Origin of the sequence: Streptomyces sp. NPDC102278, from assembly GCF_044766345.1 — a bacterium.
GTDB lineage: Bacteria > Actinomycetota > Actinomycetes > Streptomycetales > Streptomycetaceae > Streptomyces.
In genome coordinates this window covers 31,980-80,606 of the sequence record NZ_JBIWLV010000023.1, presented here as the reverse complement: position 1 = coordinate 80,606, position 48,627 = coordinate 31,980, and the positions used below count along the sequence as shown (strand labels likewise).

At 70.0% G+C, this 48,627-nt stretch carries 47 protein-coding genes and 1 pseudogene; 31 read left to right on the top strand and 17 right to left on the bottom strand.

The window, feature by feature from the left end:
- Nucleotides 1–217: 217 nt before the first annotated feature.
- The 7 genes from ACIRO3_RS33575 to ACIRO3_RS33545 all read right to left on the bottom strand — a co-directional run bounded on the left by ACIRO3_RS33575 (nucleotide 218) and on the right by ACIRO3_RS33545 (nucleotide 5,927).
- Nucleotides 218–1,336, bottom strand: coding sequence for a glycosyltransferase (locus ACIRO3_RS33575; protein ID WP_404143150.1), 1,119 nt, complete (start codon nucleotides 1,334–1,336; stop codon nucleotides 218–220).
- A complete protein-coding gene (locus ACIRO3_RS33570) occupies nucleotides 1,333–1,950 on the bottom strand; it encodes a hypothetical protein (RefSeq protein ID WP_404143148.1) in 618 nt (205 codons plus the stop codon). Before ACIRO3_RS33570 ends, ACIRO3_RS33575 begins: the two co-directional genes overlap by 4 nt.
- Nucleotides 1,947–2,825, bottom strand: coding sequence for a PIG-L deacetylase family protein (locus ACIRO3_RS33565; protein ID WP_404143146.1), 879 nt, complete (start codon nucleotides 2,823–2,825; stop codon nucleotides 1,947–1,949). The genes ACIRO3_RS33570 and ACIRO3_RS33565 overlap by 4 nt, the downstream gene beginning before the upstream one ends.
- Before the next feature lie 14 nt (nucleotides 2,826–2,839).
- A complete protein-coding gene (locus tag ACIRO3_RS33560) occupies nucleotides 2,840–3,571 on the bottom strand; it encodes a glycosyltransferase (protein ID WP_404143144.1) in 732 nt (243 codons plus the stop codon).
- A complete protein-coding gene (locus tag ACIRO3_RS33555; RefSeq protein WP_404143143.1) occupies nucleotides 3,568–4,476 on the bottom strand; it encodes a phosphotransferase in 909 nt (302 codons plus the stop codon). Before ACIRO3_RS33555 ends, ACIRO3_RS33560 begins: the two co-directional genes overlap by 4 nt.
- Nucleotides 4,473–5,333, bottom strand: coding sequence for a glycosyltransferase family 8 protein (locus tag ACIRO3_RS33550; RefSeq protein WP_404143141.1), 861 nt, complete (start codon nucleotides 5,331–5,333; stop codon nucleotides 4,473–4,475). The genes ACIRO3_RS33555 and ACIRO3_RS33550 overlap by 4 nt, the downstream gene beginning before the upstream one ends.
- A 201-nt stretch (nucleotides 5,334–5,534) precedes the next feature.
- Complete coding sequence (locus ACIRO3_RS33545; RefSeq protein WP_404143139.1) at nucleotides 5,535–5,927, bottom strand: DUF6415 family natural product biosynthesis protein; 393 nt, start codon at nucleotides 5,925–5,927, stop codon at nucleotides 5,535–5,537.
- A gap of 445 nt (nucleotides 5,928–6,372) precedes the next feature.
- Between ACIRO3_RS33545 and ACIRO3_RS33540 the strand changes: the two genes are divergently transcribed.
- Together ACIRO3_RS33540 and ACIRO3_RS33535 are read left to right on the top strand one after the other, a co-directional pair.
- Nucleotides 6,373–7,353, top strand: a complete 981-nt coding sequence (locus ACIRO3_RS33540; protein WP_404143138.1) for a hypothetical protein — start codon at nucleotides 6,373–6,375, stop codon at nucleotides 7,351–7,353.
- A gap of 20 nt (nucleotides 7,354–7,373) precedes the next feature.
- The gene (locus ACIRO3_RS33535) at nucleotides 7,374–7,922 is read left to right on the top strand and encodes a GNAT family N-acetyltransferase (RefSeq protein WP_404143136.1); all 549 of its coding nucleotides are present in this window, start codon (nucleotides 7,374–7,376) and stop codon (nucleotides 7,920–7,922) included.
- 67 nt (nucleotides 7,923–7,989) lie between these two features.
- On the opposite strand, the gene ACIRO3_RS33530 is transcribed toward ACIRO3_RS33535, so the two are convergent.
- Entirely contained in the window at nucleotides 7,990–8,409 is a 420-nt protein-coding gene (locus ACIRO3_RS33530; RefSeq protein ID WP_404143134.1) for a hypothetical protein, read from the bottom strand.
- A gap of 156 nt (nucleotides 8,410–8,565) precedes the next feature.
- On the bottom strand, nucleotides 8,566–8,889 hold the full coding sequence (locus ACIRO3_RS33525) for a hypothetical protein (RefSeq protein ID WP_404143132.1): 324 nt from the start codon (nucleotides 8,887–8,889) through the stop codon (nucleotides 8,566–8,568).
- A 295-nt stretch (nucleotides 8,890–9,184) separates the two neighbouring features.
- On the opposite strand from ACIRO3_RS33525, the gene ACIRO3_RS33520 reads away from it, so the two are divergent.
- The 3 genes from ACIRO3_RS33520 to ACIRO3_RS33510 all read left to right on the top strand — a co-directional run bounded on the left by ACIRO3_RS33520 (nucleotide 9,185) and on the right by ACIRO3_RS33510 (nucleotide 11,177).
- Complete coding sequence (locus ACIRO3_RS33520) at nucleotides 9,185–9,439, top strand: hypothetical protein (protein ID WP_404143130.1); 255 nt, start codon at nucleotides 9,185–9,187, stop codon at nucleotides 9,437–9,439.
- 82 nt (nucleotides 9,440–9,521) lie between these two features.
- A complete protein-coding gene (locus ACIRO3_RS33515; protein WP_404143129.1) occupies nucleotides 9,522–9,971 on the top strand; it encodes a DUF5710 domain-containing protein in 450 nt (149 codons plus the stop codon).
- A 975-nt stretch (nucleotides 9,972–10,946) separates the two neighbouring features.
- The gene (locus ACIRO3_RS33510; protein WP_404143127.1) at nucleotides 10,947–11,177 is read left to right on the top strand and encodes a DUF397 domain-containing protein; all 231 of its coding nucleotides are present in this window, start codon (nucleotides 10,947–10,949) and stop codon (nucleotides 11,175–11,177) included.
- A 748-nt stretch (nucleotides 11,178–11,925) separates the two neighbouring features.
- On the opposite strand, the gene ACIRO3_RS33505 is transcribed toward ACIRO3_RS33510, so the two are convergent.
- Nucleotides 11,926–12,951, bottom strand: a complete 1,026-nt coding sequence (locus ACIRO3_RS33505) for an ATP-dependent DNA ligase (RefSeq protein ID WP_404143125.1) — start codon at nucleotides 12,949–12,951, stop codon at nucleotides 11,926–11,928.
- Nucleotides 12,952–13,480: 529 nt separating this feature from the next.
- Between ACIRO3_RS33505 and ACIRO3_RS33500 the strand changes: the two genes are divergently transcribed.
- The 8 genes from ACIRO3_RS33500 (at nucleotide 13,481) to ACIRO3_RS33465 (ending at nucleotide 26,162) form a co-directional block, all read left to right on the top strand.
- On the top strand, nucleotides 13,481–14,488 hold the full coding sequence (locus tag ACIRO3_RS33500) for a conjugal transfer protein (protein ID WP_404143124.1): 1,008 nt from the start codon (nucleotides 13,481–13,483) through the stop codon (nucleotides 14,486–14,488).
- A complete protein-coding gene (locus ACIRO3_RS33495; RefSeq protein WP_404143122.1) occupies nucleotides 14,485–14,799 on the top strand; it encodes a hypothetical protein in 315 nt (104 codons plus the stop codon). The genes ACIRO3_RS33500 and ACIRO3_RS33495 overlap by 4 nt, the downstream gene beginning before the upstream one ends.
- 20 nt (nucleotides 14,800–14,819) lie before the next feature.
- Nucleotides 14,820–15,341 carry a hypothetical protein gene (locus ACIRO3_RS33490; RefSeq protein WP_404143120.1) on the top strand — a complete coding sequence of 174 codons (522 nt, stop codon included), beginning with the start codon at nucleotides 14,820–14,822 and terminating at the stop codon, nucleotides 15,339–15,341.
- Nucleotides 15,338–17,917: an ATP-binding protein gene (locus ACIRO3_RS33485; protein WP_404143118.1), complete on the top strand. Its 2,580-nt coding sequence runs from the start codon at nucleotides 15,338–15,340 to the stop codon at nucleotides 17,915–17,917. The genes ACIRO3_RS33490 and ACIRO3_RS33485 overlap by 4 nt, the downstream gene beginning before the upstream one ends.
- The gene (locus tag ACIRO3_RS33480; protein WP_404143116.1) at nucleotides 17,914–20,877 is read left to right on the top strand and encodes a hypothetical protein; all 2,964 of its coding nucleotides are present in this window, start codon (nucleotides 17,914–17,916) and stop codon (nucleotides 20,875–20,877) included. The genes ACIRO3_RS33485 and ACIRO3_RS33480 overlap by 4 nt, the downstream gene beginning before the upstream one ends.
- A 221-nt stretch (nucleotides 20,878–21,098) precedes the next feature.
- Complete coding sequence (locus ACIRO3_RS33475) at nucleotides 21,099–21,998, top strand: NlpC/P60 family protein (RefSeq protein ID WP_404143115.1); 900 nt, start codon at nucleotides 21,099–21,101, stop codon at nucleotides 21,996–21,998.
- A gap of 670 nt (nucleotides 21,999–22,668) precedes the next feature.
- Complete coding sequence (locus tag ACIRO3_RS33470) at nucleotides 22,669–25,257, top strand: ATP/GTP-binding protein (protein ID WP_404143113.1); 2,589 nt, start codon at nucleotides 22,669–22,671, stop codon at nucleotides 25,255–25,257.
- A complete protein-coding gene (locus tag ACIRO3_RS33465) occupies nucleotides 25,254–26,162 on the top strand; it encodes a replication-relaxation family protein (protein ID WP_404143112.1) in 909 nt (302 codons plus the stop codon). The genes ACIRO3_RS33470 and ACIRO3_RS33465 overlap by 4 nt, the downstream gene beginning before the upstream one ends.
- 75 nt (nucleotides 26,163–26,237) lie before the next feature.
- Here the strand turns inward: ACIRO3_RS33465 and ACIRO3_RS33460 are convergent, their stop codons facing one another.
- The gene (locus ACIRO3_RS33460; protein WP_404143110.1) at nucleotides 26,238–27,008 is read right to left on the bottom strand and encodes a hypothetical protein; all 771 of its coding nucleotides are present in this window, start codon (nucleotides 27,006–27,008) and stop codon (nucleotides 26,238–26,240) included.
- A 559-nt stretch (nucleotides 27,009–27,567) separates the two neighbouring features.
- Between ACIRO3_RS33460 and ACIRO3_RS33455 the strand changes: the two genes are divergently transcribed.
- From ACIRO3_RS33455 to ACIRO3_RS33445, 3 genes are all read left to right on the top strand, one after another.
- Complete coding sequence (locus tag ACIRO3_RS33455; RefSeq protein WP_404143108.1) at nucleotides 27,568–28,029, top strand: lamin tail domain-containing protein; 462 nt, start codon at nucleotides 27,568–27,570, stop codon at nucleotides 28,027–28,029.
- A 390-nt stretch (nucleotides 28,030–28,419) separates the two neighbouring features.
- Nucleotides 28,420–29,028 (top strand): hypothetical protein, encoded by a 609-nt coding sequence (locus ACIRO3_RS33450; protein WP_404143107.1) that lies wholly within the window; start codon nucleotides 28,420–28,422, stop codon nucleotides 29,026–29,028.
- 181 nt (nucleotides 29,029–29,209) lie between these two features.
- Nucleotides 29,210–30,241 (top strand): HEAT repeat domain-containing protein, encoded by a 1,032-nt coding sequence (locus ACIRO3_RS33445; protein WP_404143106.1) that lies wholly within the window; start codon nucleotides 29,210–29,212, stop codon nucleotides 30,239–30,241.
- A gap of 313 nt (nucleotides 30,242–30,554) precedes the next feature.
- Here ACIRO3_RS33445 and ACIRO3_RS33440 read toward each other — a convergent pair whose 3' ends face one another.
- Nucleotides 30,555–31,226 carry an HNH endonuclease family protein gene (locus ACIRO3_RS33440; RefSeq protein WP_404143105.1) on the bottom strand — a complete coding sequence of 224 codons (672 nt, stop codon included), beginning with the start codon at nucleotides 31,224–31,226 and terminating at the stop codon, nucleotides 30,555–30,557.
- Between the two features lie 604 nt (nucleotides 31,227–31,830).
- Between ACIRO3_RS33440 and ACIRO3_RS33435 the strand changes: the two genes are divergently transcribed.
- The 11 genes from ACIRO3_RS33435 to ACIRO3_RS33385 all read left to right on the top strand — a co-directional run bounded on the left by ACIRO3_RS33435 (nucleotide 31,831) and on the right by ACIRO3_RS33385 (nucleotide 39,542).
- A complete protein-coding gene (locus tag ACIRO3_RS33435) occupies nucleotides 31,831–32,448 on the top strand; it encodes a hypothetical protein (protein ID WP_404143103.1) in 618 nt (205 codons plus the stop codon).
- Complete coding sequence (locus tag ACIRO3_RS33430) at nucleotides 32,442–33,326, top strand: ATP/GTP-binding protein (RefSeq protein ID WP_366000503.1); 885 nt, start codon at nucleotides 32,442–32,444, stop codon at nucleotides 33,324–33,326. The genes ACIRO3_RS33435 and ACIRO3_RS33430 overlap by 7 nt, the downstream gene beginning before the upstream one ends.
- Nucleotides 33,327–33,378: 52 nt before the next feature.
- A complete protein-coding gene (locus tag ACIRO3_RS33425; protein WP_404143101.1) occupies nucleotides 33,379–34,104 on the top strand; it encodes an SAF domain-containing protein in 726 nt (241 codons plus the stop codon).
- 56 nt (nucleotides 34,105–34,160) lie between these two features.
- Entirely contained in the window at nucleotides 34,161–34,559 is a 399-nt protein-coding gene (locus ACIRO3_RS33420) for a hypothetical protein (protein WP_404143100.1), read from the top strand.
- Nucleotides 34,559–34,924, top strand: coding sequence for a hypothetical protein (locus tag ACIRO3_RS33415; protein ID WP_404143099.1), 366 nt, complete (start codon nucleotides 34,559–34,561; stop codon nucleotides 34,922–34,924). The genes ACIRO3_RS33420 and ACIRO3_RS33415 overlap by 1 nt, the downstream gene beginning before the upstream one ends.
- A 196-nt stretch (nucleotides 34,925–35,120) precedes the next feature.
- Nucleotides 35,121–36,494, top strand: a complete 1,374-nt coding sequence (locus ACIRO3_RS33410; protein ID WP_404143156.1) for a CpaF family protein — start codon at nucleotides 35,121–35,123, stop codon at nucleotides 36,492–36,494.
- Nucleotides 36,491–37,426, top strand: a complete 936-nt coding sequence (locus ACIRO3_RS33405; protein WP_404143097.1) for a type II secretion system F family protein — start codon at nucleotides 36,491–36,493, stop codon at nucleotides 37,424–37,426. Before ACIRO3_RS33410 ends, ACIRO3_RS33405 begins: the two co-directional genes overlap by 4 nt.
- Nucleotides 37,423–38,313: a type II secretion system F family protein gene (locus ACIRO3_RS33400; RefSeq protein ID WP_404143095.1), complete on the top strand. Its 891-nt coding sequence runs from the start codon at nucleotides 37,423–37,425 to the stop codon at nucleotides 38,311–38,313. Before ACIRO3_RS33405 ends, ACIRO3_RS33400 begins: the two co-directional genes overlap by 4 nt.
- 29 nt (nucleotides 38,314–38,342) lie before the next feature.
- Complete coding sequence (locus ACIRO3_RS33395) at nucleotides 38,343–38,543, top strand: hypothetical protein (protein ID WP_366000496.1); 201 nt, start codon at nucleotides 38,343–38,345, stop codon at nucleotides 38,541–38,543.
- Nucleotides 38,544–38,583: 40 nt separating this feature from the next.
- A complete protein-coding gene (locus ACIRO3_RS33390) occupies nucleotides 38,584–39,024 on the top strand; it encodes a TadE/TadG family type IV pilus assembly protein (protein WP_404143093.1) in 441 nt (146 codons plus the stop codon).
- Nucleotides 39,021–39,542 carry a TadE/TadG family type IV pilus assembly protein gene (locus ACIRO3_RS33385; protein WP_404143091.1) on the top strand — a complete coding sequence of 174 codons (522 nt, stop codon included), beginning with the start codon at nucleotides 39,021–39,023 and terminating at the stop codon, nucleotides 39,540–39,542. The genes ACIRO3_RS33390 and ACIRO3_RS33385 overlap by 4 nt, the downstream gene beginning before the upstream one ends.
- Before the next feature lie 20 nt (nucleotides 39,543–39,562).
- Here the strand turns inward: ACIRO3_RS33385 and ACIRO3_RS33380 are convergent, their stop codons facing one another.
- Nucleotides 39,563–39,898, bottom strand: coding sequence for a hypothetical protein (locus tag ACIRO3_RS33380; protein WP_404143089.1), 336 nt, complete (start codon nucleotides 39,896–39,898; stop codon nucleotides 39,563–39,565).
- A 36-nt stretch (nucleotides 39,899–39,934) separates the two neighbouring features.
- Complete coding sequence (locus ACIRO3_RS33375; protein WP_404143087.1) at nucleotides 39,935–40,471, bottom strand: DUF4262 domain-containing protein; 537 nt, start codon at nucleotides 40,469–40,471, stop codon at nucleotides 39,935–39,937.
- 188 nt (nucleotides 40,472–40,659) lie between these two features.
- Here ACIRO3_RS33375 and ACIRO3_RS33370 point away from each other — a divergent pair, with 188 nt between their 5' ends.
- The 3 genes from ACIRO3_RS33370 to ACIRO3_RS33360 all read left to right on the top strand — a co-directional run bounded on the left by ACIRO3_RS33370 (nucleotide 40,660) and on the right by ACIRO3_RS33360 (nucleotide 45,295).
- Complete coding sequence (locus tag ACIRO3_RS33370; protein WP_404143085.1) at nucleotides 40,660–41,073, top strand: pilus assembly protein TadG-related protein; 414 nt, start codon at nucleotides 40,660–40,662, stop codon at nucleotides 41,071–41,073.
- A gap of 34 nt (nucleotides 41,074–41,107) precedes the next feature.
- The gene (locus tag ACIRO3_RS33365; RefSeq protein ID WP_404143083.1) at nucleotides 41,108–44,467 is read left to right on the top strand and encodes a LysM peptidoglycan-binding domain-containing protein; all 3,360 of its coding nucleotides are present in this window, start codon (nucleotides 41,108–41,110) and stop codon (nucleotides 44,465–44,467) included.
- 192 nt (nucleotides 44,468–44,659) lie between these two features.
- The gene (locus tag ACIRO3_RS33360; protein ID WP_404143081.1) at nucleotides 44,660–45,295 is read left to right on the top strand and encodes a hypothetical protein; all 636 of its coding nucleotides are present in this window, start codon (nucleotides 44,660–44,662) and stop codon (nucleotides 45,293–45,295) included.
- 54 nt (nucleotides 45,296–45,349) lie between these two features.
- Here the strand turns inward: ACIRO3_RS33360 and ACIRO3_RS33355 are convergent.
- Nucleotides 45,350–45,808: pseudogene (locus tag ACIRO3_RS33355) on the bottom strand (efflux RND transporter permease subunit); the annotation flags it as partial.
- A 67-nt stretch (nucleotides 45,809–45,875) separates the two neighbouring features.
- Nucleotides 45,876–46,307, bottom strand: a complete 432-nt coding sequence (locus ACIRO3_RS33350) for a hypothetical protein (RefSeq protein ID WP_404143079.1) — start codon at nucleotides 46,305–46,307, stop codon at nucleotides 45,876–45,878.
- Nucleotides 46,308–46,556: 249 nt separating this feature from the next.
- On the opposite strand from ACIRO3_RS33350, the gene ACIRO3_RS33345 reads away from it, so the two are divergent.
- The gene (locus tag ACIRO3_RS33345) at nucleotides 46,557–46,838 is read left to right on the top strand and encodes a hypothetical protein (RefSeq protein ID WP_404143077.1); all 282 of its coding nucleotides are present in this window, start codon (nucleotides 46,557–46,559) and stop codon (nucleotides 46,836–46,838) included.
- A gap of 164 nt (nucleotides 46,839–47,002) precedes the next feature.
- On the opposite strand, the gene ACIRO3_RS33340 is transcribed toward ACIRO3_RS33345, so the two are convergent.
- The gene (locus tag ACIRO3_RS33340) at nucleotides 47,003–47,467 is read right to left on the bottom strand and encodes a hypothetical protein (RefSeq protein ID WP_404143075.1); all 465 of its coding nucleotides are present in this window, start codon (nucleotides 47,465–47,467) and stop codon (nucleotides 47,003–47,005) included.
- Nucleotides 47,468–48,627 lie beyond the last annotated feature (1,160 nt).

Sequence of the window (48,627 nt, the reverse complement as noted above, 5' to 3'; positions counted from 1 at the left end):
CGCAGAATCCAGCTCCGACCCCACCTCATCGACAGCTGTCTCACCGCCACCGGCCTGACAATCAACCCACCGACCCCGCCCTGAAATCCTCAGTAATTGAAAGCAGCAGCACCGGAGGGCCGGAGCGTTGTTGGCTGTTCGCAGCGCTAGCACGGGCCTACGGGGGAGGTTCCGTGGGTGGAGGGACGGCTGGCTCATGTCGGCTTGGCGGTACCTCTTAACCAGGTTCCCTGGGGGCTACCTCGGAAGCAACGGTGCCTAACGCCGTCGTCGGGATCAGCCCCGCGGCAGCCAGCTCAGGTAGGCAGGGCCGGTCCAGCGGCACCGCCCGCGTGCGGGCCTGGGCGCCGAGTCCGGCCCAGTCGGCGGCTTCGATTGTCTGCACCCAGGCGTCCACGTCGTCGGGGTGCAGGATCACTCCACCATCCCCGGTGGCCTCAGAGATCCCGCCCCGGGCGGAGCCGGCCGTGGCGACGCCATGGAGTCCGGCCTCCACGATCACCCGGGGAAACGCGTCCTCGACCTGCGAGGGGACCAAGAGCAGATCGTTCGTGGCGTAGAGCGGCCCCATGGCATAGGTGCGGGGCACCCAGCGGACGTTCGGGTAGAAGGTGAACTCCCGGGCGGTGTCCCACCAGCCTTCCACCAGAGTGAATCGGCGGCCCGGAAGCCGGGCGATCAGCTGGTGGAGGAGGGCCGATCCCTTCGCGGGGATCGGGTTGACCATCAGCACTCCGCCCGAAGTGAGGTGAGCGGGCTCACCGTGGCCAGCGAGGATGTGCGCGTCAGCCTCCGCTGGCACGAACGGCGGGTAGAAGACCACCGTCCTCGTACCGGCTGGGGCCCGGGTCCGCCCGGCAACGAACTTCGACGTGGCGAGGGCGACGTGCGGCCCGCCGTGCAGGACGCCGTGGCTGTTGGCGGAGACTGAGTGCAGCCACCCGGCCACCTGGCTCGTGCGGCGGGCGATGGCCGCGATGTCTGCCGCGCCTTCCTGCGAGGTGATCACCAGCTCCGGTCGAACCTGGGCGAGGACTTCCCGCAGGACCTTCTCCACCCGGTCCTGGGGCACGGCTCGGCACAGGACGCCGTTCCAGCGGTAGCGGACCTCCCTGCCCGTCTCGTCCCACTCGGTGCCGTGGGCCTGAAGGTGGGAACGCAGGTGCCCGAACTGCGCCGACCCGTTCCACGGGGCCTCGTGGCTGCCGAGGTAGAGCACTTGCCACCCGGAGCGGGCGAACTCCTCTGCCAGCAACTGCTGCGAGACCTCCGCCCCGCCGATCAAAAGCGGCGGCGGGGTCCGCCGCCACGCGAATACCACCGTCGGCGCGGTCACCGGCCCGCCCAGTACGTGAAAAGGGCCTGCACCACGGCTGCGGTCGCTTGCCTGTCTCCGTCACCTGAGGCGAGCGCGACCTCACCGGCGACCGGGCGGCGGCCCGGCTGGACGAAGTAGTCCCGGAAGTGGGCCAGGAAGACTGGGTCATGGAGGAAGTACTCCGGCTCCACCTCCTGATGCCCAGCCGCCTTGCGCCGCAGGTGCAGCAACTCGGGTGATACGTCCAGGTAGAGCGTGAAGTCCGGCCGCAGGTGCGGCAGCTTCTCAACCCGAGCTCGGAGCTCGGGCAGGACTCCGAACCCGTACATCTTGTCCATGGCGTGGGTGTGCGCGAGGAGTGTGTCCACGGTCCGGTCGAGGACGATCATCCCGTTGTGCTCTGCTGCGGCGTGGACCCGGGCGGCCTCGATGTCCATGAACTTCATGAACGCCTCGACCTGCTCGTCCGCCGACTGCGTGGACGGGGTGGGGATGTCCTCCTTGCATGGGATGGACTTCACGTAGCAGGGGAAGAACAGAGCGTCCTGCATGGCGGGCACCCGCTTCAGCCGCCCCAGTGCGGACGTCTTGCCGCCGTACGAGGGCCCTTCCATGCCAAGGATGACCGTCATCGTGTCCCCCCGAGCCGGTAGAAGCGCTCGGCGTACTTCCCGCGCGGACGGCCGTCCGCCTCCAGGAGCATGCCGGCCGCCACGGTGTACGCGTGCCGGATCGGCCGGTACATCTTCCTCGCCGGGTGCATCTGCGAGCCGTGCATGTGCAGCAGGGTCACCTTGTCCAGGACGGTGGCGGTGATGTCCTCAACCTCCGGCATGAGCAGATCCCCGGCCCGTTGCTGGAACAACTGCCTGTCGCAGCCGGAGAGGGCGTAGGTGGACCAGAAAGCCGCGTCTTCCCAGAACCAGCGGCAGCCCAGGCGGCGGGCCGCCTCGTGGACGGCGAGGTGGTCGGGGTGGCGGGTGACGGCGGCCGGGGCGATCAGCTCGGCGTCCTCCATCCCGTCCAGCACCTCTGCGAGTTCGGAGGTGATCTGGGCTACCTGCGCCAGCTCGGGCGTCCGGTAGGGCTTTTCGGCGTCCTTGTGACCGAGTCCGACCCGCGTGACCCCGAGGGGTAACAGGGATTGCGCTGCCTCGCGTTCGCGAAGTGCAGAGACGGTCTCCACACTGTTGTAGGTGTTCTCGAGGGAAGGGTGGACGCTGCGGGAGCGGGTGAAGACGGTGACGACGGTCAGCGGCCGGGGGCGGGCGAGGAAGGTCCCGGAGGCGGACAGGACGAAGTCGTCGTGGTGGGGCTCGATGACGACGACCGGCCGCCCGGACGGCTTGCGCGGCTCGATCCAGTACGGCGCAAGGGTCAGCGGTGCGGTGAGCGTCATGATCTCCTTCGTCCCGGTCAGGGCGTCCATCCACTCCCTGTGGGAGGTCAGGAGGTCGGTGGGGAAGGTGTAGATGCCGTCGGCGTCCGGCAGGGGAAGGCGAGTCACCTGGGGTTCTCCGATCATCGGACGGTGGTGGCGTACCAGTTGCGCCAGAAACGGGGCGAGGTCAGGCCGAGGCGGACGACCACGGGGTTCTGCCACCAGAGCATCCGGGCCGTGGACCAGGCGTCGTAGCGGCGCGTGGAGGGCCGCACCCGTAGGTCTTCGAGGACCGCGACCGGCCCGCCCGTGCTGCGGCCGTGGGTGGTCAGCCGGGCGAAGAAGTCCATGTCCTCGCTCATGAAGTAGTCCGGCCGGTACCCGTGCACTGCCTTGAAGGCGTCCCGAGTGCAGAACTGAGTGACGCCCTGGGCGCCGCCGTGGCGGGAGCGGTGGTGGTCCCAGTAGGCGCACAGCAAGCGCGCGCCGAGCCGGGTGGGGGTGTAGAGCGGCGGGATCGCCCCGCCGACGGCCCCGGCGTCCATCGCGGCGACGGCGGCGGTGATCCCCTCCAGCGGCAGGGCCACGTCGGCGTCGGCGAAGAAGAGCATCCGGCCCTCGGCCTCGCGGGCGCCTGTGTTGCGGACCAGTCCGATGCTGTGGACCAGCTCGGTCACAACCCGGGCCCCGAGTTCCTTCGCGACGGAGGCAGTGTCGTCGGTGGAGGCGTTGTCCACGACGATCACCTCTCCCGCCTGGCCAGAGGTGGCCTCCCAGGCGTGCAGCGAGGCGAAGACGGTGGGCAAGTAGCGGGGCAGGTAGCTGGCCTCGTTGTAGGCGGGGATGATCACCGACAGATCGGGATCGGTCACAGCACGGTCCTTCCTGGTTGCGGAGTCAGGGCAAGGTGCAGGCGGGCCGCCCAGGCGTCGCGGTCACGGCCTTCCCGGTGGGCGGCGTAGGTCCAGCCGCGTACGGCCTGGAAGGCCAGGTAGGCGTCCATGAGGCGGGTATCGACGGGCCTCCCGTAGGCGGCGGCCATGAACACCCGGTCGGCCGGCTCCAGGGCGTCGCAGGTCACGAGGGTCTGGGCGAGGTCGTACTCGGGGACCTCAACGGTCGCGGCCTCGAAGTCCACGACGTACTCGGGCAGGTGAGGGTCGCCGATGCCCCCGGGGATGAGGTGCCGGTCACCTCCGAGGATCACGTTCTCCAGGTGGAGGTCGCCGTGGCACCAAACCATTCGTTCCCGGCGGGCCCCGCCTGCGATGACCTCCAGCGCGGGCGCCAGCCGGTTGAAGACCTGCCGGGGGCAGTGGGAGGCCAGGGCACTGACCTGCTGGCCGATCCCCGGAGCCAGGCGGCCCCAGGCCGGGGTCTCCATGGTGTGGAAGGCGGCCATCAGCAGCGCGAGCCGCAGCAGGGCCGCCGGCCGCGGCATCTGCCCGGCCCGCACGGCGTCGCTGAGGGTCTTGGTCCCGGCGTCAGCGGTGATCAGGGCGGAGACGGTCAGCCCGGGGACCGGGCCGTGCCCGATCACGGCGGGAACCCATACCCGCCGAGCCTCGGTCACAGCGGCCAGGAGGCGGGCCTCGTCGGCCGCGCGGTGGGAGGTGTCGGCCGCGAACAGCTTCACCACCACGGGGCGGCCGTCGGCGAGCCGGACCCTGTAGACGGCCGTCTTCGGCCCGGTACGGACCCGGACCGTCTCGGCCGAAGCCGCCCCGGCCAGCTCCACGCAGGCCCGCTCCACCGCCAGAACCGTGCCGCCGGTCACCGGGCACCCGCCCGACCCAGGTGAGCGAGCGTACGGCGCATCTGTCGCCGGTAGGCTCGGACGTCTTCCGTGCCGGGGCACGAGCGCATCCACGGCTTCTGAGAGCCGACAAAGTGCACCACGTGCCCGTCGCGGCGGGTGACCGGACGGCGAAGGACCCGGCGGACCCAGTCCCCGCGATCGAGGAACCGGTCCACCTCGAACCGGTTGAACACCGGCTCCACCGGGTGGGCGGCGCCAGAAGACAGCAGCCACAGGTTCAGGGCGCACTGGTCGTTGTGCTTGATGTACTCCCGGCCGCCGATCAGGGCTCGCTGGACCCCCGCCCGCATGGGGGCGAGCATCGCCGTCGGGACCCACAGCATTCCTGCGTTGAAGTACGCCCGCCCGACCAGGTGGGGCCAGCGCTCGGCGAGGCCGGGCAGGGCCGGGCACTGCCCCACGGCCGAGTTGAACTCATCCTGCACCGCACCGACCCGGTCCTCGGGAAGCGCGGCCAGCGGCGCGGAGACGTCGCCGCGTACGTGCACGTCGGCGTCCACGTAGATCAGGAACGGCCGGTCAAGGAAGCCTGGGGTGAACCCGAACCGCAGGTAGGTGGCGACGGAGATGTAGGCCGTGTCCGCCATGACGCTTTCGGCGGGTGGGGCCTGCCAAGCCAGGTCGAATGACCCGAACCCGCATCGGCGGGCGAAGGACTCCATCACGGCGGCCTGCCCTGGGGACAGGCCGTTGGTCAGCACCCGCACCGCGCTCTCACGGCGGTCGGCCGCCGGCAGGTGGTCGGCGACCGACCCGAGGGTGACCAGAGCGGGCAACAGGTAGCGGGCATCGACGCACAGGCCAATCGCGTACACGAGGGGTGCCTCCAGGGCGGGGAGTCGACGAGCCCGGCCCGGAGCCGTCACAGGCTGGGCAGGGGTGGTCACCTCTCCGCTTCGTCGTGGGAGGTGACCGGCCTCGCCGAGCCGGCGAGGCGTATTTGCTCGCCTGCTGCGGTCGGGCAGGGGCAGACTTCCGGTTCCGGTGTTCCCAAGCAGGCCGGGTCCGGTAGCGGTTCAGGCGGACCGAAGCAGGTCCGTGTTCCGGGCGAGGTGGGCCACCGACTTGGCCAGCAGCCGCAGCGCTATGGCTGGATCACTGATGCCGTCGCGGGCGAGGTTGCGGGCGAATCGGATGGTGCTGGCCGCGATGTCCTTCTCCCTGGACTCCGGCAGCCGGTCTGCGTACCGCTCGGCGGGCACAGCCAGGCTCTGGATGTGCCCACGCAGACGCTGCCGCATCTGGACAGCCGCCTGCCCGGTCGGGTGGTGGTCGGCCAGGGCGAGGGCGGTTTCGACGTCCCCGGCGACGGCGGTGGCCGCAGAGGTGACCGGCGTCTCCACGCCAGCCGAGGTGACGCGTAACTCCTTGTACGGGACTGCTGCCACTTCGTGCTCGAGTACGGCCACGGGTCGCTCCCATCCGCCTGTTGCCCTTCGGTGTGCGGACAAGTAACCCGCGTGCAGACTGCCTTGGACATGACGAAGTGGCCCTCTCCTACTCGCGTGACCACTGACGAAAAGTCCCGACGGCCGCTACCTCGCAGGTCGGCCCCGCCCCTACCGTGACGGCATGGTGCGGAGGCGGAATGCGGAGTTAGAGAACTGGATGAAGGAACACGGGCTCAGCCCGGGGCCACTGGCTGAGCTGGTCAATGACGCTATGGCGGACCTGTCCGGCCGGCGCGGCGCCGTCACGGAACGGACCGTGTACCGGTGGCTGTCGGGGGAGACACGCTCTCCCCAGGAGCGCCAGTGGCAGGCCCTGGAGGCCGTCTCTGGGCTCCCGGCGACCGACCTAGGGTTCGTGCCCCGTGCCCGTCCCGCAACGCCCTCAGCGCGTCAGGAGGACCCTGTGCTTGGCCGTCGAACCTTCATCTCCGTAGCCACCGGCGCGGCCGTCGCCATCACCACCGGCACCGCCGCCGCCCGTCCCACCGTCGGGCACTCCGACGTCGACCGTCTGCGTGGCCTCCTGGCAGAACTCTGGCTCGAGGACGACCGAAACGGCGGGGGCCCCGTCCTTGAGAAACGCGCCTCCGACCTCGCCGCCCGCACCCTGAGCCTCCAGCAGCACGGCTCCGCCAGCCAGCGCGTCCGCTCCCGCCTGTATGCCGTGGCCGCCGCCTTCACCGGCTTTGCCATGTTCGCCGCCATCGACTCCCGCCGCCTGGGCGAGGCCCAGCGATACCTGGAGCAGGCCGTCACCCTGGCCGGGCTCTCCGGAGACGGTCAGGTCCAGCACCAGACGTGGCGGTACGCAGCCATGCTCGCCGGGCAGCGCGGCCGGTACGCCGATTGCCTCGCCGCCGCCGAGGCATGCACTGGCACCCGGGCCCACCGCACCGATCCGCTGTACGCCTCCCTGACGCACTCCCGCATTGCCCTGTCCGCCTCCAGCGTCGGAGATAAGAACCGGGCCCTGCGGGCTCTGGAGCGGGCCCACACCGCGTACGACCGCGCCGACCCGGCCGAGGCCCGCCCCTCCTCCGTCGCCTTCTACACCCGTGGTGAGCTCCACGGGCTGACCGGGATCACCCACTACCGTCTCCGCGATCCGGAGACGGCCGAGTTCCACGCCCACCAGTGCCTGGCTGACCTGCGGCCCGAGCAGCGCCGAAACCGCGCCTACTACCTGTCCCAGGCCGCCTTGGCTCAGGTGGCCCAAGGTGACATTGAGCAGGCCGTGGCCACGGCTACCCACGTCATCGCCCCTACCGGGGCCGACAGCGGACGCGTTCCCCACCTGCTGGGCAGCTTCACCTCCGCTCTCAACCAGGCCGCCCCGCAGGCGGCCGTCACCCGCCAGTGGAACGACCGCACCCGCACCGCCTGACCCTGACGACAAGGAGCCCCATGACCGGCCCGGACATCACCCTGCACCGCTACGGCACCGACCAACTGCCGGCGATCCGCCCCACCCTGGTCGGCGTGTACGCGGAGGTGTACGAGAAGGAGATCGGCGAGGACCCGTTCTTCTCCGTCGACCGGTTCGAGGGCCGCCTGAGTGGCCACGCCTCCCGCCCCTCCTGGGAGGCCGTGGCCGCCTTCGACGGTGGGGAGGCCGCGGGGTATGCCTACACCGCCGCTCTGCCGGAGAACACCGCGTGGTGGGCTCACATGCTTGAGCCGTTGCCAGCCACCCAGGTTGCCGAGGACGGCACCCGGACCTTGGCACTCTTTGAAATCATGGTTCGAGAGCCCTGGCGTGGGACCGGCCTGGCCCGCCGGATCCACGAGGAACTACTGGCCGGCCGCACGGAGGAACGCGTCACCCTTCTCGTCGAGCCCGGCCACCCGAAAGTGAGGGCCCTGTACGAGTCCTGGGGCTACGAGCACATCGGTGACCAGCAGCCCTTCCCTGATGCTCCCGTGTACGCCACCATGCTCCGGCGCTTGGGATGAACTGACCGACGCCTGCGCGGCCGGCGAGGAAGGACCTCAAAATCCCCGGCCGGCTGTTCAGTTCAGGTCAAGATCCGATCGGATTCCACTCCAGTCCCTGCGGACGGATGGGGCGAAGGCCACCGACGGCAGCACGCTGCGGCTCGAGCGATCGAAGGGTAGAGAGACGCCAGTCGGTCGCCACGCTCCACTTCTTGCCGGTCACGTGGGCCGACCAGTACAAGAAGTCCTGCCAGGTGCGGATCCGCTCAACTTCGATCTTGTAAGGGTTGTCGGTCATGCCGCAGTCGGCGTGCGTCGTACGCCAGGCCACGATGTCACTGCGGGTGGTCTCACCGAGGAAGTCCAGCGGACTGTTCGAGTCATCGACGGAATAGAACGCATCGTTTGCGTCGCCTTGGTCCACCCACACGCTGCCCTCCCTGTCTCCGATTGCCTGCTGGCACACATCGCAGATCGCGGTCAGTTCGGGGCTCTGGTCCGTCATGCGGTCTCCATCAGGCTTCGTGCGTTCAGGCCACGGCTACCGTCGCACACCGCGAGGCCACCGGACCGGCGATCGCTGGGCATGAGCCAGCGATGGACGTCGAAGGGGTGGGGGTGCCAGAAGAGTCGGCACCCCCACTGCCGCGGCCATGCTCGGTTACATGTCCTCGAGGTCCTTCACGGTCCACTTCCACTTGTCGGAGGGATCCAGCTCTGCCGTGATCACCTTGTCGAGCTTGAAGTCGTCGCGCCGTGTGTCTTCGACTTGCTGGAGAAACGCTATGTGGAAGCCCTGCGGCAGGGGCGGCCGCTTCGTCGCACTGGACCCGGACTCGACCAGGGTGGTCGAGGCTTCAGCATCCAGCGTGGATGCCGTCACCTTGTCCGGGCCGCAGCGGAGATAGGTGATGGCATCCGCGCGGACCAGAACCTGCTGGTTCCACCCACCCGGCACGTTGGTCAGGACCCAGATGTTGGGCATAACCCCTCCTTGTAATCGACGTGCTGCCCATGATCGTCGTTGGGTGTCATTACGGAACCGGGTTCTACTCAACTGCCCTATCGCAACAGGCGACGTCCGTGACAGCGGGCGAAGGTCGAGAAGTCCTATGCGTGGTCACGAGCGCGATGTCAGGCTGTCTCCGAAACCTGCACGCAGGCTCCGGGAGGGCGACTGTGGCCATCAATATCGAGCTGACCTGGCATGAGTCCGTGACTGTCGGCGAGTCGAACAGTTCATCACGCACGCCAAGAGCGCTGGCGTCGACTCCGCGACAGTGATCGAAGAGATCACTCATGACCAGGATCCGTCGCTGTCGCTGGGCTGGAGGGTGACGGCCATAGGGGCGCCAGCCGCCGAGGCTGGACCGGTACGCGAGGTGTCCATGCCTCACCGGCTCATGTGGAAACTGCACAGCCTGCTGGAGCAGATCGCCAGCGGCGACGGAGATGTGCGGGCTCTCCAGTCTGAGGTGATGTCCCTCGACTCGGATCTCTGGGACGCGTTGATGCAGCACGTCGGGGAGGAGTAGGCGCCGACCAGTTGCACCGGGTGGCGCCGCCGGAAGTTGGGTAGCCCTTGTATCGCCTCGGAGGACGTGGGAGGGAAGAGCGGTGGTCGAGCGGATCTGGCTGGACGTCCCGTACGCGGAGAAAGACCAGGCCGAGGCCGCCGGGGCCCGGTGGGATCCGGCCGCCAAGCGCTGGTACGCGCCCCGCAAGGGCATGACCGCGCTTGAGCCGTGGACCGCGGCTCCGGACGTGCCCGATCTGCTGCCCGGCGAGGACCGCACTCTGGGCGACGCCCTGATCGTCGACCTGGTGCCCTCAAGTCCCGGTCGGCGAGGCGGACCTGGCCAGCGAGTTCCGCGACGCGCGGGCCGACCACGTTCACCAGGTGCAGGGCCGCGGCCAGCATCGGCTGGAGCACTGCGTCGGAGACCGGTGGGGTCTTGTTCTGTCCGACACCAGTTTTGTCCTCGGCAAGCGCCGAGGGTGCGACCCCGCTCCAGGGCCGTAGGTCCGCCGGGACGCGATCGGCGGAGAAGAGTTCCCGGTAGTTGAGCAGGTCAGTCACAATCAGCGCGGCGAGCCGCCGGGTGCTTGAGCCCCGCTCACCGACGACGACATCGTCCTGCCGGGAATGCACGACGAAGGCGACGCAGATCCTCAAGTTTGTCGGAGTCGTCCGGTGGCGCGGCAGGGGGAGATCAGCGCAGCGTCTCTGCGTACCCGCATGTCGGGCGAACTGCCTCTGGAAGGCTGGACCGAGATGTCCTGCACTGCCAACTCGACGAGGTCGGCGCGTCCGACGAACACCCGGACCTGGTCAGGCTCAAGGTGTCGCTGCCGCCATCGGAGCCGGCCCGTCGGAGTCCGGAGGTCAAGGTCATCTAGGGGTTCACCGACTGGCCGCGATGGCTGCTTCTGGACCTCGGTATTCACCTCCCGCCCGAGCCGCCTGCGGTCCCTGTGCACGTTCAGGAGCTGCTTGAGCGCGCGGGACCGCTGCTCGTGCCGCCGCTGATGGCGCTTCCTGAAATCGACCACCCGGTGCTCGGGGTGACTCCAGATCTGCTCGCCGGATCGCCCCAGCGACGCACGGGATCACCTGCGATCGCGCGGGACAGCGTCGGAGCGCCCAGACAGACTGGCAACCTGCCCATGCGGCACGACTCAGACCAAGGATTGCTCTGTGAGGCCGATCGTGGGTACCGACGGCTGCGTCTTCACGGTGTCACGGTGGAAATGGGCATGAGCGGGTTGTGGGTGCCGAGCTCGTGCTGACGGTCGTACACGGTGCCGGTGGTGAGGGAGCCAGGCGCCCACCGGCCGGCGATGTTGCGCTCGGCGAGCCGGACACCGGCATCATGTCCGTGTTGGCAGGGGCCCACCATCCGTGGTTGGGCAGCCAGCCGGCCGGGGAAGCCCGTGCTCTACTCCGCTCTCGTCCCCGAAGCGAGACCGAATCGAGGACCTGGCGTTCGGCGAGGACGCGTCCCGGGATGTCATCACCACCTACCTGAAAGGAACCCGCACGTGAGCACCAGCCATCAGCGCGAAGGCACCGAGGCCGCCATGGCTTCACTCGGCTGGTACAAGTCCAGTCACAGCAGCGGCGACAGCGGCCAGTGTCTGGAGGTGGCACCCGCCGCGGGAGCCCTGTACGTTCGCGACTCCAAAGCCTGCGGGACCGGGCCGGTACTGTGCTTCCCGGTCACCGCCTGGACCTCGTTCATCACTGACGTCAGGAACGACGGGGCCATCTGATCTTAGAGCTCTCCGCAAGACCCGCCCGCTGACCATCGCGGATCCCCTGCGCACCCGGTCCTCCTGCATGTCTGATGCAGGGGGGCCGCGCGGTTCCCCCACGGCGCCCCAACGGGGGGTGGCGTAGCGGATGCGGCCGACGGCACGTTTCTCGCTCGTCGCACCGCAGCCGTCCGCCACCTCACCGCCGCTCTCACCCTCGTGCCGGTTCTGGAACTCGCGCATCTCGTTGCGTTCGCATGCTTCAGGCGTGGCACTTGACCCTGCCTGCCTGCCACCACTTGGGACAGGCTGATCTGGGCGCTGCACGCCAGCGTGACCAAGCCGACCGTCAGAAGAGCGGGGATCTTGGTATTGGCGGTGAAGACGAGCGGGACCGACCGCCTACCAGCATCCGAATTCAAGCCACACGGGGGGTGCCATTCAGGCCACCATGGGCGTAGCGTGTGCCGTCCTGGAGGGGTACCAGTGCCTCCCACCCAACCGCACTGGCCACCCGAGCCCCGCTGCAACCCCCGTGCGGCGGGGCTCTTCTCCTCAGTTCGAGTGGATGGGGCCGGGCTGGCGAACTGCACTCGTGGCCCTCGTCAGAGCCTGGACGCCGGTTGGGCCGTGACCACCCCCGAGCAGACCAGGGAAGCGCCGTGTTTTGGTGCTGGTGGCCCCGGGACCGACCCCATCAGCCAGGACTCTGAGCGGCGGGTCTGACATTGAGACGGGCTGTGAGGCATCTCAGCGTCGGTGGGCCTCACCCCGCGGCGGTGTTCGGGCCGACACCGAACCGAGGGACATCCTCCACCGTGACATCCGTGCGCAGCCGTTTGAATCGCAGGGGGTGGCGGAAGACACCGCCGCGGTCGATGGCCCGATCCGCGCTGACCTCCGCCACCAGGTCAGGCCGTACGAGGGTCGCGTCCAGTACGTCGCGAGACCCCCACGCCGCGGCGAAGCGGACTCCGGTCCACGGGTGTCCGGGGGCGGCAGCGGCCAGGTACTCGCCAACCAGGCGGGACGCGTCCGGGCGCAGGGGGACGGTGCGGCCGACCGCGCGTAGTCGGCCTGTGGAGTCGTGGCGGCCAAGGACGAGAAGCTGCGGGCGGGCCAGGGTCCCGGTCACGGCTCCGATGACCGCCTCGGTGCTGTCTCTTCGGCGGATCTTGTACCAGCCTCTGGCGGCTTGGGTGTAGCGCTGGTTCATGCCTTTGACCACCAGGCCCTCGACGCCGCTGACATCGGTCCATGTCTCCAGCCATTCCCGGGCGGTGGCCAGGTCGGTGGTCATGGGGCACAGCGTCCATGGGGCCGTCAGCCCGTGGTCGGCGAACAGGTCCTCAAGCAGAGCGCGCCGCTCGACATAGGGACGGTTCATGATCTCTTCGCCGCCCAGTTGGAGGACGTCGAAGGCGACGAAGTAGGCCGGCCAGCGGGCCGCCAAGGGTGGGGCGTTGCGGCCGCGGACGGCCGCACGGCGTTGCAGCGCCTCGAAGGAAAGCCGGCCCTCCTCGGGGTCCCAGATGAGGAGTTCGCCGTCGAGGACCAGGCCGTCGGGCAGTTGCTGTTCGGCGGCCGCGGCGAGATCGGGGAACCGGTCCTGGATCAGAGCGCCGCGCCGGGACTGCATCAGCACCCGGCCGCCGGGCCCGGCCGGGGTGAACAGCAGCGCCCTGAATCCGTCGAACTTTTGCTCGAAAGCCAGTGGGCCGAGCACGCCGGGGCCCGGCACCGACTCCGCGGCCTGCGCGAGCATCGGCTGTACCGGCGGTCTCAACGTCACCCGACTGTCTCCTCAGCGCTCGCCATCCTTTCCAAGATCACTGTGGACGCCGTGCCCGACGCCGGCACGGCGGGGGCCTCCATACGGCCGAAGCGACGGACGACGACCGCGACACCACGCGCGGGTCCGGTGAGTCGCGCCGGTGAGTCGCGCCGGTGACTCACCGGCCGTCGTTCGCTGCCGGTGACTTGGGGCGGTGAGTGCACGGGGTAGCGGCCGCCGGGGCGGTGAGTGAGCCGGTGACTTTCGCCGGAGCTCTCCTCACGGGCCGGTGAGTTCGCCACGTGCAGGGCTGTGACCTGCGATGGGGAGTTTCACCGGCGTCGTGGTGAGTCACCGGTGCCTCACCACGACGAGGAGTTGTGTCCTCGTGACGCCGAAGGGCTTGCCGTGGTGAGTAAACCGGTGAGGTCGGAGCCGTTGCCTGGGGCAGAGCGAATCCCACTTCCCCGGAGGCGACACGATGACCCGTCCGTCCACTTCCCCACCCCGCCCGTCACGGCGCATCCGCCGAACGATCTCAACCCCGTTGCGGACCACGCGACCGGAGACCGTTCCGACCGGACGATCCGTCTCGCGCGGCCCGAACCTGATCCGGATCGGGGTGTGGACCGCGCTCGCGGCCGGGCCCCTCGCCCTGGCCGTCGCGTTCCTGACGCCGCGGACCACCGCCGCCCAGGCGGCACCCGCGCCCAGTGTCCAGGGCGCCGCCCGACCGGCCGGCGATCCGGCCGGGGCGGCCGCGATGTTCGTCGACCTGTGGCTGCGCGCTGACGCCGCCAGCCCCGACAACGGCATCGGGACCGCCGTGCGCGCCATGGCCCCCGAAGTCGAATTTCCCAAGCGGACCGGCGAGCAGAAGGAGAAGCCCGCGGGTGCCCGGGTTGTCGCCCTGCGCACGGCCTTCGCCCCGGGTGGGGGGTGGACCGTGGTGGTCGCGGCCGTCACCGACCGAACCGCGACGCCCGCAGCCGGCTCGACGGGCATCCCCGCCCCTGCGGCGCGGTACTTCGCGGTGTCCGGGACCGGCGGCGAGAACGGCGGCCCCCTCGCGATCGAGGGATCGCCGGCGGAGGTAGCCGCGCCCGAGACCGCGAAGGCTCCCGCGTCCCGGTTCACGCACACCGTCGCCGCCGACGGGCCGCTCGCCATCACCCTCGGTGAGTTCGTCCGCGCTTACCTGGCCGGCGGACAGAGCGCGGGCCTCGACCACTACCTCTCCCCCGGCGTACAAGTGACCCCGCCGGGTGCGAGTGCCTATACGAAGGTCGACGTCGAGGACGTCACCGCCGACGCCGAGCAGACCGCCGGTGACGCGGCCCCGGCCGACGGCACGCGGGCCCGGGTGCGGGTGCGGGTGGTCGGTGAGGACCGAGCCGGTACGCGGTGGCCGCTGGTGTATCGGGTGGAGGTGACCGCGCGCGCCGGCCGGTGGGAGGTCAGCGCCCTGGAGACAGGTGTCGGCACGCCGACCGCGTCGCCCGCCGTCTCGCCGTCGCCCGGCGCCACCGCCACGGTTTCGGGCGGTGCCCGATGAACACCTCCGTGATGTTGGCAGGCGAGTTCAAGGATCTCGGCGATTCCTTCATCGGCACTCTGGCCGGGTGGACGGACAACGGGATCAAGGTCGCTCTGGCCGCGATCGTGCTGATCACCATCGCCCGCAAGCTGTCCATGAAGGCCGCCATCGGCGCACTCCTCGCGATGGTGATCGCGCTCGCCATCTACGCCGCCCAGGATGATCTGTCGGGGAAGGTCACCGACGAGATCAAGAACCCGTCCAAGAGCGCCGGGCCGGTCACCGTGTACGTCTCGCGGCCCGGCGGGTCGAGCGGCGGTGTGCTGTGAGCAAGTCGGGGCGCCCGGGCGTGGCCCGCAACTATACGAGCGCCCGCCGTCACCCGTGGGTGTTGGGGAAGCTCGGGGACTGGGTGATCTGGTTCGGGCCCTACACGCCCGCGCAGTTGGTCGTCATCGGGGGCGGTGCTTTCGCCCTGATCAAGGGTTACGACTGGTGGTCGTGGGCCGGACCGGTCCCGATCGGGTTGTGGGTGGGGGCCATTTGGGCGGTGCGCGGTGCGCAGATCGCCGGTCAGAACCCGTTCACCGCCGCGTTCGGCGCCCTCTCTCTGTTCGTGCGTCACCCCGCCGGCCGGATCGGCGGGCGGGTCGCCCGCGAGAAGGCGCCCAGCGTTCTGCGGGCCCGGTTCGTCATCCAGTGCGCCCCCGCCCTCGCGGCCGCATCCGCCGCCGCGCTCGCGACGGCACCGGTCCCCGCGATGGCCGGCGCGCGGGTCGGCGCGCTGAAGACGGTCCCGCGTGCGGCGAGTGGTTCGGGTCTCGCGCGGCTGTTGGCCGACGCCGAGCAGGCCGAGAGGAGCGCGGCGTGATCAGGACTCCGTTTCGGCATGTGGCCGGTCATCTGCTGTGGTCCACCACGGGCCGGGTGTGGGCGGTATGGAAGGTCACCCCGCTCCCCGGGGGCTACCTGCCCGCCCGTGTGCACCAAGAGCTGTTGGGTCGGGTGACGTCTCTGGTGCGGTCGATGCCCGGTATGGATCCGCGGTTGTTCGTCCTCGCGGCCCGTACCGACCCCGGGGAGGTCGCGGAGCGCATGGTGGCCGACGTGGATTGGCGCCGGCTTCCGGAGTGGGCCGAGACGTGCGCGGCCGCCGTCGATCTCCTCGCGGACCGCGAGATGCACGAGCGCACTCTGTGGCTCGCGGTGCCCGTCGCCTCGAACGGCTCGACCGCGGCCGCGTCCCTGTCCGCCCTCTACTGCGAACTCTCCGCGAACCTGAACCTCGCGCCGATCCCGGTTCCCGAGCCGGAGGTGACGGCCGCGTTCGCCGACGCCGACCGCATCCAATCCTCACTCGGGGGCGGTCTCGGACTACGGCCCGCGTCCCCGGCCGAGATCGTGTGGATGCTCCAGCACGCCGTCCACCGCGGCCTGTCACAGGAACCGCTCCTGTCCGACGCCCAGCACAGCCCGCTGTACGGGAGCCGCGTCCACGCGGGCCGGCTCCAGTCCCCCTCGTACGCCGACCTGGGCGACATCCGTGTCGCCGAGGGCGGCCAGGAGGCCGGCGAGGAGAAGACGAGCACCGCGAGCGGCAGCAAGCGGCCGTGGTGGCGTTCCGCCGCGACGTCCTCGCCGTTGGGGCGTCGGTGGCTTCAGGTCGAGTCCGAGGACGGTACCGGCTATCAATCGCACCTGGTGTTGGCGGAGCTCCCGCCCGCGGTGTCGGTGGAGGCCGCCGACATCCTCGCCCAACTGGAGGGCTTGCCCTTCCCGATCGACGTCACGGTGGACCTGCGGGTGGTGCCCTCGAAGAAAGCGCGTGCGCAGGTGCAGCGCAAGAAGCGCGAGTTGCTCGACCAGGCCGACCAGTACGGGGCGCAGCCCACCGGGATGCCGCACTCGCTGCCGGACGCGGCCGGGGACCTCGCGGAGGAGGACGCGCGCATGGCGCGGACGTCGGTGGAGGTGGAGGTCCAGTCGGTCACCGTGCTCACCGTGTGGGCCGGCGACGCGGCCACCTGCGACGCGCGGGCCCGGGAGCTCTCGGCGGCCCTGTCGGGTGGCGACTACCGGGTGGTCCGCCCCTACGGCATGCAAGAGGACCTCTTCGCCCTGTCCCTGCCCGGGACGGCGCGGGCCCCGCAGCTCTTGCAGTTCACCCAGCATCAGCTTTCCGAGGACTGGGCCGCCGCCGGCGCCCTGACGCTGTCTCGGGTGGGGGATCCGACGGGGATCATGATCGGACACGATCTCGACAGTGGCACGATCCGCCCCGTTCTGATCAACCCGGCCGACGCTCCTCAGGTCCACGCGTCCGCGTCCAGCGCCGTGTGCGGCGACCTCGGTGGCGGCAAGAGTGTGTTGGCGAAGGAAGTGACCGCCGCAGTGGTGGACCGCGGCGGGCGCGCGATCGTCATCGACCGCACCCCGATCCGGGAATGGGCCACCTTCGCCCGCTCGTCCATGGGCGAGCGCTGCCAGATCATCGACGCCGCCCAGGCCCACATCTCCATCGACCCCCTGCGCGTTTTCGGCGGGGCCATCGGAGCGCACTACGCCCTGTCGTATCTGACTCTGCAACTCGGGGTCGGGGCGATGACGGCCGCCGGCGCCGTGCTGCACCACGCGGTCGAGGAGGTGTCCGGGGGCCCGGACCCGTCCATGGGCAAGGTCCTTGACGTCTTGGCGGCCCTTGCGAAGACCGGCGGGAGCAGTCGCGCGGACGCGGCCGCCACGATGGCCGACCTTCTGCGGATCGTCCGCGGGAATCCCCTCGCCGGGATGGTCTTCGATCCGGATCTGCCGCCGGTGACGCTGGATGGGGACATGGGCGCGGACATGGTGGTGGTCACCACCGCCGGCCTGACCCTGCCCCCGAAGGAGGCCTTCGCCAATGCAGAGATTCTGCGTCAGCAGCCGCTGGAGGCTCTGATCGGGCGGGCGGTGTTGTATCTGATCGCGGCCATCGCCCGCCAGGCGGCGTTCACCGAGCCCGACCGGTTCTGTCTGGTCACTCTCGACGAGGTGTACTGGCTCACCTCTTCCGCCGAGGGCGCCGCCCTGATCCACGAGATCCTCCACGACGGCCGCAAGCACGGCGCCGGCGTGTTCATGGGCGCCCACGACTTCGAGGAACTCGGCAAGGACGCCGGATTGATCGCCTACCGCTACCTCTCCCGCACCACCGACAGCGCCCGCGCCGCCCGCGGCCTGAAATTCCTCGGGCTCGACGGCGAGGACGAGGACCTGATCCGACTGGTGACCACCGGTCTGTCGCCCGTCGGCCAGGTCGGTCGCGAGGGGGAGATGCTTCTGCGCGACCCGCGCATGCAGATCGGCCGGATCAAGGTCGTCGTCCCCGCCGTCCCTCGCATCAAGGACGCCATCTACACCACCCCCGGCCGCAAGGCCCCGCAGGCTGCCGGCAGGAGGACCCTGTGAAGACCGACACCGTGCCCGCGCTGTGGTGGGTCGCGGCCGGGATACGCCGGTGGACGGCCCGCGTCGACCGGGGCACCCTGCGCGCGGCGGGTTTCGTCGCACTCCTCACCCTGGTGTTCCTCGTGACGAACACGTCGGTGGCGATGGCAGCGGACGGCGCCACCTCTGGCGGGGGCCTGCTCGGCCCCCTGGACGTCTACAGCAGCGAGGGCGCCCCGCTCAGCGGCTACCAACTGGAGAGCCTGTCTCCGAACGTGGGGCGCACCCCCGCCGAGGTCGCGATCACCACCGGCGGCATGCCCTACGACGTGGTCGGCGAACTGCAACGGATGGTGATGGGAGGCCTGTTCACCCTGGTCCGGCTACTTGTGGGCCTGGCGTGCTGGCTCATCGGATTCGTGTTCCGGTTCCCCATTACCACCCTTCTGACGGACCCCGCGCAGAAACTCGCGGACGCCTACGCGCGCCACGTGGTCGCACCTCTCGGGATCCAGGGCCTGTTCTTGGCATGGGCTTTCGCGTTCGGTCTGATCCTGGCCGTCCGGGGGAAGGTCGGCACCGGGCTCGGCGAAATCATGCTGACCTTGTTCATCGTCGCGTTCGCGGCCAGCGCTTTCGTGCGCCCCGACTACCTGCTCGGCAAAGAGGGGCCGGTCGCCCAGACCCATCGGGCAGCCATCGAGGTCGCGTCGATCACCACCACCTCCTACTTCGGAGGCCCCGACTCCTGCGCGACCGGAACCGGCCCGCCGAACCCGGGCTGCTTGAAGGAACGCGAGCGGGTGCGCTCCGACCCCAAAACGACAACCGGCCCGATACAGAACGCGCTCATCGACGCCTTGGTCGTCAAGCCCTACATGCTCCTGCAATACGGCCGGGTCCTGAATCCGAAGGACGTGAACGAGAAGCCGGCGTACGCGGCGCACGTGAAGTGGGTCAAGAGCAACCACGAGCCCCGTAAGAAGCCGGGCGAGGCGGCTATCACCGACGAAGCCCGCGAAAACTGCGAAGGCACCTTCGGGCCGATCAAAGACAACTGCGAGCGGAACCAGACCGACTTTCCGCCCGATGCCACGCCCTCGGAGGATTGCAGGCTGCTGCCGGACTGGTCTCCCGCCAAAAAGTACTGCGAGAGGTCGGCCGCCGCGGGGAAGGCGGAGAACCCTTGCCGGGATCTGAACGGGCCTTCCCTGGACTACTGCCTGTCCGACAACGACCCTTGCGCCAAGCTGGACGAGGAGGCCAAGCCGTACTGCGAGAGCGGTAACGGGCCCGCGCGCAACGTCACCTTCGAGCAGCACATCACCAACCTGAAAGCCGCCGGCGCGGCCGGCAAGCTGTGCGCCGAGTTCGCGCAAAAGGCCACGTGGGAACGTGTTTGGTCGGTCGTCGCGTTGCTCATCGCGGTGATCGTCGTGACGCTGATGGTCCTTTCGATGTCGGTGGTCATGCTCGGCGCCCAGGGCGCCGAGGCGGCCGCCGCGGCCGCCGGACCCATCGCGTGGGTGTGGTCGATGCTCCCCGGACCCTCCCGCATGCTCCTGTGGCGTTGGGTCGGCGTGTTCATCGTCTCCGCCATGGTCTCGTTCGTCGCCGCGATGGCATTGCCCATGTTCGGTATCGCCGTGAACGCCGTCCTCGCCGACAGCGGCCCCGACGTCATGGTCGAACGACTCCTTCTCGTGGACGCCATCGCCGTCGCGTTCCTGATCATGCACCGCCGGATCCTGGCCGCCACGGCCGGATTCGGGCAACGCCTCGCGACCCGGATGCGCTACAAGAAGGTCGGCGGCAGCCACCTGACCGGCGACAACTCCGAGATCGGCGCGGCCATCGGCCTGCACGGCGCCGACCGTGCAAGCGGCGCCGGAACCGGCCTTGGGCTGGGGCTGGGGCTGGGGCTTCGGGGATCGATCGGCACCCTCGCCGCGATGGCCGACGGCGCCGGCACCCCGATGTCACCCGGCCGGCTACTCGGCGACGCCCTCGCCGAGGGGCGCCGCGGCTTCGCACCCGTCGCGATGCTCCTGCGCGGCGCCCACACCGCGCTCATCGGACCCAAACCGGCCCGTCACCCGGCCGGGGCGCTCCTGTCTTCCGTCGCCGGCAACGGTCTGGCCGGCGCCCAGGGTGCTCGGGGCGAGATGGTGGTCGACGAGTGGACGGGGCAGATCCTGCACGACCCGGCGACGGACCGGCCGCTGCTGGGGTCCCGCATCCACGCCCGTGCCTCACGCCTGCGCGGCTATCGGGTCGCCGCCCGCACCGCACGCGTCGGGTACGGCGCGACCATGGCACTGCCCGACACCCTGCGCCGCGCGAGCGTCGCCAAATCGGAGTTCACCACCGACGTCCGCCAGCAACTCGACGTCGCCCACCACCGGCTACGGGAGGACGCCGCCTCCTGGCAGCCGCTGATCGACGGCACGCATGAGGCCGGACAGTTGGCCCACCGGGGCATCCGCGACACCGCGATCAGCGCGGCCATCTACACCTCCACCCCGACCGCCCCCGAGGCGGCCCCCCGACCGCGCGCCGGCATCACCCGCCTCGCCACACCCCCCGGCGGGGACAGCGGCAGCATGCCCGCGCCCTCCCGAATCCGCCCCACCTCCCGGCCCGATCTCGCCACCCGCATTCCGTCAACACCCCTGTCCACGCCGATCCCGCGCTCGACGTCGGCGCCACGCCCCGCTACCGCGGCGCCCGCGACGTCGGGCAGTTTCCAGAGGGAAACCACTCCGCGTCCCGAACCGATCCGCCCCCGGCCCACCACCCCGTCCCCGTACACCCCCGCGCCCACCGGCGACGCACGACCCACGCCCCACCCCGCGCCCGAATCCCAGGCAGACAACACGGGCAGCGAGAACGCCTACCGGTTGCGCCGCCGCTTCCAGGAACAGGCCGACGCCGCGCGACGTCGCCGCGAAGCCGACCGCACGGACGGCGGTGACCAGTGAAGGCCTGGAAGAAGCTCGGATGCTTGGGCTTCATGCTCTTGTTGGCCGCCGTGGGGTGCACTGCCAGCGTGTTCATGTCGGTGGCGGCCACGAGCCAGGCGGGGTCAGGGCCGGTGACCGCAGGGGTGAGCGCGGCCGAGGCCGGGGTCCCGGAACGGATGATGGCCGCCTACCTCACCGGTGCCGCGCAAGTCACCGCGCATGTGTCGGGGTGTAAGGGGATGCGGTGGCAGGTCCTGGCGGGGATCGCCCGCATCGAGTCCGACCATGCCGCCGGTCACGCGGTCGGCGCGAGCGGGGACATCACCCCGCACATCGTCGGCCCCCGCCTCGACGGATCCGGGGCCGGCGGGAACACCACCCCCATCACCGACACCGACGGCGGATTGTGGGACGGCGACGATCAGTACGAACGGGCCGTGGGGCCCTTCCAGTTCCTGCCGGAAACGTTTCGCGCGTATGGGAAGGACGGCAACGGCGACAAGGTGGTCAACCCGCACAATGGCGACGACGCCGCCCTCTCGGCCGCCGTCTACCTGTGCGGCAAAGGCCGCGACCTGACCGACCGCGAACAGCTTCGGGCGGCCATCCACACCTACAACCTGTCGTGGGCGTACGTGGACGACGTCATGGTCGGCATCGACCGCTACGACGCCCTGGGCAAAGTACCGACCATGCCCTCGGGCAGCATCGGCACCGTCATCCAAGCCGCCCTGGCCCAACAGGGACAGCCCTATTCCTGGGGCGGGGGCGGCCCCAGCGGCGCGACGACAGGGATCTGCTGTTCGCCCGGCGGGCAGGACGGCCGCACCGTGACCGGCTTCGACTGTTCCGGGCTCACGCAGTACGCGTTCGCGAAAGCCGGCATCAACCTGCCGCGCACCGCCGCCGCCCAAGCCGGCGTCGGCCGGCGGATCCCGGCATCGGCCGGGATCAGTGCCCTGCGACCGGGTGACCTCATCTTCTACGGCTACAGCCCCACAGCCGACTCCCTCATCCACCACGTCGGCATCTACCTCGGAGACGGAAAGATGATCAACGCGCCCCGCCCCGGGAAACCGGTCCGCATCGACCCCGTGACCGCCATGCCCGACTACGCGGGCGGCACGAGGCTCCTGTGAACACCCCTCGCTGGACCGGCGGCCGGCTTCTCGCGGCCGCAGCCATCCTCACCACCGCCGGGGCCCTCCTCCTCCACCTCGGGCTACGGGCACCCGCCCCGGAGCGTTCTGCGGGCTCCCCCAGATCCCACAGCGTGGCCACCACGAACTCCCCCACGTCGCCGGCTTCGCCTCCCGAAGGCCGCGACACGGTGCCGGGCCTGTCATCCACCCGGCACGACACCCCGGGACAGCCGGCAACGGACGCCGCTTCAGCGCCGTCGGAGCCGGCCCGACCGACACAGTCCGGCGCCGCGTCGGGGCCTGGCGAGCTCCCGCCGCCCGACTCGGGACCGGCCGCGGACCCGATCATTCAACGCGCCCTCGACCGGGCCAGCGCCCCGGACCTCCCGCCCCGCGACGAGCAGCGGCTACTCGTCCTCGGGCGCACGGCGTGGCTCGGCGAGACCGCCGGATACACGCGGGTCCGGATCCAAGCCGCCACCGCCCGCCGCGACACCACCCCCACACCGCGAACGTCCACCGGCGCACCCCAGACCCACCGGCAGGTCGCGGCGACGGGCCCTCTGCGGGCGGTGGTGCGGCTGGTATGGGCCGGCGCCGACCCGGCCGGGACCTTCCTCGACGGACGCACCGCAACCGTGAACTACACCCAGAACGGAGCAAAAGCATGGAACCGCACCTGATGGCATCCGGCGTACTCACCATGGGCGCTACGTTGCTCGACACCCTGGCAGCGTTCACCGACTGGATGTTGGCGAACACGTGGTGGCTCGCACTGGCCGCGGCCGTCGTCTGGCTGGGGTGGGAGGCTGTGCAACGGCGCTTGGCCACGGAAGCGCTTTCGCGGCGGACCTATTTCGAGGTGACGCCCGCGCCGCACTTCGACCCGAGCCCCGAACAGATCTGGCGCCAGGGCATGCAACTCGCGCGGGCCGCCGGCTCGGGCCCGTGGTGGACGCCGCGGCGGGCCCGAACGCTGCGCCTGCGGTTGCGCGCCGACGGCGTACGGCCTCTGACCTACCGCATCGAGGCCCCGTCGAGCGCCCACGCCATGCTGACGCAGACCCCCTACGGAGAGCGGGTCCGCGTCAAGGCGTGCGCGCCGGTCGCCGATAAGCGACGCGATCACGTGGTGCGTGCGGTGCTCACGTTGCACGGGGAGCCCGGATCCCGCCTGCGTGACGTTCCGTTGGATCCTGACCCGCTGCAACCGCTCCTCGACGCCGTCGCCGGTCTGAACGCCGACCTGGGGGACATGGCGGAGGTGTGTGTGGACCTCTCACCCGCGTCCCGTTGGCACCTTGCCGCTCGCCGCCTACAGACCATGCAGCGGGCGCGCGAGATGGCGCGGCGGGAAGCGAGGCGGGACGCGCGGTGGGTCACCCAGAACACGGGCGACAGTATGCCTGTCGCCTTGGGCAAGCTTTTCGACCCGGCCGAGTGGCGGGGCACTCCGCGCGGGCAGATGGTGATCTCACCGCAGCCCCGCCGGCTCGACCGAGATGAGGTCCTGGGCAAGCTCGCCCACAGCCCGGGTCTGGTGCGGGTGCAGATCATGGTGCGCTGCGCCTCGAACAAGGACAAGCGCGCGGAGCAGCGCATGGCGCGGATCAGTGCGGCCATGGATGTCTACGCGGGTGCCTCCCGTCTGTCCTCGATCGGTTGGTCGCTCGGGCCGGTACGGATCGGCCCGGACCGATGGCCGTGGCGGGAGCGTTTCGACCAGCGTTGGGCCACCGCGCTGATGCGGCCGGCGCGAGGCGGGTGGGCCCACATCGAGGAGTTGGCCGGCTTCCTGAAGCCGACCACCGCGGCGGCGCGGGTGGCCTTGATGGAAGGCGACATCCCGACCTACGAAAAGGGCAAGGATCTGATCCCGCAGGGCTGGTATCGGGGGCCTGACGGGCGGGAACGTCTCCTGGCCACCCCGGAGGACGACACCCTGTTCGAGGTCCAGTCCGGCAAGGCCGGTTGGGGCAAGACCATGCGCGCGCAGGTCCAGGCCGTCGCGAGCGCGCACAACGGGCGTGGTCTGGCGTTCGTGGACCCGCATGGTGACTCCTTCGGCGACGTCGCCCCATATCTCGCGCACGACGACCTGATGGACCGCGTCGCGCTCTTCGACCTGACAGTGCGCGAGGACGGCGACATGCTCGGGTGCTGGAACCTGATCGACATGAGCAGCCGGCAGCCCGCCCACGAGGTGAGCGCCGCGGTGGTCGAGGCTTTCGCGAGCGCCCTGGGGTGGGGGGATGTGAGCGCGCCGCGCGCGCTGACCATCTTGACGAAGGCCGTCGAGGCGCTGGTATGCGTCAACGTCGCCGCCGTCGCGGCCGGCGCCGAGACCCGGCAGGCCACCATCTTCCAAATCCGTACCCTGCTCACCGATCCGACGTTTCGTCATCTCGTGCTCGCCACGCTGGAATCGGAAGCCCGGCAATGGTGGATGACCACGTTCCCCGACATCCCGAAAGACGGTCTCTCCGTCGTCCTGAACCCCCTGGAACGGCTGGGGTCCTCCCCGGTCGTCCGGGCGTTTCTGGGGTGTCCGCTCAGCGGCTACGACATGCGCCGCGCCATGGACGGAGGCCGGGTGTTGTGGATCTGTCCGCCGGGAACCGGGCCGACCGACCGGTTGCTGGTGTCGCTGATCGTCCACGACTTCCTCCGGGCCGGCCTGTCGCGCCGCGACCTCCCCGCGAAGCGGCGACGCTCCTTCCGCTTCTACCTCGACGAGCTGATCTCACTCGACCAGGGCACTTCCAGCGTTCTCGCGGAGATCACCGAGCAGCTCCGCAAGTTCGGATGCCGGCTGCACGGAATGACGCAGCTCCTGCACCGTCTCAGCCCCACCACCCGCACCGCCCTGATGCAAAACGCCTCTTGCCTGTCCACGACGGCCGGCTCGATCGACGCCATCGCGGAGATCACCGACCAGTGGCCCGGCACCATCACCCCCCGCGATGTCGCGGGTCTCGACCGGTGGTGGCACTACGCCTCCTTCACCGTCGCCGGCAAGCGGATCGGCCCCCTGCTGATCCGCGGGCCCGAACTCGCCGAGGTCTTCGGGGACCTCGCCGAACCGAAGAAGGTCGGCGCGCTCATCCAGACCGCGCACCACAACGCCGGCGCCCGCCCCCTGTCCAAGCGCACCACCATCGCACTCGCCCAGGAGCAGCGCATCCGCACATTCCTCACCAGGCGCGCCGCCCCGCCCACCACCACTGATGATGACGAGGGAGACCAGTACGCATGACCACCGAAGCCATGATCCAGCCGTCCACCGCAGACTCCCACGCCCACCGGGCCCTCGCCCTGATCGCCCAGCACCGGCTGGTGACCACCAACCAGATCCACCAGATGCTCACCCCCAACACTCCACCCCGAAAGATCCACAAGGAACTCGCGCCGCTGCGCGAGGAAGGGCTGATCGCGCACACCGTGCTCGGCGGCAGCCACCGCCTCCAAGCACACTTCCTCACCCCCGCCGGAGCCCAGGCGGTTCAGGACTGGCCGGAGCTCCGCGGGCGTGCCGCGACCGTCATCCAAAGCCCCGCCGCAGCCCGCCTGCGCGCCGCGCACACCCTCACCGGTGTCCGCGCCCACCTCGCGTTCCTCGCGGACGCGCGCGTTCGGGGAGACGAGTACGAGCCGCTGGACTGGGTTCCCGAGGTCACCCACCGACTCCCCGACACCGGCGGCGAGGACCGGCTGATCGCCGACGCCGTCCTGCACTACACGATCGCCCAGCCGCGCCGGCGCCAGTACCGGGCATTCGTGGAGATCGACCGGGCCACCATGAGCAGTGAACGCCTGGCCCGCAAACTCATCTCCTACGCCCGCTTCCACGACTACACGCCCCAACCGGCCCGGCGCGGCACCGTCGCCGACCAGGGCGCCTCGATGCTCGCGTGGCAGCGCTTCTATCCCCGCTTCCCCCGGGTGTTGTTCGTCCTCACCGGGGCGGCCCGGCCGACGCTGGCCAACCGGATCACCGACCTGCGGCACATGGCCGCCGACCACGACCTCGTCACCCGTCTCGGGACCTCCGTCCCGCTCGGAGCCACCGTCCTCGAAGACCTCGAAGCCGAAGGCCCGCACGCCAAGATCTGGACACCCCTCACCGGAGACCGCGAACCCCGCGGCTGGACAGAGCTGTGACGCCGCCCCGAGAGCGGTGCCTGACCACCGCTCTCGGGTACCGGCCAACCGCACCAAACCTGCCTGGTCACAGCACTAGATGTGGATGAGAATCTGTCGCACGGGATGTCCGAGCGCACCCGCGAGAGAGGCCAACTCCCCGTCGGTCAGCCAAGCCCGGTTCGGATACAGAACCTCGATTCTGAACCGCGCGAACCCCATCGGCCAGTCGTATACCAGCTCGTTAAGCGACGTCTCAACGTCGCAGCAGGGAACCGTCACCATGAGCGTCGAAAAGCTCTCTTCGTAGCACTGCGAGATGGCGTCCCCCCACCAGCCAGGTGCGAGTTCCGTGCCGCACCGCGGGCAGGAGATCTTCTCCAGGTTGGCGAAGCAATGGATCACCTCGACGCTGTCGTGCCACTTGGCTTCCAGACCACGTCGGGCGTCGTCGTCAGAAAGCATCCCGGACAACACAACTGCGGCTCGATCCGCCGCGTCCTTACCGGGCTGCCAGTACGGATCGGCCGGAATCACCGTCAAATAGTTGTCACTCATCGCCCGCCCCGCCACCCGCCACGGTCCGCTCCTCGTCTCGTCGTCAGACCCGGCGAATCTATGCGGCCACAGCACTGGGCGCTGTACGTGGAGGCGGCGCACGTGCTTTACCGCCACCGCCGCTGGGAGACCGGCCAGGAGGAGGGACAGCCCCACCGGGAGCACCCCCGCCCACGCCGTTGGTGAGACATACGCGATGCCAGACGTACTGTCCACCAGCCACACACGGACCGGCTGCGAATCGATGTCGCCCTCGACGGGGACGTCGAACGAGGAGCCGCCGTCGTTCGGTATTGGGTGGCCGGCCACTGGCCGAAGCCCTCACCGTGCACAGCCGCCCCGGGCACGGCGTCGCCCAGGGCCGTCCCGGTGGCGGCCCAGTGCCTGTCGGCTTTGGAGGTTGCGCACTAATCGAACTGCGGCGCCCTCATGCGTATCGGGCCGGCCCACCGCCGAGTGGACGGGGTGGGCACCCGGGACGGGCTCGGATTCGTTCTGACCTGCGGTTTCCGCCTGTGAGTGCGAAGAATCGTGCAGAACGGCCGTTACGGAACTTGCTGCTCCGGTTGGGTGGAGGGGCGATCGAGTGCGCCCGGTGGTGCGCCGGTGCGCGTTGATCGACTGTGCCGTGCGCGTCCTGGGTGGGTGTAGCGGTCAGTGAATGTCAGGGTCACGCTCACGCGGGCTGTGTGTAGTACACATGCGTGCGTCACGGCAATGTCCAGGGTCGGTAACCGACCTCGTCAGGGGCTGTATCCGGCTACGTGTGGGGTCGAAAGTTTGGGTCCTCGGCCCACCACGGGCCGGGCACCCGCACCGGTACAGCACTCGTATCGGCGGGTGAGGCACAGTTCTTGAGGGGCCACGTATGTCTGCTTCGTCGACCGCCCGCCGTATCGGCGCCACTGTCCTGGCCGCCGGCGCGATCGTTTCCGCCGCCGCACTTCCCGCCACCGCGGCGGACCGGGGTCACGACCGGCACCCGCGGGTGGAGATTTCCCGGGTCCAGGCCGACGCTCCCGGACGCGACGACCGCTCCAACCGCTCCCTGAACGGCGAATGGGTCGAGATCCGCAACACCACCCGCCAGGCCCTCAACCTTCGCGGCTGGACGCTCCGCGACGCGGACGGCAACCGCTACCGCTTCAACGACACCCGCATCGGCGGCCGCGCCACCATCCGCATCCACACCGGATCCGGCCGCGACTCCCGCACCGACCTCTTCCAGGGCAAGCGCGACCACATCTGGGACAACCGGGCCGACACCGCCACCCTGCGCGACGACCGCAACCGCACCGTCGACACCGAGTCCTGGGGCCGCCGCCGCTAACCCAGGCCACGACGAGCCTCCCGTGAACGGGCGGCAGCCGAAACCCCAGTGAACGTGTGCCGGGCAGTCCGCCAGCCGCCCGGCACACCCTCATGCCCAGCGCCCGGCCGCCAAGCGCGGCCGGGCGCTCCACGTGCCCGGCGCGCCCGATGTCGAGGGCCCGGTCCCGTGACACGGCAGGCGATATCCCTTTTGAAGATCACCGTTGATCGGCCGCCGACCCGGTGCCGACCGGTGCGCAGGGCGGTTCACCGGTCCGCTTCCTGCCGGGTTCTTCATCGTGGTCCGGAGTCAACTTGCCGGTTCTGGTCCCGCGTGCACCCCGGGGTGCGGGATCGTCGTCCCCGGGGTCGTGGACCGCGGCCCGATGGGCTGGTGTTGGAGGTGTCTGTGGAGACCGATGAGACGTGGACGTCGGATGAGTACGGCCGCTCGCACGAGGGCCGGGCGGGTGTGCTCCTCGATGACGGGACGACCCCGAAGCCGGTCTACTTCGACTCGGCCTCGGGCAGCACGGGCTGGGAGGTGCGGCATTGGTCCGTCTACGACGGCGCCGGCACCTACCAGCCGCGTCCGAAGGCCCATGCCTTGCAGGCGGAGTGCTCCTGCGGCTGGACCGGAACCGGCCGCACCATCGACTGGACGACGGCGGGCGACCTCCCGTTCCACGAGAGCGGGCTGCCCACCGCCGAACAGTGTGAGGAGGACTGGGACACCCACCTCCGCGACATCGCAGGCACCACGGTTCCCCTGCCCGTCGAGCTGGAAGCCCTCTTCCAGACCGTCACCGCCGCGATCGAGGACCTCGCCCAGGACTCACCGACCGCCGCCATCAAAGCCGCCCGCACCCTGGACCTCATCGCCCAACGCACCGCCCACTGGCCGGCCCACGACGCCCGCGACCAGGACCCGCGGACGGTGGCCACCGATCTCGGCCTGTCGGTCGACGCGACCCGCAGCCTGTTGGCCCGCTTCGGAGGCTGGCACCCCCACGGCTGACCGACGACCACCGACCCGCCCCCGGCGATGTGCATGGCACCGACCGAGCCGTCTTGCGTAAACGCAGGGCTCGACCCACCGGACTCGTGTCCGCACCACGATGCGGGCACAGTGCGCCGACACCGATGTCGGTCCGTGCGGGCATGATCGTCAGATCAGACTCTGCGAGGGGTGGCGTGACGTGGGCAAGCGGTGGACCGATCCGACCTTCGCGATGCGCCGGGCGTTGATGGACGGTGCGGAGCTGTCCTCGTTCGCCGGCGGCCCGTTCGACGTGCGGGCAGTGGTCGCCGGCATTCGGGCCGAGGCCAAGGACGGCTTTCTGCTCGACGAAGTGCCCTGGCAGCACTTCCCGAAGGGCGATCACGTTCGGGAGGCCGTTGACCTGCTGCGTACCGGCGACTCGCCTGTTCGCACCGGAACGGGTGTCGTGGACGGCCTGTGCGCCAACGACATGCGGGCCGCCGCCGTGCTTGGCGTCCCCTTCCTGATCCGCATCGCCATCGACACCCACCACCCGCGTCGTGCCGCCGCGCTCACCGAAGTCTCCGCCCCGGCCCGCGCCCGCTACTTCGGCGTCGCCTCCCGCGGTGAGTTTCTGCTCCACCGCGCCGTCACCCGACACGACGACCTCTACGACGACTACGGAGTCGAGGTAACCGGCTATCCGGCGGGCTGGTCGGTCGCCGCCGCCCGGGCCGCGATCTCCGCCGACACCGCCCTCCTGCAACCCCTTCTCAACGACCCCGACCCGACGATCCGCATCCACGCGGCGTACGCACTGGCCACCTCCGCTGACCCTGATCGGATCGTCCGCTCCGCGTTCGGCGCTCGTCTCGCCGCCGAGCAAGACCCGGCCGTCCGTGCCGCCCTGGTCTTCGCCACCGCCCAAGCCACCCGCGCCCACCCCCACGCACCGACCACCACGTGGATGCTTGAGCGCTGGCGTGACCGTACACAGGCGCCCGAAGTCCGGCTGGCCGCAGCGATCGGCTGGCTCTGCCTCACCGACGAACCCGCCCCCCGCGACCTGCACACCATCGCCGAGGACCTCGCTACCGACGAGCGGGCCCGCACCATGGACGCCCTGCCCTGGATGGCCCACGCCGGCGGATCAGGCGAGATGGGACTACGAAGCTGCATGCGAAAGATGCTCCACCCCGAACAACCTGACCAGGCGGAGAAAGACGACCCGTGGGCCCTGCACGGTTGACAGCGACAATCCGGCCCAACGCACTCCGGCCCCCGGCAGCCTCCCGACGGTCGACGGGCGACGAGGACCGACGCCCGCAGGCACGAAGCCCCCACCGCGCTCTCCCCGCGTCAAAATCACGCCCAATCCGCCGCACTGAATCCGTGAGCAGTTCGCCGGCACAGCCTTGACGGCTTCAATGCGAATTGGCTTCGCGGCACCCGAGCCACGGGCCGCAACGCCCTGGCGGCACAACCTGACGCATGACCGGCCATGACACGCAGAAGTGTGTGGCCCGCGCCATTCTGCGGGCGGGCCACACGTCTGACCCGGCTTACGGGGCGGGGGTGTAGGTGACGTTGTCCCCGCCGCAGCCGGCGGCCAAGTCGTAGAGGCGGTCCTGTTCCAAGGCGTCCACGGCCAAGCCCCACCGCAGCTTGGTAGCCGTCCACTCCGAGGCATACCGGCACAGTGCACCCGCGGCCGGAGGCAGCCACTCCGCCGGGTCCTGGTCCGCCTTCTGTCGATTCGACCGTGCCGTCACCGCGACGAGTGAGGACGCCTGCCCCTGGTCGTTCGCGTACGCCTCACGCCGCGCCGCCGTCCACCCGGAGGCGCCCGAGTCCCATGCTTCAGCGAGGGGCACCATGTGGTCGATGTCCAGACCTCCGGCGCCGTCCACCGCGGTTTCGTCGTAGTACGAACTCCAAGTCCCGCCGGTCAGCGAGCAGCGCGGCCCGACTTCGGGAGCGGCGATCGCTTCCGAAATGAGGACTTCCGCGCGGGTGTTGCAGCCGTCGCTCGGATTGTCGCCGGCGGTCCAGTGCTTGAAGGCGGTTCGCGTGTAGCCCGTGCGGGACTCGTCCGCGACCTGAAGCGCGGAGACCGCCACCCCGATCGGGAGGACCTCGGGGACGACGGCCCGAGCTTGCGCGGGGGTGGACAGGGACAAGGGGAGCACGGCCAAGGCCATCGCGGCGGCCGCGCGCATCACAGTGATCATCACGGGCCCGAGTTGTAGCTGTGCCACCACCCCCTCCGACAGACCCCGACTCCGACCATCACCCGTACGGCGGACACCGGTTCACCGAAGAAACGCCACCTCATCTACAACTCACCGAACCGTCCCGAGAGCACGACGTCCCACGAAGGACGCCGGACCTCCTCACGGTGATCGCAACCCCGATCGTGACCTGATCCGACCTCACCGGTGAGTGAACCGGTGAGGTTCACCGGCCACGCTCGATGCAGAACCACCTCTGCTTAGGCTTACCTTCACCACCGTTACCAACAGCAAAGAATCAGCCAGAACAAAGAAATCAAGCCGGCCGACGCCGGAATCGCGCCTACGGCCGATTCTCATCGTCGAACAGCGACAAACCCGCACCTCACAGGCCCTATGGCATATGACCCACCCACAATCCCGGGCAAAGGTGACGTTCGATCATCTGCACCCCAAGAACCCCATAGGAGCTGACGCGTTGACGTCGTAAGGTGCGTTATACGACTGCACCGCAACCACGTACACACTCGTTGCATCAGCGATTCCGCGGCCCGGGTAGGCACCCACCCACCCGCCCGACGAAGTGACCACCCCGGGGGGTTTCTCCGTGACAACGGCCCGACAGCACGCCCGAACCCACAGGCACCACCGCCGACTCCTCGCAGCCACCGCCACAGCCGCCATCGTCGCCACCCTCACCGTCGGCTGCACCAAGGGCACCGAGGACGGCAAGGCCGCGTCCTCTCCTACCTCGACCTCCACCACGTCGACCCCTCCCAGCGCGCCCGCCAGCGCCTCGACAGACCCGTTGCAGGCTGACAAAGCAGAAGTACAAGCCGCCTATGACCGCTACTGGTCCGTCCTCACGGCGGCCTATGCGAAATCGGACTCGACAGGTACCGACCTGAAGCAAGTAGCCAGCGGTTCCGCCTACGCACAGACGGAGCAGGGCCTTACCAGCCTTCGCAGTGCAGGCCAGGTGATCACGGGCGAGGCAAAGCACTCGGGCACCGGGGTCAGTTTCAAGGACGGTCCGAAGCTGAGGACCGCCCTTGTCACCGACTGCGTTGACGTCTCTCAGTGGAAGCCCGTGGACAAGAAGACCGGTGCAGAGATCCCACTGTCCAAGACCCGTCTACTCCGCTACAAGACAACGCTGACAGCCGAGAAGTGGCCGACTGGATGGGTGTTCATCGAAGAAAAGATCCAGGGGCAGTCATGCTGAGAGCGAGAGCCGGCGCAGTCCTGTGCAGCCTCGTGCTTGTCGGCGTTGTTGCGCCCGCGGCGTACGCCGACGACGTTGTGGGGGGTTGTGCCGATCTCCGCTTCTGCGTGGAGGTGGGCACCAGCGGGCGGCCGGGAACCGGAAACACGAAGCCCACCCCCTCGAAAGAGGGGGGCGGTAGCGGGGACAGTGGTCAACCCGGCAGCGTGGTGGATGGAAGCGCATGCGGAATCAGCCCGCTTGAACCCCAGCCGGCGGCCGGAAGCGCATTGTGGGAAGGGCACGCACCGGGTGACGGCGTTGTCTACGTAAACACGTGTGGAAGCGGCATCGGAACCGGAAACGACGAAGCCGTTGGGCTGACCTTCTGGTCGAAGGACACTCCGGTTCCGGCCGTCGACCCCGCAGTCCTCGCGCAGCGGGCCGTCGACAGCATGCTCCTGGACCGTCCTGCGATTGCCAGTCCGAAGGCTGACGGGCGGTACACGGTCGGGGTGCCGATGTGGTTGTGGGTCAGCCAGAGTCCCACGACCTGGGGTCCTAATACCGCGTCGGCGTCGGCGGGTGGAATCACGGTGACGGCGACCGCCAAGGTGTCGTCGGTGGCTTGGAGCATGGGCGACGGGACGACAGTGACTTGTACGTCCCCGGGTACGCCGTACACCGCGGCGCGTGGCATGTCGCCGTCGCCGGACTGTGGTCATCGCTACCGGTCGACGTCGGCCGGTCGGCCGGGTGCCAGGTATCAGGGCGCCGCGACGAGCACGTGGACGATCGATTGGGCTGTGACCGGTGGCGGGCGTAGCGGTCAGTTGACCGAGGTTCGGACGACGCCGTTCACCGTGTCGGTCGGAGAGATCCAGGTCGTCGGCCAGTAGCGACCGGCGATGGTCCCCAAGACTTTCCAATACTTGCATGGAGGCACTGCACGTGAGCAGCACCACCACGGCCGTCCCGGGGCGGCCGTCTGTCCCCGGCCCCGGTAGGGGTGGCGTCGAGCCGGCGGCCGCGCCGCGCATGGTGCGTCAGCGGCGTCGCCGGCCCGGGTTGATCGCTCTGTCGGTCGCGTTGATCGCGGCCGGAGGCCTGTCGGGCGCACTCTTGTTCACGGCGTCGGGTGAGCGGTCGAGTGTTCTGGTGGTGGCGCATGACGTGCCGGTGGGGGCGACGATCACCGCCGCCGATCTCGCCCCCGCGTCCCTCGCCCTGGACCCGGCGGTCAAGGCGGTCCCGGTCACGAAGAAGTCGAGCATGGTCGGTCAGCGGGCCGCTGTCGCGTTGAAGGCCGGTTCTCTGCTGTCCCCCGGTCAGGTGACGTCTGTGTCGCTGGTCAAGGCAGGTGAGCAGCTTGTGGGTGTGGCGTTGAAGCCGTCGCAGCTTCCGGCGACGCGGTTGGGGCCGGGTCAGAAGGTGTTGATCGTGTCGACTCCCGATCCTGCCCAGGCCGCGGCGGGCGCGGGTGCGGGGAAGGCGGGTGAGCCGGCGGTCGTGCCGAAGACGTTGGCGGCGACGGTGGTGGCGGTGGGTATGCCGGCGCCGGCGACGGGTGTGGTCGTGGTGGATGTGGCGGTGCCGGCCGCGGATGGGCCGACGTTGGCGGCGCGGGTGGCGACCGGTGCGGTGGCGTTGATCATCGCGCCGCAGGAGGCGGGCTGATGGCGGTTGTGGCGTTGGCGGGTGGTCTCGGAGCTCCAGGGGTCACCACGACCGCGATGGCCCTGTTGATGGGGTGGCCGTTGGCGCAGGGGCATCGGGTGGTGCTGGCCGAGGCCGACCCCGATGGCGGGGCGATCCTGCCGGGCGCGCTCCAGGGCACCTTGGACAACACCCACGGCCTGCGAAATCTGGCGGTGGCAGCCCGTCAGCAGCAATTGGCCGAAGCGTTCTGGCGTCAGTTGGTCGACGTCACCGACGCGGAGACCCGTGATCGTCTGGTGCTGCCGGGTCTCTACGATCCCGCGCACGCGTCGGCGATGGAGCCGGTATGGCGGCCGCTCGCAGCCCTGTTTGCCGGGATCGAGGAGCACGGGCACGACGTCCTGGTGGACCTCGGTCGGCGGGGGCGTTTGGCGCGTCCGCGATCCTCGCGCAGCGCGCCGACGTCGTCCTGATGGTCGTCCGCAACACGATGCGCGGGTTGCAGGGCGCCGAGGTGCGCTTGAAGACGCTGCGCGAGCACCTCGGCGGGAGCGCGCAGATCGGAATCCTGCTGGTGGACGAGGGACCGTATCCCAAGGAGGAGGTCCGCAAGCACTTGGAGGCGCCGGTTGTCGCGGTGATCCCGTGGCGGCCCAAGGAGGCACGCGTCTTTTCGGATGGTGCGGAGCAGCCGCGTCGTTTCGAGGTGGGCGAGTTGATGCGGTCGGCACGGTCGGCCGCGCTGCGGGTGCGGGAGCTGGTGGAGATCCGTCGTTCCCGACTGGCCCCACCGCCACCCGAGCCGCCTTCGGGAAGGGAGGTCAGTGGTGCGCGCTAACCCGGTCCACAGCAACCCGCAGATCAACCCCAGTTCGTCACTGACCGCGCGCCTCGCCGGTTCCCGCGCGGCGGTACCCGCTCCCGTGCACCAGCCGGCACCCGCGCCGACAGGCTCTGCCAACCCGTGGGTCGTTGCCTCGGGCGCCCCGGGCGCGGGTGCGCTCGTCCCCGCCCAGGCGGCTCCGGTCGCGCCGATGGCGCTGGACTACGCCGCAGTACGCCTGATCAAGAAAGAGGTCGGCGAGCGACTGACAGAGCTGTTGCGGGCGCGCCCCGGTCTTTCCGTGGAGGCGCAGGAGCAGCAGGGGCGCCATCTGATCAATGAGCAGGTGGCGATCTGGTCGGATGCCGAGGCTGTTCGCCGGGGTGCCGCGAGCAGTGCGGCCGAGGACGCGATCATGGCGCAGGCCGTGTTCGATCTTCAGTTCCGGGCCGGCCGGCTGCAAGCCCACCTCGACAACCCGTTGGTCGAGAACATCTTCATCAACCGGCACACCGACGTGTGGCTGGACTTCACCGACGGGCGCCGGGTGCGGGTGGCGCCGGTCGCGGAGTCCGAGGAGGAGTTGCGCGAGCTGCTCCGGGACCTGGCCCGTCGCACCACCGGCCAGAGCGAACGCAGCCTCAGCACCGCTGACCCGTTCCTCGCGCTGCGCATGTCGGACGGGTCCCGTCTTCAGGCGATGATCGAGGTCACGCCGGGCGCCTACGTCACGATCCGCCGGCACAGCATGCGTGACGCCGACCTGCCCGAACTCGTCGAGCGCGGCATGCTCGACACAACCTTGGAAGCCTTCCTTCGCGCCGCAGTCCGTGCGGAGAAGAACATCATGGTGGTGGGCGGCCAGGCCGCGGGCAAGACCACCTTGTTGCGCGCCTTGTTGCGGGAGATCGATCCCGACGAGCGATTCGCGACGCTGGAGACCGAATACGAGCTGTTCGCCCACGAGAACGGCTTTCACCGGCAGGTCGTGCCGATGGAGGCCCGCGAGTCCAACGGAGAGATGGTCGGCGGGGTCGCGGCCGGCGAGATCACGCTGATGGACCTGATGTACCGGGCGCTGCGCATGACGCTGACCCGCATCGTGGTCGGCGAGGTCCGAGGGCCGGAGATCGTCGCGATGCTCCAGGCCATGACCAACGGGGCCGGCGGAAACCTCTGCACCCTCCACGCCATCCGCCCGTCTGTGGTCTTCGACCGGATCGCCGAGCTGTACTTGTTGGCGCAGGCCAACATGAGCGAGCAACTCGCCTACCGGCAGGCCGCGAACGGCCTCGACTTCATCGTTTTCGTGTCCTCGATCGACGAGACGCGCATCGGCGGACACCGACACCGGTTCCTCTCCCACGTCCTGGAGGTGACCGGTATCGGTGAGGGCGGCCGACCGGAGACGAACGCGATCTTCGGTCCGCGGCCGGAGTGGAGCGAGCCCCGCGCGGTCCCGCTCATGCTGCCGCGCTGCATCAACGACCTGCGCCGCGTCGGCTTCGACGCCACCTTGCTGAACGAGGCCGGCGGCGCGTGGCCCTCGACGCTGCCGCTCCTGATCACGGAGGACGCGCTGTGACCGTCCTTCTAATGTGGGTCCTGGCCGGCCTCGCCATCGCCGGCGGTCTCGTCGGTCTCGTCGCCGGAATCGTGGGCACCACCACCCCCAAGGGCCCGGGAATCGGCGCGCGGCTTCGGGCCGGGCGCACGCTCGCGTCCCGGGACGAGAAGATGGCCCGCCGCACACGGCTCGTCCTCGGGGCCGTCGCCGGAGTACTGGTGTGGTTGGTCACCGGGATGTTCGTGGCCGGGGCGATGGTGCTCCTCGCCGTGATCGGGGTTCCCTGGTTGTTGTCGCCCACGAGGTCGGCGACGACTCGGATCGGAAAGCTTGAGGCTCTCGGCGACTGGACGCAGCGTCTGGGCAACGTGCTCCGGTTGGGGCGCGGGCTCGATGAGGCGTTGCAGGTGTCCCGCAAGGGGTGCCCGGAGGACATCGCGGGTGAGGTCGGGGACCTTGTGGACCGGCTTCAGGTCGGTTGGCGGCCCACGGACGCGCTGCGCCTGTTCGGCGACGCCCTGAACGACGTGACGGCCGACAAGGTGGTGGCCGCGCTGGTCTTGTCGGCGGCCGACCGCGGCCCGGGGCTCGCGCAGGCGTTGGACGATCTCGCCGAGTCGGTGCACGAGGAGGTCGCCCGGCGTCGGGTGATCGAGGCCGACCGGGCCAAGCCGCGCACGACGATGCGGTGGATGACGATCATCACGCTCGGCATCATCGGTGCCGGGTTCCTGGTCCCCTCGTACACCGCCCCGTACGGCACCACGATCGGTCAGATCGTGTTGGCGATTCTGGCGGCCGCGTTTGTAGGGGTTTTGTCGTTGATGCGGCAGATCGCCGACACCAAGCCGGTCCCCCGGTTCCTGATCGCCGACCCGCGCAGCGCCGTCGCCACCGTTCCCATCGCGGACGAGGAATCCGAGGAGTCCCCTCTGGAGGTGACGGCATGACGACGCCTGTTGCCGCGATCCTGGCCGGCGCCGTGATCGGAGCCGGCGGAGCCCTGTTGGTCCGCGAGGTGCTGCGCCCCGCCCCGGCTCTCGGGCCGGCGCTGCGCCGCCTGAACCAACCCGCGGCCCCTCAGGCCGCCGTGGGGGGCGAGGGTGCCGATCGGGACGAGCGGTGGGGGCAGTGGCTTGTCGAGCGGCTGTCCGATGTGCCGGGGGTGCGGATCCCGTACAAGGATCTCGCCCTCACCGGCGCCACCCCCGCCCGATTCCTCCTGACGAAGGTGGCGCTGGCCGGTGCGGGTCTGTTGCTGCCGCCGCTGTCCACGATCCCTCTGTTGCTGTTGGGCCTGCCCCTGTATCTGCCGGCGATCGTCGGGATCCTGGCCGCTGTCGTCCTGTGGTTCGCGCCGGATCTGGCGTTGCGGGACAAGGCCCGGCGGGCGCGGGCGGAGTTCGCGCACGCCATGGCGGCCTACCTCGACCTCGTCGCCCTGCGGCGGGCCGGGAACGTGTCCGCCGAGCAGGCGATGGAGCAGGCCGCCGAAGTCGGCGAGGGATGGGCGTTCCAGCGGATCCGGGGCGCTCTGGCCCGCTCCCGCGTCGACAAGGTGCCGCACTGGGAGTCCCTGGCCCGCCTCACCGCGGAACTCGACCTGCCCGTCCTCGACGACCTTGCCGCGATCATGCGGCAGTCCGCCGACGACGGCGCGTCCGTCTACGCCACACTCCGGTCCCGCGCGAAGAACCTGCGCACCGAGTTGCTCGCGGCCCAGGCGGCCGACGCGAACGCCAACAGCGAGAAGATGACCGCCCCCGGAGCGCTGATGGCCGTCCTGGTGATGCTCCTCATCGCGTTCCCCGGCGTCATCCGCATGATCAACACCTGACTCATGACTCACACGAAGGAGATTCCCTCATGACCAAGTACGCGATCCGTCTCGCGGTGGCCCTCAAGTCCCGTTGGGAGGAAGTCCAGGAGCACGCTGCCGAGGATCGGGGCGACATCTCGATCACGACCATCATCATCTGGGTGGCCGCCGTCGCCGGGGCCCTCGCGATCGCCGGGACGATCGGCATCGTCGTGACGAAGTACAACGGCAAGCTCTCCGGGATCTAGGAAGTCGACGGAAGACGGAAAGACGAAGGGGGAGGGCGAGGTGTCGGACACCGCGCGGTGCGAATCCGCGCCGGAGACCGAGGGAGCCATGGGCGGGGGCCGGGGTGGGAAGGATCGGGGGGAGTCGTCCATCCAGATGGCGATCGTCTTCCCGATCGTTCTCCTGGTCACCATCTGCGTGGTGCAGGCGGCCATGTGGTTCTTCGCCCGGAACATCGCGCTCACCGCGGCCCGCGAGGGCGTGGCAGCCGCCCGTGTCTACCAGTCCCCCGAAGGCGCCGGCGCGGCACGGGCCCGCGAGACGCTCGGTCGTATCGCGGGCGACAGCCTCACCGGCACCACGGTGAGCACGTCGGGCAGCAGTGCCACCGAGGTACGGGTCACCGTCACCGGTCACGCCCCGTCCATGATCCCGGGCCTCTCCGGACTGAGCGTGTCCCAGTCGGCTGGAGCCCCTCGCGAGAGGTGGACCACACCGTGACCGACACCCCAGCCAGCCGCGGCCGTTGGGCGGCGCGGTGGCGAGAGGATCGGGGCAGCGAGACCATCGCGGCCGCGATCGTCACCCCGCTGCTCCTGATGCTGTTGTGCATGGCCATCGCCGGCGGGCGGATCGTCACCTCCGGGGCGAAGATCGACGCCGCCGCCGAGGACGCCGCCCGCGCCGCCTCCATCTCGCGCACCCAGGGCGGGGCGCAGGCCGAAGCGGGCGCCGCCGCGGCCCGCTCCCTCGACGACCAGGGCGTGCACTGCGCATCGAGCAGCACCAGCGTGGACACCTCCGGTCTCGCCGTCCCGATCGGGGAAGTCGGCACCGTCACCGTGACCATCTCGTGCACCGTGACCATGGCCGACCTGCTGCTTCCCGGCGTTCCCGGATCCAAGACCTTGACCAGCCGGTTCACGTCCGTCGTCGACGCGTATAGGTCGAGAGCTCTCGGGTTCGCGAATTCTGAAGGGCGAAGGAGTACGCACCGAAGTGAGGAGGCCGTGCAGTGAGCGCGCGAGAGTACTTGGGTTCACGCTCCTCGCGTCGCGCGACTCCGGGATCCGTCGCGGCAGGCTGCTCGTGCTGCGAGCCAGATGGTCTCGAACTCTTCGAGGGTGAGGTCGTACGGCTCGTACCCGTCCCACTCCTGGAGCGGCACCTCAGCCGTGGCGCCGAACGTCGACTCGCAGTCCGCGAGCGTTCCAGCCTCCTGGGCGGCTTGCCATTCGGCCAGGGAGGCCGCAGCGATCGGCGTTTCGAGGGGGCCTTGAAGCTCGACCTGGCGGGTGACCCAGCCGTCGGCGTCGACCTCGAAGTAGAACCAGGTGTCTTCCTCGGTCCAGTAGCTGCGGAACCAATGCTGCATGGCGTCATTGTCCGCGATGGCGCCGCAGTCGTGCGTTCACAGGTTCCGCGTCCATACGCCGGCGGGGTGTTCGTCGGGGTGCAGGTCCAGCCGGGGCTGGCGGGTCAGGAGGCCTTCCCCACCGGGCTGCCAGGGAAAGACTCCGTGGCGGTCGGGCCAGACGACTTGGAGGACCGGGAACGGCGGCCTACGGTAGAAGTCGATCGCGGTGCCGAAGAACGCCTTGTACCAGCGGTAGTCGACGGCTTTGAGCACGACCGGCACGGGAGCGATGTCGTGCCGTACCTCTTCCGCCTCCAGAGGGCGCTTTTCGACAGCCCGCTGGGCGAGGTCGTTCAGAAGGGTCTGCATCATGCGGACATCCAGGCCGAACATCGTGAGCTCCGGGATGCGGTGGCGATGCCACAGCCCGATTGTGTACGCCCAGCCGGGTGCCTCGTCGCAGCCGACGGGGACCATCGTGACCTGCCACCCGTGCTGCTGGATGACATCGACCGTCGACTGGATGCGGGGGTCCGGCTCTTCGATGTCCTGGCAGAGGACGCAGTGGCAGAGGGTGTGACCGGTGGGCATGGCCGTGAGGCTACGGGAGCGGTTTGGCCCCATGTTCAGCGGGATCGGTCAGGCGGAGAGGTGGGCGTCGGTACCTACGACTTTCCGACAAGGGAGGGATCATGAACCAGCCCACGACGCCCACAACGCTCGTCGGGCCGCCGGTCCGATCGCGGGCGGGAGCGGAGTCGGGGTCACGTCGAGGTCGGTTGCGTGGTGATGAGGGCGGGATCGCCATCTACACGGCGATCGTGACCATCACCCTGTTGGGGATCATCGGTCTGGCGATCGACGGGGGCGGGAAGCTGCGTGCCACCGAGCGGGCCGATTCCGTCGCGATGGAGGCCGCCCGCGCCGCAGGCCAGGCCATCGACCCCGCCTCCGCCGTCACCGGTACAGGTGTCCGCGTCGATCCGCAGGCCGCGCAGGCCGCCGCCCAGGCCTACCTGGCCCGCGCCGGCACCCAGGGCACCACCGCCCTCTCCGCGGACGGCACCCAGCTCACCGTCACCGTCCACGACACCTACCCGACGAAGTTCCTCGCGATCGTAGGCGTCGGATCGATGAGCGTCACCGGCCACGGATCCGCCCGACTCCTGCACGGCGTCACCCAGCCCGAATAGAACAGCCCCGCCCCGAAGCGCGAAGGACTCTTCCATGTCGAAGCCCCCCACCGCCGGCAAGCCGGCCCCTCCCGCGCGAGGCGCGGCGCAGATCGCGGCCACGATGCTGCGCGGCATCCTCAGCCTGACCATCCTCGCCGCGTTGTTGGTGGGTCTGCCGGTTCTGTTGTGGTGGGCCACCGCCAGGGTCGGCCCACCCGGACTCGACGCCCTCGCCCATCTGTTCTCCACTGACGACTCGGGCCAGGTCTTCCTTCTGGTCCTGGCCGTTGCCGGATGGGTGGGATGGGTGTTGTTCGCGTGCGCGGTGTTGCTGGAGATTCCCGCCCAGCTCCGCGGCCGCGCGGCACCCCAGATCCGGGGGCTGGTCGGACAGCGGGCCGCCGCCGCCCTGGTCGGCGCGGTGTTCTTGGCCCTGCCCGCCGGAACGGCCCTCGCCGCGCCCGCGACAGCCGCCCCCACCACCGCAGCCGTCAGCGTCAGCGCGACCGCCACACCCGGCGCCACCACCGCCGCCGCCAGCACGGCCGGTGCTGTGGCGGACGAGGGCGAGAGCGCGGCGGTGACGTACAGGGTGCGGGATGTGAAGCCGGCCGAGAGCCTGTGGTCGATCGCCGAACAAATCTTGGGTGACGGGGAGCGGTGGACGGACATCGCCGCCGCCAACGAGAACCGCGTCATGGTCGACGGCAGCACCTTCCGTGCGGATCAGCCGATCCAGCCCGGATGGGTCCTGACCATGCCCGCCGACGCGTCGACCACCACACCCGCCGGGATCCGCGCGCAGAGCAGCCGTACGGCCCCGGTCGGTCGGGGCGAGTACACCGTCCAGGAGGGCGACAGCCTGTCCACCGTCGCGGACAAGCAGCTCGACGACGCCGACCGCTACCCCGAGATCTTCGAACTCAACCAAGGCGCGCCGCTCCCCGAGGGCGGCACCTTCACCGACCCCGACCTCATCTACCCCGGACAGAAACTCACCCTCCCCGCGACAGACAGCACCCCCGCCCCCCAGGCCCCCGCGCCGGAGGTCTCCCGCCCCACCACACCGCCGAGCAACCCACCCACCCCCACCGCGCCGACCGCGAAGGCCACTCCCACGCCGCAGACGAGCGCGACGCCGAAGGCCAGTACGACCCCGAAGCCGAGCGCCGCCGCGCCCACCGCAAAGGCCTCGCCCACGCCGAAGACCAGCACGTCCCCGCAGGCGAGCACGACACCGCAGGCCGGCCCGACCGCGAGCTCCAGCGCGAGCACCGCGAAGCCCAGCCCGGCCGCGCCGGCTTCCCCGGAGGAAGCCGCGCCGGCCACACCCGCGGCCGCCCCTCGGGCGCAGCTCACGGGCAGCAGCGTCAATTGGGCGTTGGTCGCCGGGATCGGCACGCTCCTTGCCGCGTCACTCGCCGGCGCGCTGGGGGTGCGGCGGATCCTGCAACAGCGTCAACGCCGCGCGGGGGAAACCATCGCGCAGGACAGTGTTCCCACCGAGGTGGAACAGGTCCTCGACGCGGCAGCGCAGCCCCAGGGCATCGACTTCCTCGACCGTGCCCTGCGGGCCCTGGCCCACCAGGCCGGCGAGGACGGCATCAGCCTGCCGGCGCTGCGCGGTGCACGCCTCACGGCCGACGGGATCACGCTCCTGCTGGACGAGCCGGCCGACCCCGTCGCCCCGTTCACCACCGGTCCCGAGGCCCGGACATGGGCCCTCGACCCCGCGGCAGGGCTGCCGGCGGTCGAGGAACTCGGCGACGTCCACGCCCCCTACCCCGGTCTGGTCACGCTCGGCGCGGACGACGACGGTCTCCTCCTGGCGGACCTTACGACCTGCGGAGTCCTGCTCCTGGACGGAACCCCCGACGAGGTCCTCGAAGTCGCCCGCGCCCTCGCCCTGGAACTCGGAACCTGCCGCTGGACCGACTACAGCGAGATCCTCACCACCGGACTCGGCGCCCGACTGTCCGGACTCCTGCCGCAGGGCCGCATCCGCACCATGCCCCACCTCCCAGCCATTGCCACCGACCTCGGCGAACTCCTCCTCGAAGCCCACCAGAGCGGTGAACAGGTCCTGCCCTGGCTGATGATCGGCGCGGGTGAGCCGGACGAGGAGCACGTCGCGCAGCTCGCCGACGCCCTCGCGGCCGCGCGGACCCTGCAAACGGCGGTGGTCCTGCCCGCCACCGCGGCATCCCGGCGCGCGTTCCCGCACGCCGAGATCCTCGACACCACCCGCGAGCAGAGCACCCGTCTCGAACCGCTCGACCTCCCCGTCACCTTGCAGCGCATCACCGACGAGCAGTACCGCCAATACGTCCACGCGCTGACTGTGTCCGCCGAAGAGGCAGAACCGGCGACCGGGGCGTGGGAGTTCACCGAAAGCCACGACCAGGCGGCCGCGAGCGGGCAGCCGCTCACCGTTCGCATCACCAGCGAGGACGCCCAAGACCCCGGGAACCCGTTCCCCGCACTCCTCGCCGGACTCCCCACCCCGACGCCCTCCCCCGCCTCCGCCATCCCGGCACCGGCCGCGCCCGCCGACGAGCCGGCCGCTGCGGAGACGGCACCGGACACCGGGTCGACAGCTGGGGCCGCCACCCAGCCGCAGCCGCCTACCATCGCGGCCGGCACGAAGGCGAACGTGGTGGAGGTGCGGATCGACATGCTCGGACCGCTCGGGATCAAGGGCGGCGTGCGTTCCGCTCACGCCTCGCGCACGACCGCCCTCGCCGCATTGATCCACCTGCGCCCCGGACGCAGCGCCGAAGCCGTCTGCCAGGCCATGGACCCGATCAACCCGTGGTCCACCCGCACCCTGCACTCCCGCCTCTCGGAGCTGCGCAACGTCGTCGGACTCACCGAGGACGGACACCCGCTCCTGCCCCGCCCGAAAGCCGGAGACGGATACGCCTTCCACCCCGCGGTGACCTCCGACTGGGAGCAGTTCAAGGCGTTGGCGTCCCGGGGGCTGGCCGCCGGCCCGACGGCCGGCACCGAGGACCTGGAAACGGCGATGGCCCTCGTTCGGGGGAAGCCGTTCGACGGGCGCACACTTGCGTGGGCCGATCCCGTCATTCAGGAAATGATGTCGCGGATCACCGACACCGCCCACACCCTGGCCCGCTGGCACACCGACGGCGACACCCCCGACCTCGACGCCGCCCGCCACGCCGTCCTCCAAGGCCTCGACGTCGAAGAGACCTCCGAAGTCCTCTACCGGGATTTGCTGCGAATCCATTGGACCGCTGGCAACACGACTGCGGTCCGCAAGACGGTGGCCCGGGTGCAGCAGATGGCCCGCACCTACGACATCACCCTGGACGACTCGACCGAGGACACCATCACCCGCGCCTTGTCACGGGACCCCTACCCGGCCGCACACCGCGCCGCGACGAGCTGACGACCACCGTCGAAGAACGAACGTGCGGGGCTTGCCGTTGGCGGGCCCCGCACGCGTCTGCACACGCAGCCACACTTTTACCCGGTAAAACTCCGACGGAAGGGGCCAGCGCAGCACCCGCCACGGCGCGTGCTCCGCCAGGCGGCCCACGCGGACGGGCGGCGCACGGCGGCCCGCCCCAGGCTGGGAACCATGGCCGAACTCGGGAAGCAGCACTTCCGCACCGGGCACACGTGGATCGCGAGCATCGCCTCGCTGGTGGCGCTGGTGTTCTCGGGCTACAACTTCGCCCAGGCTCAGGAGGACCCGCGCACCGTGGTCACGATGCCGCTGACGCTGAGGCTGAACCGGGACGGCGAGAAGGTTTCCGTCTTCGTCCAGCCCACCATCGCCACGCGGTACGACACCGGGGACGTGGAGATGGTCACCGGCATGGAGCTGCGGTTGCGGCCCCCGAACGCGGGCCCTGGGCCGGAGTTCTTCTGGGAAGACAGCGTGAGATGGGTGGCCACCCGCGATCCGAAGGACTACGACACGATCGGCGTCTGGTGGCAGTTCGAGTCCGACCCCGCGCCCTTCATGGTCACCCAGGAGGAACCGAAGCAGCCCGTCATGCGCTTCAGCACCCACGGCTGGAAGGACGCGCCCGGCCGCTACGACTCAACCCTGATCGTCCGGCGCGCGAGCACCCGCGAACCGATCGAGCGAGCGTTCTGCCTGGTCATGGACTCCGCCGACATCACGTCGCTGAAGAAGCCCGGCTACGACGAGTACCGGCGCGACGTCCCCGGACGGCACGGGGGCGGCTGCTACCACCGCTACGCGTGAGGCCCCGGACGCCGCGCGTGCGGCGTCCGGGGCCTCGTCGGCGGGCCGGTCGGGTCAGACCTCGGCCGGGGCCTCCTTCTCGGAGGGGCGGGTCGGGACCACCGTGAGGCGGGCCGTCCTCCTGGCCCTGCGGCGCTCCTTGCGGAGCTCGACCATCGCGTAGAGGGTCGGCACCAGCAGCAGGGTCAGCAGCGTGGAGCTGACCAGGCCGCCGATGACCACCACCGCGAGCGGCTGCGAGATGAACCCGTCCTCACCGGTGACGCCGAGCGCCATCGGGAGCAGCGCGAAGATCGTCGCGAGGGCCGTCATCAGGATGGGCCGCAGGCGGTGCCTGCCGCCCTCCACGACCGCCTCGACGACGCCCAGGCCCTGGGCGCGGTACTGGTTGACCAGGTCGATCAGGACGATCGCGTTGGTCACCACGATGCCGATGAGCATCAGCATGCCGATCATCGCCGGGACGCCCGTCGGGGTGCCGGTGACGATGAGCAGGCCCAGCGCGCCGGTGGCGCGGCCACCCAGGCCGGACTTGCACGGGGCAAGCCGTGCTCGTCACAGGGCGCCGCCAGTCGAGGGTTCAGGCCGGCGGCGCGACCGCGTGCCGCGCGGCGGCCAGCAGCTCGGCGCGGGCCTGCGACTCCCCCACCGGCAACCGCGTCACCCACTCCGCGCGCACATCCGCCACCGCGGCACACATCGCCAACACCTCCCCGGCCAAGGTCTCGTCCAGCCCGGCCAACTGCGGCCCGGTCACCACGACGGGCCCGTGGAAGCCGTACGGGATCTCAACTTCCCGCCAGTGAGAAGCGAGCACCCATGTCGCCAGGTTCATGGGGAGGTTCTCCGCCTGCCCGTTCCCGTGGACATGCAGGTGCGCCCGGCGGTGATAGATGGCGGCGTCCGCCGATCCGCCCACGGCAGTACGCACTGTCTCCCGGCGCTCCGCGTACTCCTCCGGCCACGAGAGCGCGACGACCGAGCCGTCCGTATCGATCCGCAGCGCATCCATGATGTCTCCCACCTCTTGAACCTGGGAGACCAGGCTATGACCCCTGAAGCGGCGTCGGGCCACGGTCGGGAAACCGGTCCCGCACGCTGCCAGAGAGGCAACGGGCAACACCTATCGCCGGACCGGCCGGCGCGGAATCGTGGTCAGCATGCAGATCACACACCTTGACGGGCTGGGCCCCGTCACCGCCGTCATCCGCTCCATCGGTGTCCGCCACGACGGCGCCCACCAGCTCGTCACGTTCTCCAGATGGACCCCCGCCAGCGGCCCCGCCTCATCGAGATCATCCAGAACCTTCGCGAGCGCATCACCGAAGCCCGCGGGAACGGCTGGCTCGGCGAGGTCGAAGGACTCCAGGTCAGTTTCGACGCCGCGATGGCCAAGCTCAACAGCCTCAAGAACAGCCGCACCGACGGGCGTCCCCAGCTGGTCGACCTCGGCATGCCCCTCATCACCGATCCCGCACCCCGCCAGAGACAGGAGACTCCGAGCCCGGACGGCACGCCGGTCCCGCCGGCCGCTGACCGCTGACCCCTGACCGCTGACCGCTGACCGCTGACCGCTGACCGCATCGAGGATGTCGCGAGCGGCTTCCTGTCCTGGCGTCGCCCGCGACATCCTCGGTCTTGACGGTTCTCCCGGAGTTCAGGACGTCATCCGCAACAAGAAATGGGCAGGGTGGTGACCCTGATCCGTCAAAGCCCCGACGGGCTGCTGGAAAGCCAGTGGGCATGCCGCTCGCGCGTCATATCCCGTTCCTCAGACGTGGCGAGGAAGACGTCAGCGCCCCCGTCGTAGGGGTGGTAGATGCGTCGCATCTGAACGTCAGTCACGAGGACTCCCCCAATTTTGTCGTCCGCAACGTCACGGAGCAACGCGTCAAGGCAGCCATGTCGCCAGGGCTGGCGGGCGGCGAAGAGATGGCAGTAGGTGCGGAACTCGGGGTCAGGATCATCCTGCACCAGCAGGCTCTGCCAGTGGGCAGCGTCAGGCCGCACCGGGGGAACGTCGGCTTCGGTCGTCCAGACCGGCGTGATCACGTACACATCCCCGCCAGCGAACAACTCATCGAGGACTGTGTTGTACCGCTCCAGGACGACGGCGTACTCGCTCTCATCCTCTGCGTATCGCTTCGACTCCGGCAGGCTGTGGAAGCGCACCCAGACATTGTGGTACGGGCCGCGGAGCTTGTAACCAACTGGCGGGCAGTCCGGCCAATGCCGCTGCCACAGGTCCGTCAAGACCGTCTGTACGTCTCCAAACACCTGCCGCACTCGTCCTCTCGGGCATGGGCTGCCGCCGATGACCATGATGCCCGGCAGCTCCCCACCATGAGAAGCGGCGTCTTAGTCCGGAAAAGCTCGGTGGCAGTCGCGGAGGCGGTCGCCCGGCGAGTCTGGACAGCTTGGGGCGGTGAGTGCGGTGTCGACGTCGAGCACCATCACATCGACCATCCGGTCCTGCCCGCTTCCAGGTGACTCACTGAACCGGCGCTCTCGGAACGATCACCGGGTCGGCCTTCGGGCACCGGTCACCGGTCACCGGCATCGGTCACCGGCTCCACGAGGGCGGAGGTGGTGACCGGTCAGTCATCGGTCACCAGTCACCGGTCAATCGGTCAGGTCCGGGGCCGATGACCGATCGGTCACCGGCGTCCCCGACCACCGTGCACGCGGTCAGTCAGTCACCGGTCGCCCGGACGTCGATCACCGATCACGGCTTCGGCGGACGGCCTACCCCCGAAGATCCGGTCAGTCACCGGCTCTTCGGGGGTGGGCCGAGGCCGGTCACCGTTCAGCGGTCGTCAGTCACCGGATGGAACGGACCTGGCCAAGACCGGTGACCGATCAGTCACCGGCATCCCAGACCGCAGGTACCAGGCGGAGGCACCGACGACCGGTGGTCCGGCCAGCTGGCACCGGTCACAGGGCGGACCCACCAGTCACTAGTCACCAGTCACCAGTCACCAGTCACCTCGCAAACGCGCTCGTTCCCGGCCGGGGACCGATCAGTCACCATGCCTCGGTGGGCGCGCACTCGGTCAGTCACCGGTACAGCGGACCGGCCAGACGAAGGCGGTGACCGATCAGTCACCGGTACCCCAGACCACGGGTGCCAGGCGGGGCAGCGGCTCAGCCAGCACCGGTCACAGGGTCGGGCCCACCAGTCACCACCCGGTTAGGGCCTGGGGTCGGTGACCGATCGGTCACCGACCCCAGGCCACCGTGCACGCGGTCAGTCACCGGTCACCCCCACCGGGTGCGGGTGTGTGCTAACGCCGGCGGACACGCCCAGCCGGTGAGTCACCGGTGGGCTGGGG

Coding starts and splice junctions, on each gene's coding strand:
- ACIRO3_RS33380 (WP_404143089.1), bottom strand. CDS start 39,898: ATGCAGCATTGGTTCCGCAGCTACTGGACCGAGGAAGACACCTGGTTC.
- ACIRO3_RS33455 (WP_404143108.1), top strand. CDS start 27,568: ATGTCTGCTTCGTCGACCGCCCGCCGTATCGGCGCCACTGTCCTGGCC.
- ACIRO3_RS33570 (WP_404143148.1), bottom strand. CDS start 1,950: ATGACGGTCATCCTTGGCATGGAAGGGCCCTCGTACGGCGGCAAGACG.
- ACIRO3_RS33395 (WP_366000496.1), top strand. CDS start 38,343: ATGACCAAGTACGCGATCCGTCTCGCGGTGGCCCTCAAGTCCCGTTGG.
- ACIRO3_RS33470 (WP_404143113.1), top strand. CDS start 22,669: ATGGAACCGCACCTGATGGCATCCGGCGTACTCACCATGGGCGCTACG.
- ACIRO3_RS33350 (WP_404143079.1), bottom strand. CDS start 46,307: ATGGATGCGCTGCGGATCGATACGGACGGCTCGGTCGTCGCGCTCTCG.
- ACIRO3_RS33400 (WP_404143095.1), top strand. CDS start 37,423: ATGACGACGCCTGTTGCCGCGATCCTGGCCGGCGCCGTGATCGGAGCC.
- ACIRO3_RS33410 (WP_404143156.1), top strand. CDS start 35,121: ATGGCGCTGGACTACGCCGCAGTACGCCTGATCAAGAAAGAGGTCGGC.
- ACIRO3_RS33360 (WP_404143081.1), top strand. CDS start 44,660: ATGGCCGAACTCGGGAAGCAGCACTTCCGCACCGGGCACACGTGGATC.
- ACIRO3_RS33375 (WP_404143087.1), bottom strand. CDS start 40,471: ATGCCCACCGGTCACACCCTCTGCCACTGCGTCCTCTGCCAGGACATC.
- ACIRO3_RS33430 (WP_366000503.1), top strand. CDS start 32,442: ATGCTGAGAGCGAGAGCCGGCGCAGTCCTGTGCAGCCTCGTGCTTGTC.
- ACIRO3_RS33415 (WP_404143099.1), top strand. CDS start 34,559: ATGGTCGTCCGCAACACGATGCGCGGGTTGCAGGGCGCCGAGGTGCGC.
- ACIRO3_RS33525 (WP_404143132.1), bottom strand. CDS start 8,889: ATGCCCAACATCTGGGTCCTGACCAACGTGCCGGGTGGGTGGAACCAG.
- ACIRO3_RS33530 (WP_404143134.1), bottom strand. CDS start 8,409: ATGACGGACCAGAGCCCCGAACTGACCGCGATCTGCGATGTGTGCCAG.
- ACIRO3_RS33475 (WP_404143115.1), top strand. CDS start 21,099: ATGCGGTGGCAGGTCCTGGCGGGGATCGCCCGCATCGAGTCCGACCAT.
- ACIRO3_RS33365 (WP_404143083.1), top strand. CDS start 41,108: ATGTCGAAGCCCCCCACCGCCGGCAAGCCGGCCCCTCCCGCGCGAGGC.
- ACIRO3_RS33420 (WP_404143100.1), top strand. CDS start 34,161: ATGGCCCTGTTGATGGGGTGGCCGTTGGCGCAGGGGCATCGGGTGGTG.
- ACIRO3_RS33345 (WP_404143077.1), top strand. CDS start 46,557: ATGGACCCCCGCCAGCGGCCCCGCCTCATCGAGATCATCCAGAACCTT.
- ACIRO3_RS33535 (WP_404143136.1), top strand. CDS start 7,374: ATGACCGGCCCGGACATCACCCTGCACCGCTACGGCACCGACCAACTG.
- ACIRO3_RS33495 (WP_404143122.1), top strand. CDS start 14,485: ATGAACACCTCCGTGATGTTGGCAGGCGAGTTCAAGGATCTCGGCGAT.
- ACIRO3_RS33465 (WP_404143112.1), top strand. CDS start 25,254: ATGACCACCGAAGCCATGATCCAGCCGTCCACCGCAGACTCCCACGCC.